The organism is Alteromonas sp. 14N.309.X.WAT.G.H12, from assembly GCF_036697315.1.
GTDB lineage: Bacteria > Pseudomonadota > Gammaproteobacteria > Enterobacterales > Alteromonadaceae > Alteromonas.
Window position 1 is genome coordinate 1 of sequence record NZ_JBAHZB010000007.1, and the last position, 57,671, is coordinate 57,671.

Annotated in this window: 57 protein-coding genes (1 of these 57 running past the window's edge); 18 read left to right on the top strand and 39 right to left on the bottom strand. The window is 44.6% G+C overall.

The features are described from left to right. The coding region (locus V5298_RS04515; protein ID WP_332930284.1) for a translocation/assembly module TamB domain-containing protein at positions 1-2,614 on the top strand (2,614 nt) is incomplete at its 5' end. A gap of 43 nt (positions 2,615-2,657) precedes the next feature. Here the strand turns inward: V5298_RS04515 and V5298_RS04520 are convergent. The 4 genes from V5298_RS04520 to proB form a co-directional block, all read right to left on the bottom strand. Then, positions 2,658-4,544, bottom strand: a complete 1,887-nt coding sequence (locus V5298_RS04520) for a hypothetical protein (RefSeq protein WP_332930285.1) — start codon at positions 4,542-4,544, stop codon at positions 2,658-2,660. Positions 4,545-4,652: 108 nt separating this feature from the next. Next, positions 4,653-5,585 carry a D-2-hydroxyacid dehydrogenase gene (locus tag V5298_RS04525; protein ID WP_332930286.1) on the bottom strand — a complete coding sequence of 311 codons (933 nt, stop codon included), beginning with the start codon at positions 5,583-5,585 and terminating at the stop codon, positions 4,653-4,655. Then, positions 5,585-6,022, bottom strand: coding sequence for a thioesterase family protein (locus tag V5298_RS04530; RefSeq protein WP_332930287.1), 438 nt, complete (start codon positions 6,020-6,022; stop codon positions 5,585-5,587). Before V5298_RS04530 ends, V5298_RS04525 begins: the two co-directional genes overlap by 1 nt. A 114-nt stretch (positions 6,023-6,136) precedes the next feature. Beyond that, entirely contained in the window at positions 6,137-7,249 is a 1,113-nt protein-coding gene (gene proB / locus V5298_RS04535) for a glutamate 5-kinase (protein WP_332930288.1), read from the bottom strand. 202 nt (positions 7,250-7,451) lie between these two features. On the opposite strand from proB, the gene V5298_RS04540 reads away from it, so the two are divergent. The 7 genes from V5298_RS04540 to V5298_RS04570 all read left to right on the top strand — a co-directional run bounded on the left by V5298_RS04540 (position 7,452) and on the right by V5298_RS04570 (position 13,849). Next, positions 7,452-9,914 (top strand): M1 family metallopeptidase, encoded by a 2,463-nt coding sequence (locus tag V5298_RS04540; RefSeq protein ID WP_332930289.1) that lies wholly within the window; start codon positions 7,452-7,454, stop codon positions 9,912-9,914. After that, entirely contained in the window at positions 9,904-10,422 is a 519-nt protein-coding gene (locus V5298_RS04545; protein ID WP_332930290.1) for a DUF6702 family protein, read from the top strand. Before V5298_RS04540 ends, V5298_RS04545 begins: the two co-directional genes overlap by 11 nt. 78 nt (positions 10,423-10,500) lie before the next feature. Then, complete coding sequence (locus V5298_RS04550; RefSeq protein WP_332930291.1) at positions 10,501-10,779, top strand: hypothetical protein; 279 nt, start codon at positions 10,501-10,503, stop codon at positions 10,777-10,779. A 406-nt stretch (positions 10,780-11,185) separates the two neighbouring features. Next, positions 11,186-12,034 (top strand): DUF3014 domain-containing protein, encoded by an 849-nt coding sequence (locus tag V5298_RS04555; RefSeq protein WP_332930292.1) that lies wholly within the window; start codon positions 11,186-11,188, stop codon positions 12,032-12,034. Further along, a complete protein-coding gene (locus V5298_RS04560; protein ID WP_332930293.1) occupies positions 12,024-12,599 on the top strand; it encodes a DUF1285 domain-containing protein in 576 nt (191 codons plus the stop codon). Before V5298_RS04555 ends, V5298_RS04560 begins: the two co-directional genes overlap by 11 nt. Positions 12,600-12,714: 115 nt before the next feature. Next, positions 12,715-13,299 carry a YqaA family protein gene (locus V5298_RS04565; protein WP_332930294.1) on the top strand — a complete coding sequence of 195 codons (585 nt, stop codon included), beginning with the start codon at positions 12,715-12,717 and terminating at the stop codon, positions 13,297-13,299. Between the two features lie 85 nt (positions 13,300-13,384). Further along, positions 13,385-13,849, top strand: a complete 465-nt coding sequence (locus tag V5298_RS04570) for a hypothetical protein (RefSeq protein WP_332930295.1) — start codon at positions 13,385-13,387, stop codon at positions 13,847-13,849. 21 nt (positions 13,850-13,870) lie between these two features. On the opposite strand, the gene tusA is transcribed toward V5298_RS04570, so the two are convergent. The 4 genes from tusA to V5298_RS04590 form a co-directional block, all read right to left on the bottom strand. Continuing rightward, positions 13,871-14,110, bottom strand: coding sequence for a sulfurtransferase TusA (gene tusA / locus V5298_RS04575; protein ID WP_332930296.1), 240 nt, complete (start codon positions 14,108-14,110; stop codon positions 13,871-13,873). Between the two features lie 19 nt (positions 14,111-14,129). Continuing rightward, on the bottom strand, positions 14,130-14,771 hold the full coding sequence (gene pyrE / locus V5298_RS04580) for an orotate phosphoribosyltransferase (RefSeq protein ID WP_332930297.1): 642 nt from the start codon (positions 14,769-14,771) through the stop codon (positions 14,130-14,132). 9 nt (positions 14,772-14,780) lie between these two features. Then, positions 14,781-15,494 carry a ribonuclease PH gene (gene rph / locus V5298_RS04585; protein WP_332930298.1) on the bottom strand — a complete coding sequence of 238 codons (714 nt, stop codon included), beginning with the start codon at positions 15,492-15,494 and terminating at the stop codon, positions 14,781-14,783. A 132-nt stretch (positions 15,495-15,626) separates the two neighbouring features. Continuing rightward, positions 15,627-17,567 carry a S9 family peptidase gene (locus tag V5298_RS04590; RefSeq protein ID WP_332930299.1) on the bottom strand — a complete coding sequence of 647 codons (1,941 nt, stop codon included), beginning with the start codon at positions 17,565-17,567 and terminating at the stop codon, positions 15,627-15,629. Positions 17,568-17,833: 266 nt separating this feature from the next. On the opposite strand from V5298_RS04590, the gene V5298_RS04595 reads away from it, so the two are divergent. Then, positions 17,834-18,697, top strand: a complete 864-nt coding sequence (locus V5298_RS04595; RefSeq protein WP_332930355.1) for a YicC/YloC family endoribonuclease — start codon at positions 17,834-17,836, stop codon at positions 18,695-18,697. Positions 18,698-19,195: 498 nt separating this feature from the next. Here the strand turns inward: V5298_RS04595 and V5298_RS04600 are convergent, their stop codons facing one another. Both V5298_RS04600 and V5298_RS04605 read right to left on the bottom strand, forming a co-directional pair. Next, positions 19,196-20,446 (bottom strand): type II toxin-antitoxin system HipA family toxin, encoded by a 1,251-nt coding sequence (locus V5298_RS04600; RefSeq protein ID WP_332930300.1) that lies wholly within the window; start codon positions 20,444-20,446, stop codon positions 19,196-19,198. Further along, positions 20,443-20,748 (bottom strand): helix-turn-helix domain-containing protein, encoded by a 306-nt coding sequence (locus tag V5298_RS04605; RefSeq protein ID WP_075607775.1) that lies wholly within the window; start codon positions 20,746-20,748, stop codon positions 20,443-20,445. The genes V5298_RS04600 and V5298_RS04605 overlap by 4 nt, the downstream gene beginning before the upstream one ends. 877 nt (positions 20,749-21,625) lie before the next feature. Here V5298_RS04605 and V5298_RS04610 point away from each other — a divergent pair. After that, positions 21,626-22,405, top strand: a complete 780-nt coding sequence (locus V5298_RS04610; protein WP_332930301.1) for a FadR/GntR family transcriptional regulator — start codon at positions 21,626-21,628, stop codon at positions 22,403-22,405. Between the two features lie 139 nt (positions 22,406-22,544). Here V5298_RS04610 and V5298_RS04615 read toward each other — a convergent pair whose 3' ends face one another. The 3 genes from V5298_RS04615 to V5298_RS04620 form a co-directional block, all read right to left on the bottom strand. Further along, positions 22,545-22,811: an ATP-binding protein gene (locus V5298_RS04615; RefSeq protein ID WP_416351145.1), complete on the bottom strand. Its 267-nt coding sequence runs from the start codon at positions 22,809-22,811 to the stop codon at positions 22,545-22,547. Continuing rightward, positions 22,762-22,878 carry an ATP-binding protein gene (locus tag V5298_RS21020; RefSeq protein WP_416351146.1) on the bottom strand — a complete coding sequence of 39 codons (117 nt, stop codon included), beginning with the start codon at positions 22,876-22,878 and terminating at the stop codon, positions 22,762-22,764. Before V5298_RS21020 ends, V5298_RS04615 begins: the two co-directional genes overlap by 50 nt. Before the next feature lie 234 nt (positions 22,879-23,112). Further along, positions 23,113-24,774 (bottom strand): electron transfer flavoprotein-ubiquinone oxidoreductase, encoded by a 1,662-nt coding sequence (locus V5298_RS04620; protein ID WP_332930303.1) that lies wholly within the window; start codon positions 24,772-24,774, stop codon positions 23,113-23,115. Between the two features lie 710 nt (positions 24,775-25,484). Here V5298_RS04620 and V5298_RS04625 point away from each other — a divergent pair. The 4 genes from V5298_RS04625 to V5298_RS04640 all read left to right on the top strand — a co-directional run bounded on the left by V5298_RS04625 (position 25,485) and on the right by V5298_RS04640 (position 28,375). After that, positions 25,485-25,652 carry a class IIb bacteriocin, lactobin A/cerein 7B family gene (locus V5298_RS04625; protein WP_332930304.1) on the top strand — a complete coding sequence of 56 codons (168 nt, stop codon included), beginning with the start codon at positions 25,485-25,487 and terminating at the stop codon, positions 25,650-25,652. Positions 25,653-25,666: 14 nt separating this feature from the next. Further along, a complete protein-coding gene (locus V5298_RS04630) occupies positions 25,667-25,798 on the top strand; it encodes a class IIb bacteriocin, lactobin A/cerein 7B family (RefSeq protein WP_332930305.1) in 132 nt (43 codons plus the stop codon). A 515-nt stretch (positions 25,799-26,313) separates the two neighbouring features. Further along, positions 26,314-27,063 (top strand): glucose 1-dehydrogenase, encoded by a 750-nt coding sequence (locus tag V5298_RS04635; RefSeq protein ID WP_332930306.1) that lies wholly within the window; start codon positions 26,314-26,316, stop codon positions 27,061-27,063. Between the two features lie 220 nt (positions 27,064-27,283). Continuing rightward, positions 27,284-28,375 carry an ADP-ribosylglycohydrolase family protein gene (locus V5298_RS04640; RefSeq protein ID WP_332930307.1) on the top strand — a complete coding sequence of 364 codons (1,092 nt, stop codon included), beginning with the start codon at positions 27,284-27,286 and terminating at the stop codon, positions 28,373-28,375. Between the two features lie 70 nt (positions 28,376-28,445). Here the strand turns inward: V5298_RS04640 and V5298_RS04645 are convergent, their stop codons facing one another. Further along, the gene (locus V5298_RS04645) at positions 28,446-29,372 is read right to left on the bottom strand and encodes a LysR substrate-binding domain-containing protein (RefSeq protein ID WP_332930308.1); all 927 of its coding nucleotides are present in this window, start codon (positions 29,370-29,372) and stop codon (positions 28,446-28,448) included. A 100-nt stretch (positions 29,373-29,472) separates the two neighbouring features. Here V5298_RS04645 and V5298_RS04650 point away from each other — a divergent pair, with 100 nt between their 5' ends. Both V5298_RS04650 and V5298_RS04655 read left to right on the top strand, forming a co-directional pair. Beyond that, entirely contained in the window at positions 29,473-30,612 is a 1,140-nt protein-coding gene (locus V5298_RS04650) for an MFS transporter (RefSeq protein WP_332930309.1), read from the top strand. Positions 30,613-30,657: 45 nt separating this feature from the next. After that, complete coding sequence (locus V5298_RS04655; RefSeq protein ID WP_332930310.1) at positions 30,658-31,131, top strand: nuclear transport factor 2 family protein; 474 nt, start codon at positions 30,658-30,660, stop codon at positions 31,129-31,131. 4 nt (positions 31,132-31,135) lie between these two features. On the opposite strand, the gene V5298_RS04660 is transcribed toward V5298_RS04655, so the two are convergent. The 3 genes from V5298_RS04660 to V5298_RS04670 form a co-directional block, all read right to left on the bottom strand. Continuing rightward, entirely contained in the window at positions 31,136-31,783 is a 648-nt protein-coding gene (locus tag V5298_RS04660) for an OmpA family protein (RefSeq protein ID WP_416351147.1), read from the bottom strand. A 200-nt stretch (positions 31,784-31,983) separates the two neighbouring features. After that, a complete protein-coding gene (locus V5298_RS04665; RefSeq protein WP_332930312.1) occupies positions 31,984-33,186 on the bottom strand; it encodes an HD-GYP domain-containing protein in 1,203 nt (400 codons plus the stop codon). A gap of 113 nt (positions 33,187-33,299) precedes the next feature. Continuing rightward, entirely contained in the window at positions 33,300-33,644 is a 345-nt protein-coding gene (locus V5298_RS04670; RefSeq protein ID WP_332930313.1) for an MGMT family protein, read from the bottom strand. Between the two features lie 29 nt (positions 33,645-33,673). Here V5298_RS04670 and V5298_RS04675 point away from each other — a divergent pair, with 29 nt between their 5' ends. After that, positions 33,674-34,249, top strand: coding sequence for a tRNA-uridine aminocarboxypropyltransferase (locus V5298_RS04675; protein WP_332930356.1), 576 nt, complete (start codon positions 33,674-33,676; stop codon positions 34,247-34,249). A 17-nt stretch (positions 34,250-34,266) separates the two neighbouring features. Here the strand turns inward: V5298_RS04675 and V5298_RS04680 are convergent, their stop codons facing one another. The 21 genes from V5298_RS04680 to V5298_RS04780 form a co-directional block, all read right to left on the bottom strand. Continuing rightward, the gene (locus V5298_RS04680; RefSeq protein ID WP_332930314.1) at positions 34,267-35,232 is read right to left on the bottom strand and encodes a hypothetical protein; all 966 of its coding nucleotides are present in this window, start codon (positions 35,230-35,232) and stop codon (positions 34,267-34,269) included. 418 nt (positions 35,233-35,650) lie between these two features. Beyond that, the gene (locus V5298_RS04685; protein WP_332930315.1) at positions 35,651-36,067 is read right to left on the bottom strand and encodes a F0F1 ATP synthase subunit epsilon; all 417 of its coding nucleotides are present in this window, start codon (positions 36,065-36,067) and stop codon (positions 35,651-35,653) included. A 65-nt stretch (positions 36,068-36,132) separates the two neighbouring features. Then, positions 36,133-37,515, bottom strand: a complete 1,383-nt coding sequence (atpD, locus tag V5298_RS04690) for a F0F1 ATP synthase subunit beta (protein WP_332930316.1) — start codon at positions 37,513-37,515, stop codon at positions 36,133-36,135. Between the two features lie 32 nt (positions 37,516-37,547). Continuing rightward, positions 37,548-38,408 carry a F0F1 ATP synthase subunit gamma gene (gene atpG, locus V5298_RS04695; protein WP_332930317.1) on the bottom strand — a complete coding sequence of 287 codons (861 nt, stop codon included), beginning with the start codon at positions 38,406-38,408 and terminating at the stop codon, positions 37,548-37,550. A 66-nt stretch (positions 38,409-38,474) separates the two neighbouring features. After that, positions 38,475-40,016, bottom strand: a complete 1,542-nt coding sequence (gene atpA / locus V5298_RS04700; protein ID WP_332930318.1) for a F0F1 ATP synthase subunit alpha — start codon at positions 40,014-40,016, stop codon at positions 38,475-38,477. 13 nt (positions 40,017-40,029) lie between these two features. Continuing rightward, entirely contained in the window at positions 40,030-40,563 is a 534-nt protein-coding gene (atpH, locus tag V5298_RS04705; protein WP_332930319.1) for a F0F1 ATP synthase subunit delta, read from the bottom strand. A gap of 13 nt (positions 40,564-40,576) precedes the next feature. Further along, positions 40,577-41,047 carry a F0F1 ATP synthase subunit B gene (atpF, locus tag V5298_RS04710; RefSeq protein ID WP_332930320.1) on the bottom strand — a complete coding sequence of 157 codons (471 nt, stop codon included), beginning with the start codon at positions 41,045-41,047 and terminating at the stop codon, positions 40,577-40,579. Positions 41,048-41,094: 47 nt separating this feature from the next. Next, positions 41,095-41,316, bottom strand: a complete 222-nt coding sequence (atpE, locus tag V5298_RS04715) for a F0F1 ATP synthase subunit C (RefSeq protein WP_216029384.1) — start codon at positions 41,314-41,316, stop codon at positions 41,095-41,097. 103 nt (positions 41,317-41,419) lie between these two features. Beyond that, the gene (gene atpB, locus V5298_RS04720; protein WP_332930321.1) at positions 41,420-42,280 is read right to left on the bottom strand and encodes a F0F1 ATP synthase subunit A; all 861 of its coding nucleotides are present in this window, start codon (positions 42,278-42,280) and stop codon (positions 41,420-41,422) included. 94 nt (positions 42,281-42,374) lie between these two features. Further along, on the bottom strand, positions 42,375-42,755 hold the full coding sequence (locus V5298_RS04725; protein WP_332930322.1) for an ATP synthase subunit I: 381 nt from the start codon (positions 42,753-42,755) through the stop codon (positions 42,375-42,377). Positions 42,756-42,950: 195 nt separating this feature from the next. Then, positions 42,951-43,832, bottom strand: a complete 882-nt coding sequence (locus V5298_RS04730; protein ID WP_332930323.1) for a ParB/RepB/Spo0J family partition protein — start codon at positions 43,830-43,832, stop codon at positions 42,951-42,953. Between the two features lie 56 nt (positions 43,833-43,888). Then, entirely contained in the window at positions 43,889-44,680 is a 792-nt protein-coding gene (locus V5298_RS04735) for a ParA family protein (protein ID WP_332930324.1), read from the bottom strand. Positions 44,681-44,690: 10 nt separating this feature from the next. Beyond that, positions 44,691-45,332 (bottom strand): 16S rRNA (guanine(527)-N(7))-methyltransferase RsmG, encoded by a 642-nt coding sequence (gene rsmG, locus V5298_RS04740; protein WP_332930325.1) that lies wholly within the window; start codon positions 45,330-45,332, stop codon positions 44,691-44,693. Beyond that, the gene (gene mnmG, locus V5298_RS04745; protein ID WP_332930326.1) at positions 45,329-47,230 is read right to left on the bottom strand and encodes a tRNA uridine-5-carboxymethylaminomethyl(34) synthesis enzyme MnmG; all 1,902 of its coding nucleotides are present in this window, start codon (positions 47,228-47,230) and stop codon (positions 45,329-45,331) included. Before mnmG ends, rsmG begins: the two co-directional genes overlap by 4 nt. A 676-nt stretch (positions 47,231-47,906) precedes the next feature. Continuing rightward, the gene (locus tag V5298_RS04750; protein WP_332930327.1) at positions 47,907-48,722 is read right to left on the bottom strand and encodes a DnaA ATPase domain-containing protein; all 816 of its coding nucleotides are present in this window, start codon (positions 48,720-48,722) and stop codon (positions 47,907-47,909) included. 5 nt (positions 48,723-48,727) lie between these two features. Continuing rightward, positions 48,728-49,390 (bottom strand): DnaT-like ssDNA-binding domain-containing protein, encoded by a 663-nt coding sequence (locus tag V5298_RS04755; RefSeq protein ID WP_332930328.1) that lies wholly within the window; start codon positions 49,388-49,390, stop codon positions 48,728-48,730. 4 nt (positions 49,391-49,394) lie between these two features. Continuing rightward, complete coding sequence (gene mioC, locus V5298_RS04760) at positions 49,395-49,829, bottom strand: FMN-binding protein MioC (protein ID WP_332930329.1); 435 nt, start codon at positions 49,827-49,829, stop codon at positions 49,395-49,397. A gap of 247 nt (positions 49,830-50,076) precedes the next feature. After that, on the bottom strand, positions 50,077-50,832 hold the full coding sequence (locus V5298_RS04765; protein ID WP_332930330.1) for an SDR family NAD(P)-dependent oxidoreductase: 756 nt from the start codon (positions 50,830-50,832) through the stop codon (positions 50,077-50,079). Between the two features lie 39 nt (positions 50,833-50,871). Further along, entirely contained in the window at positions 50,872-51,921 is a 1,050-nt protein-coding gene (locus V5298_RS04770; protein ID WP_332930331.1) for an HlyD family secretion protein, read from the bottom strand. Between the two features lie 19 nt (positions 51,922-51,940). Further along, the gene (locus tag V5298_RS04775) at positions 51,941-53,515 is read right to left on the bottom strand and encodes an MFS transporter (RefSeq protein ID WP_332930332.1); all 1,575 of its coding nucleotides are present in this window, start codon (positions 53,513-53,515) and stop codon (positions 51,941-51,943) included. Further along, positions 53,505-55,097: an efflux transporter outer membrane subunit gene (locus V5298_RS04780; RefSeq protein WP_332930333.1), complete on the bottom strand. Its 1,593-nt coding sequence runs from the start codon at positions 55,095-55,097 to the stop codon at positions 53,505-53,507. Before V5298_RS04780 ends, V5298_RS04775 begins: the two co-directional genes overlap by 11 nt. 239 nt (positions 55,098-55,336) lie before the next feature. On the opposite strand from V5298_RS04780, the gene V5298_RS04785 reads away from it, so the two are divergent. Beyond that, entirely contained in the window at positions 55,337-55,990 is a 654-nt protein-coding gene (locus V5298_RS04785; protein WP_332930334.1) for a TetR/AcrR family transcriptional regulator, read from the top strand. A 375-nt stretch (positions 55,991-56,365) separates the two neighbouring features. Here the strand turns inward: V5298_RS04785 and mnmE are convergent, their stop codons facing one another. Further along, positions 56,366-57,671: the 3' portion of a tRNA uridine-5-carboxymethylaminomethyl(34) synthesis GTPase MnmE gene (mnmE, locus tag V5298_RS04790; RefSeq protein WP_332930335.1), read on the bottom strand. It continues 83 nt past the right edge of the window; 1,306 of the gene's 1,389 nt are visible here — the last part of the coding sequence; the start codon falls outside the window, past its right edge; it ends in the stop codon at positions 56,366-56,368.

Sequence of the window (57,671 nt, forward strand, 5' to 3'; positions counted from 1 at the left end):
AGATATTCCCGATATAGGGCCCATCCCTGTCACCGCCGATGTGGTGTTAAACCGAGAAAATGTGAGTGTAAATACCTTTACCATCGACATTCTTGAAGGTCGTGTAACAAACACGGGCACCTTGTTTTTAAATGAAAGCATGAGTTGGTCTGGTCGAACCGAACTTACGGATATTTCTGCTACCTCGCTCTCGCCTATGGCACCAGAGGAAATCAACGGTGGCTTTACTAGCTTAATGCAACTAACCGAGCAAGGGGCAGAAATGAGCATCACTGACTTGTCTGTGACGGGGCAAAGAGATGGCTCACCCATACAGGTAGAAGGGGCGCTGGTGTATTCCCAGCGCAGCGATCTGCTGGTTTCAAACTTAAGTGTGATGCAGCAGGAAAATCAGATAAACATTGCCGCGCAAATTATCAATCAACGTTATTTAAATGCCGATATTGATTTGGATGTTGACGCCATTGCCCAGCTCTACCCCGATGTAACCGGCGCGGTAAACGGTCGAATAAAAGCATCAGGCGTATGGACCAATCCCACCGCCAATGGCGCCATCAAGGTTACCGATTTACACGTGGCACCGGCCATCAACCCCACCTTGGCCGAGCAAGGCGCCATCAATGGTGTGGTTGATATAACCGGCTCTCTTGATAATCATCAGCTAAAAGTAGACATGGTCAACGCAGATAACTCTGCCCAACTAGCATTGGCGGGCAGTTGGAAAAATGGTCAATATAACGCCCAAATCAGTGCCACCGAACTTGGATTGATGACCACACGCTGGCAGCTTGATAATCCCTTCGATTTAACCATAACCACCGAGCCCCTTACGGTTTCTGTCAGTAAAAATTGCTGGCATTCCAGACAGGAGGGCCAGCTATGCTTAGATAAAACCCTCTACCAGAACGACATCACCCAATGGTCGGTGAATGCCCAATTGTTGCCACTGGGCATATGGGCCCACGAATTTGTGCCAAATACCATTACGGCACCGTCTGATGCCACCTTGTCCTTTACCTCATCGGGAAAAGTCGGCGTTGATGTACCCCTTGATGTTAATTTTGATATGACCGTATCCCCGTCTACCTGGACCCTTGGACCGAAACAGCAACTTGCACTGACCACGGACGATTTCACCGTACATGGGGCCTACACCGATAACCTTTTAACCGCCGATGTTTCCCTAAGCAGTGAACAACTTGGCGATCTGACTGCCAATATCAACGCAAGTCCCACGGATAAAAGTGCCCCGTTAAGCGGTATGGTGTCATTAAACGCCATCAATATAGCGCCGTTTAAATCCATGTCAGCGTCCATTAGAGCCTTGTCGGGGATCCTCAACGGCCAGTTGGCCATAGGAGGCACCATCGACTCGGTTCAGCTGAACGGTGATGTCACCCTGGCTAAGGGAAATATTGATATTGAAAACATGCCCGTGGATGTAGGTGATTGGGAACAAGTAATACATCTGAATGGTCAAAATGCCACCTTTGAGGGCAGCTTCCTTCTCGGTGGCGGTAAAGGTGCTGTGGATGGCGATTTAAGCTGGCATGACGAACTTGAAGCCAATGTGAATCTCACCGGAAAACGCTTTGAGATCCAGCAACCAGATATGCGCATGCAGGTTTCCCCTGATTTGTCTGCCAACATTCAGCCAAATAAGGTTACCGTCAACGGCAGTGTCAACATTCCTTGGGCCCGCATTTTAGTGGAGAATTTACCCGCAAACGCAGTTTCCCCTTCAAAAGATGTGCACCTGCGCGGTGAGCCTCCCTCAGATGATCCCCTGGATTTAGTGGATGCCACTGTCATGGTGAATATCGACAAAGCAAAATCTGGCGAAGTAAAACTGGACGCCTTTGGTTTAACCGCCAACCTGTATGGCGGTATTGAAGTTAAAACCGTACCGGCGCTGGTGGGTTATGGTGACTTACAAATTTTAGACGGTCGCTATCAGGCGTACGGCCAAGATCTCATGATTCAAACTGGGGAAGTGCAATTTAATGGCCCTTTAGATCAACCCATGTTGCTGATAGAAGCCATTCGTGATCCCGACCAAACCGAAGATAATGTGGTGGCTGGGGTGCGTATAGACGGCTCCGCCGACAGCCCCAATATCAACTTATTTTCCGAGCCATCCATGAATCAAAGCAACAGCCTATCTTATTTACTCACCGGCAGCGGCCCAGGTACCAGTTCCAGCGAGACAGACTATAACGCACTGTTACTCGGGTTTGGTTTATCAAGTACGGAAAAACTGCAAGGGCGAGTAGGTAATGCGCTGGGCATTGAGGATTTCAGTGTCAGTACCACATCCAGTGTTGGCAGTAGCGCCACAAAATTGTCTATCAACGGACGCATTAATGACAGGCTAACCGTGCAATATAACCTTGATGTTGGATTAAGCAGTAATGATTCCTCTACCAGTACCTTACTGCAGCGCCAGGAACCTCCTGATGTGTCGTTACGGTATCGGCTGCTACCAAAACTTTTTGTTGAGGCGATACAGACAACCATTGACGAGGAAACGGAGTTTGCCGTCGATTTTTATTATGAATTTTTCTTGGGCAAGCCGGCGCAAAGCCGAGTAGAAGAAGAGCCAGACAATGATTAAGCTCTGCTTGTACCTATCACAAGCAGAGCTATCCCGTTAGCCGCTAGGATTTATCCTCTGGGGTATCGTTATTACGTAAATACCCTGCGGCTTCTTCATCCTCTTTTAAGGTGATTTTATCCTGCGTCGCCTCTGTGGAATGGGCGCGGGTTTGCTGATTAACCTGATGGATAACACTGGCGCTTTGTAAATCAGCTTCATTGGTTATGGATGCAATAGACTCCCGTTTTTGTAGGAAGGTTTTAATTTCCTCAATAATGGAGGCCAATTCATTGTCATTTTTCGTTAGCCCCATGATATATCGCGGGGTTTCCAGATTACTTGCACCACTGGTGGCAAAAATGGAGCTTTTGATGGTGCTGGTTATGATCCAAGGCGTAATGGAGCTTCTTACCAAAACGTTTTCTGAACGTGTTGAGTCATGAATCGACATTCCGGTGGAGAATTTTGATTCGTTGAACGTCCCTTCCGTTTTCAGGTACATCATCATAGATTCAAATTTCAATTCTCCCCAGAAAAGGTGTGAGGCATTGTTCAACATCTTGCCCGCAGCACTCAACGCCATCCAAGCGAAAAACAACACAAGGGCATGGCTGACCTGATTAAACAGTGCAATGACCTCGCTGTCTGTGAGCTTTCCGCCAGAGAAATTATTGGTGGCCTCTCTTAGCAAGCTCATCCCATCGGCAACACTTAAAGCAAAAAAACTTAACAAGGCGAAGCTAATCAGTACGCAGACTTGACCTAGCAGGGTAGGAAGTAGCTTTTGCTTAGTCGCAATTTCATTGTTTTGATCTTGGGCAAGGCGAGGTTGGGTTTCAATGAGCAATTCCCCATCAAAACTGCCTTTGCCGTCAGCCTGCTCTTTTAATTTGGGATCTAACTCTCTGTAGATACGATTGGGGATCTCTTTATATCGGCGATTGGCCAGTACGATGTTTTCTAGATTGATAAAAATTTCGTTTGGATGCACCGACTCCTGCAAGTTGTCCCGATATTCACTGACTTCGGTTTGCGGAGAAACGCCACGCATTCGTGTGAGTAACCCTGGCAGGATCCCGGCGATTACAATTGCCATGGTAACGCCCAGTATGACCAGATTTAACCACGCACTAAATACGGTGTATTTTTCCATCCATGCAGCCAGCTCGCTGGTGGAGACATCCACCACAGCATCTAGTCCAAAACCCACAATCACCGGTACCAAAATAGACATACCGATTAACATAGACACAGATAAACCCGACACTTTATGTAGTTGGGTATTACGACGATTATGAATGGCTGATGCGGCGCTAAACCAAAGACGCAGTAAATACACCAATAAAAGAAACGAAAGAACGGGCATCGCCAGTAATTGTGCTTTTTCACCGGCTAAGCCGGTTGATACCACAAAAGCCACAATAAGAAACGAAACAATGGCGGCAATAAAACTAATGGCCAGACTGCCTAATTCCTGTGCCAAATTGCGCAACGGGTGGGGCAAAAAGGTCAAATTGGGAAAGATAGAATGTAAAAATCGCGCCACCCAACCTTGGGGCTCAACAAAGGTGGTGTTCTTGCGTCCCATCATCATGGCATGCAGCTGGTTGTCATCATAGAGCACGGTTTTTTGCTCTGACTGAGCAATATCTTGCTCTGAACGGGAACGATTATACGCTAAAGACGTCGGTACCGAACGCCCAACAAAGTAACGAAATAGTTGAAATAAACCAACCCCAAGATGTCTGGAACCGGCCGCCAATAAGACAAAACCAAGAATGGCGTAAGTGTATGCATACACGGGGTTTTCTTTTAGTGCTTCAGCCACCATCAAAAGGGGGATGACACCACTCGCCAACAAGATAGCCCCCGTAACCGCCCGAAATTTCCCTTCGGTTTTAAACGGGTTTTTAATACCTAGCGTTTGTGAACCAAAATCATACGCCATTCTTATTTCCTTGTAATAACATTAAGCCTGATAATTATTGTGTATATCTACCACAACGGACACAAGCAAACATCTTTTAGTTTAATAACTTATATATAAATTCTAGACCTATCGAGACTGTAGAAACGCGGATAAATGTGTCGCTGCAATGCCAAGCAAGCGTTGACGCGCCTCTTTGGCAAACCAAGCCGTGTGGGGAGTGATCAGTAAATTTTTCAGTCCCGAGTGCAGCAAGGGATGATCCTTAGGTGGCGGTTCAATTGACAAGCCATCAAGGCCGGCCCCAGCAATCTCACCGTTTTTTAACGCATCAAGCAATGCCTTTTCGTCAATTAACGCGCCGCGTGCGGTATTGATCAACAAGGCTGAGGGTTTCATTAATTTCAGCCGCGATGCATTGATAAGATGATGAGTCTCATCGGTAAGCAAACAATGTAAGGACACCACATCGGCCTGGGGTAACAAGCTGTCTAAAGATGGACGCAAATCCTCTGGATCACCCGGCCGAGCCGCCACGGTCACCGTCATCCCTAACGCCACCGCTAACTCAGCAAAACGTTTGCCCAATACGCCATAACCAACGATAACCAAGTGTTTGCCAGCCAATTCAAACACCGGATGGTCCAGTAAACAGAAATGGGGGTTTGACGACCAAACATCATTTTCCACATCTTGATTATAGGGGGTGAAAGACGTGGCCAAATTTAACATCAGCATGAGCGCATGTTGCGCAACGGCATTGGTGCCATACCCGGCAACATTGGCGACCTTAATGCCTTTTTTTTCGCAGTAGGCTTTATCAATGTTATTAGTACCTGTGGCTAAGACACCGATATATTTAAGGTTTTGTGCGTCACATAGGGCGCTTTCGTCCAACAGCACTTTATTGGTCAGCACAATGTCTGCATCCCGTATGCGCTCGTTCAACGTGTCTTTCGTGGTATTCCCGTATAAGGTTAACGACAGGGGTAAATCCGTTAAGCAGGTAAGATCCAACTCTTCGGTTTTAAAGGTATCAGCGTCTAATAAGACCGCTTTCATCAAAATTCCTCCATGTTCGAAGCAAGGGCTTCTTTTATATCGGCAGGAATAGGCACGGCGTTATCGGTCATTTTGTCCACATAGACATGAACAAACTGGCCATGGGCCACCCGTCTTTGAGATTCTCCGGCATACACCGACAACCCATAGGTAACAGAGCTTCTGCCTATTTTCGCCACCCGAACCCCCACAAAAATCGCCTCTGGATAGGAGGCTGGTGAGATATACTGACACTGGGAACTGACAACATAGGTGGTGATATTTGTTGATTCACCGATACTGGGGCAGTGGGTTTGTAGAAATCGGCTAACCGCAGTGTCGAAAAAACTATAAAATGTCACGTTATTGATATACCCATTTTCATCGTTATCTTCTAAACGTGTTGTTAACTCAACCTGATAGGGGTAATCATTGAGTGAGGGTGTAAAGTCGGTCATATGGCGCTCCTACAAAAGCAAAGACGCTATCAGCATACCCCCATGAATTTATCAGATCCATTATCACAACCAGATAAGAGATTGGTTTTACAATAGGTCTACTTTGTTATCCCACTATAGGTGGGGGTTATCTAGCAACACCAAATCATCACGATGGATCACCACTTCGCTGCCAGCAAACCCAAGCAAGGTGGCAATTTGATGACTTTTTTGCCCTTTGATTTTATGCAGATCTTTGGCATCATAAAGAACAAGACCTTTGGCGATAGTTTGGCTACCGTTTTTAATTTCTACGGCATCACCGGCGCAAAATCGGCCTTTTACATCGGTAATACCCGATGGCAAAAGCGATGCTCCCCGGTTGACGATGGCCTTGGTGGCGCCGTCATCCACATGGATGCTACCTTTGGATTTTAACGTGTGTGTCAGCCAAAGTGCCCGGGCTTTTTGACTGGACCGTTGCGCCGAAAACAAGGTTCCTGGATTATTTCCTTTTAGCAGACGGTCAAAAACGTTGCCATTACGCCCGTTAACAATCAATGTTTGAATGCCACTTTGGGTGCACTTGTCCGCGGCTTCAATTTTCGTGCGCATGCCGCCGGTACCCATGGCCGTGCCTGCGCCACCGGCCAGTGCATAAATATCCGGCGTGATGGTATCCACCTTTGGGATCAACGTGGCCGTGGGGTCTTTTCGTGGATCAGCGGTAAACAAGCCGTCGATATCGGAACAGATAATCAAGGTATCGGCTTGGGCAACCAAAGCCGTGTACGCCCCTAAATTGTCGTTATCACCCACTTTGAGTTCCGCCACAGCCACGGTGTCATTCTCATTGACAATGGGCAAGGCCTGATGGGTCAGTAATTCCCGTAAGGTATTTTTTATGTTGACATACCGGGTTCGGTTGCGAAGATCATCAGCGGTAAGCAACACTTGGGCACAAGGACAGTCAAAAAATCGCTGCCAGTTAGCCATCATTTGGGTTTGCCCAATGGCGGCCATGGCCTGTTTTTCGGCAATAGAGGCGGTATGATTTACCATAACACGGCCTCGGCCTGCGGCCACACTACCCGAAGACACCAGGATCACTTCTTTACCGGCAGCGCGGCTTTCGGTAATGAACCGGGCGATGGGTAGTAAATACTTGGCACTGACTTGCAAACCATCGGGGGCAATTAATGCACTCCCAACCTTAATAACAGCGCGCTTCCAGGTAAAATTACTCATGAGGATGACAACTTAACAAAGAGACTGAGAGAATACTGCAAACAGACACAGAAAAAAAAGCTATTGTACTGTGTTTTTTTTAATAAGCGGAAATCTAAGTTTGCGGTGAGGCAAAAACTATCTACGGCCAATCACTAGCGACATAACTCATAGCGTTATATTATAACACTGGGGTATAAGTATTTTATAAATAGGATAATAAATGAGCATACGTAAAAACCGTCTGCTGTGGTTAGCGTCGGTACTAACAGTATTAGTACAGGCTCCAACCGTAAGTGCAGCGATAAAACAAACAAAGGGCGACTTCGAAGATAAGTTCAGACAGCTTGATGAAGTTCTTCCCACACCTAACGTATACAGAAACGCAGCGGGCGAAGCCGGTCACGAGTACTGGCAGCAACAAGTTGATTACGTCATTAATGCTAAACTCGACGAAGAAAAGCGTCGCATTGATGCCGAAGAAAGTATTACTTATCACAACAATTCACCGGATACGCTGAAATATTTGTGGATCCAATTGGATCAGAACAAATTCCGTGATGATTCCATGTCAGCCCTGACCACCACCTTTGGTGGCATTGGCAACCGTGGACCGGCCACACAAGCGGCCAACGGCAGTTCACCGGCGAAATTGAGCATGGGTGCACTGCGTCGTCAGCAGTTTGTTGATGATCATGAGCTGGGCTATCAAATTAACGCCATCGAAGACAGCCGCGGGAATGATCTCCATTACGTCGTGGTTGGCACGTTAATGCGCGTGGACTTAAATACCCCTCTTAAGCCCGGCGCAAAAACGAAATTTTCCATTAATTATGGTTTTAATATCGTAGAAGAAGACGCCGTTTCTGCCCGTTCAGGTTACGAACATTTCCCTGACGATGAACGAGAAGGCGGCAATGATATTTTCCTTTTGGCCCAATGGTTCCCGCGCTTAGCAGCCTATACAGACTATGAAGCCTGGACAAACAAAGAATTTATCGGTCGTGGGGAATTTACCCTCGAATTCGGTAACTACGATGTAAACCTAACGGTTCCTGCTGACCATATCGTCTCATCTACCGGTGTGTTGCAAAACCCATCAGATGTATTAACCAGTACCCAACGTAAGCGCTTAAAAGAAGCGAAAGATGCCGATCGTACGGTATTTATCGTTACCCCAGAAGAAGCGTTGGAAAATGAAAAAGCGGGCACCAGCAAAACCAAAACCTGGCATTTTAAAGCCGATAATGTTCGGGATTTTGCCTGGGCTTCTTCACGTAAATTTATGTGGGATGCCCGCGGTTATGAACAAGATGGCGATGTAGACCATGTAATGGCCATGTCCTTCTATCCTAAAGAAGGTGGCGATTTATGGAAGAAGTACTCAACAGAAGCCATTATTCATACCCTTGACGTATATAACCGTTTTACCTTCAACTACCCCTATCCTGTGGCACAGTCCGTCAATGGTCCGGTTGGCGGCATGGAATATCCCATGATTACCTTTAATGGGCCACGCACCGAGTTGCAGGACGATGGTAGCCGTACCTATTCCTTGTCAGAAAAACGTTTCCTCATTGGCGTTGTGATCCACGAAATTGGGCATACCTATTTCCCTATGGTGGTTAACTCTGACGAACGTCAATGGACATGGATGGACGAAGGCCTAAACAGCTTCTTAGACGGTGTCGCAGGGCGTGAATGGGATCCAAACATTCCTTGGGGCGTAGAGCCCCGTGATGTGACAGGCTATATGAAATCATCCTCACAAGTACCTATTATGACTCAGTCTGACTCGGTACTGCATCTTGGTCCTAACGCCTACACCAAACCCGCGGTGGCGCTGAACATTCTCCGTGAAACCATTCTTGGCCGCGAGCTGTTCGATTTTGCCTTTAAAGAATACGCACAACGTTGGATGTTTAAGCGCCCTACACCGGCTGATTTTTTCCGTACCATGGAAGAAGCCTCAGGGGTCGATCTTGACTGGTTCTGGCGAGGTTGGTTTTACACCACAGATCACGTGGATATTTCCATCGATCGGGTGTACAAGCTACGTTTAGATACCAAAGATCCTGATATTGACCTAAACCGTCAACGTGAAGCGGAACAGGACAAACCCCTGTCTCTTACTGTAGAACGTAACGAACAGGAAGGGCGTAAACTGTGGGTGGATCGTTTCGAAGACATCGCTGATTTTTACGATGAAAACGACCAATACACCGCCACCAATAAAGATCGCAACAAATACCGTGAGTTTTTGAACAAACTGGAACCTTGGGAACGTGCGACCTTTGAACGGGCAGTGAAGGAAGATAAAAACTACTACGTGATGGACTTTTCCAACCTTGGTGGTTTAGTCATGCCGATTATTCTAGAAATGGAATTTGCCGATGGCAGTAAAGAAATGATGCGTATACCTGCTGAAATCTGGCGTCGTACACCCAAAGCGGTTTCGAAGCTGGTGGTCACAGACAAAGACAAGGAACTGGTTAGCGTTACCGTTGATCCTCGCTGGGAGACCGCCGATGTTGACGTAGAAAATAACTATTATCCACGTCGGATCATTCCTTCACGCATTGAAGCTTACAAAGCGAAGAAGAGCACAAGTCGTGTTTCCATGGATTTAATGCAAGATGTTAAAACCGAACTGAAAACAGACGACGAGGACGAAGATGACAATTAAGTCTCTTCGTGCTGCACAGTGGGGCCTGCTGGCCCTGCTGTTATTCAGCACCACAACATCGGCCCATCAAATTAAGGCTGCAATTACCACGGTATTGTTTAATCCCCATACCGAAAATATCGAAGTCATGCATCGTTTTAACTTGCATGATGCCGAACACGCGGTAAAAGCACTTTTTGATAAAAATGCCGACATTCTTGACGATGAAAAAACCCAACAAGAGTTTGCCCATTACATTGAACAACGTTTTTCGCTACTGGATATTGATAAGCAACCGTTAGCATTGAAAACCGTAGGTTACGAAGTAGAAGGTAAGTTTTTCTGGGTGTATCAGGAAACGGCTGAGCCACCGGCACTTGAAGGTTTAACGATACGTCATGATGCGCTGCGTGATTTGTGGCCTGATCAGATTAATACGCTAAACGTAGAAGGCCATGGTGATATTAAGACCCTAACTTTCAGCAATAATGTAGAATTATTGAGTGTTGAATTTCAACGTCACCACTAAAGTATTAGATAACCACATTGACCCACTCGCCTACCTTAACGCATAGTGACAGGTAATACACATAAACAGGCGAGTGTTATGTCTCAATCATCTCCTCAACATAGTTTTGCCAATAAGAAAAACATAATGTGGGTGCTACTATCTGGTGCCATGGCCATATTATTTGTGGTTTTGCTGTTTATACCCGGTGGAAGTCAGAACGGCAGTTTATTTTCCGTTTACAGCGCCATGATTTGGTGCGGATTATTTGGTTGCACCCTCTTTCGCTATCTTGATAAAAATGGCTGGATTGGTTTTGCCGTTGGCAGCGTGGTAGGAATGTGTATTCAAATATTGTCGCAAATCGCAATGATCTAACCTATTTAGTTAGCAATTCACACTGACAACGTGCAATCCCGCGGCATTATAAACATTGCGCTCACATCACCAACTAGTCGATAGTGATGGCTTTTTCGTCGATGTCTGCAAATAGAATAGACTTCATCGTTTACACTTCCATACATTCATTGTTAATTTACACCATGTCACAGGTTTTCGCAGAACCGGATCCGGGTTTGACTTTGTGTGAATGTAATTTAAATGCAAAGAGACCTACTTATTGTGGCGATGAAGCGATCAAAATGCGTTTTTTTAAAGTAGAAAAGTGTTAGAAAAGAGGAATTTGCTTTTCTCACGGAACAAATTGATCCATTGATTCTCATAATAGAAGACACATCTCTGGTAGTATGAACTGCTAGAAGGAATAACACAGGGTGGAAAGATAATGACTGATGAATCAGAGAAGAAAACACTGGCACCGCATATTCTAATAATTGCGGTGGTTGTAGTAGTGATTATTGCAGTAGTGTTGTGGCCTTCCAAAGAAGAACCCGCACCGGTTGTGCCGAAGACACCTGTTGAAGAGACGCCGGTCGTTCCAGATGAACCTGATGACTTCGTGCCGGCGCCTGCGCCAGAGCCCGTTGAAATTGAACCTGTCGACGAAGTGGAACCGATGCCTGAACCCACAGAGCCGGAACCTGAACCTTTGGATGTCTCTGATGCCGGCGTTGAAGAAGCTTTAAAATCGATCTCCGATACCCCTGAAGTGGATACTCTTCTGGTAAAAGACGGCATGATACAGCGCTTTGTGGTAACAGTGGCAAACCTGGCCAATGACGAAATGGTGCCCGTTCAGCAACTTCCTGTGACAGCGCCAGAGCAATCATTCAGGGTTTATCGTCAAGCCGGTAAAGAATGGATAGATGCGGCAAGCTACAAACGCTATACGCCTTATGTAGCGATGATCGAGTCTTTCGACAACGACGCCTTGCTTGAACTGTTTAATCGCTACAAAGATGAGATTCAGTCGAAATATGATGAGATTGGCGAACCTGGCCAACCTTTTGAATCGGTTATGGTTGAAGCCATTGATCAGCTACTGGATACGCCTGAAGTGCCTGTGCCGGTTGAAGTATATTCAGATTCCGTTGCCTACAAATATGCCGATGAAAAACTGGAAAATTTGAACTCCCCGCAAAAACAATTACTTCGTACCGGCCCTGATAACATGCGCAGAATAAAAGCGAAGTTACGGGAACTCAAATCCTTACTGGTCGACAATGGATTTTAAACACTTACAAGACAGCGTGACGGCGTGCTCAAAATCACAGGAGCACGCCATCCCACCGGTAGAAAAATGGGATCCGCCTTTTTGCGGCAATATCAACCTGCGTATCTCGTTAAAAGGCGAATGGATATATGAAGGTTCGCCGATTTTACGTCCTCCTTTGGTTCGTCTTTTTTCTTCGGTGTTAAAAAAAGAATCCCAGCAGTACTTTTTAGTGACGCCGGTAGAAAAGGTAGGCATAGAGGTTGAGGATGTCCCCTTTATCATCACCACCTGGACGCAAGAAAACCACACCTTGTTTTTTACCACCCAAACCGGTGACACCTTTCCTGTGGACGAATCTCATCCGGTGGAACTGCGCACACCACCCACAGGTCTGGGCTCTCCAGACGCTTCCATCCCATATGTCAATGTACGCCGGAATTTATGGGGCCGATTACATCAAAATGTGCTGTATCAGTTGCTGAATGAAGCAAAAATCACAGACGGCGAGAACGGAAGACAACAGGCGGTAGTACAAAGTAACGGCGATGCCCTTGTGCTGGGCGAAATAAACGACCCCTTGTAACAACTGATCCAACTTGCCCCATACCCACCGTATAAAGCCTATTGTTTATCAAATTCAACGATGCATTTGCTGGCGAGCAATGTGCGTGGTTGAACAAAGTTTTTACTAGGACGTCATGCCAATTAAAGAAAAGTTAAAACGCTCAACCAAATCAGCGGTTAACTCAAAACACATGTTAAAAGGGATCACCTTGGCGTCTTTTCTTGAGTCCACCATTGTTCCCGTTCCACTGGAAGCCATTTTAATCCCGCTGATGCAAGCCCGAAAAGAAAAGCTTTGGCATATTGCTACCATGGCCACACTGGGCTGTGTGATTGGTGCAATATTTGGTTATGCGCTGGGCTACTATCTCTTTGATCTGGTAGGCGAGTGGGTTATTGATACTTTTTTTAGCCCAGAACAATTTGAAACCGTGAAACAAAACATGCAAGACCAAGGCTTTTGGTTTGTCATGACCTTGGGTATAGCGCCCATTCCATTTCAGGTAGCCATGTTAGCCGCAGGGGCAACTCAATATGCCTTAGGGCTCTTTATACTGGCCACCGTTATTGCCCGCGCTATTCGCTATTTTGGCCTTGCTTTGGTGGTCTATCTGGCGGGGGATCAGGCAGAATCTTTAATTCGCCGTTATAAAACTAAAGCCATCGTTGGACTCACCCTACTGGTACTGTTGTTGTGGTATTTATCCACGTTACTTTAGTTTGAGAAGGCGGATTTCCGTCTAGAACAGTTTTAGTTGATAATAATTCTCATTTGCTCTACTTTAAGGCGAGGAGGTGCAAATTATGAAAACCGAATATCTTTGCGCACAATACTGGCAATGGCTTCAGTTAAACCCGGCACAAGCCCGGATCCATCGTCGTCAACAATATGAAACGGTAAAACAATTAGCGCAAGAGGGCTGTACAGAAAAAGCCCTTGTGGCGAATGGTCAAGCCTATGAAATCGCTCAAGCCATTGTACTGTCGCTGCACAACCACCACACAGATACGGATTTAATTGAAACCAAAGAAGATATGGTTGCTTTTGCGGCGCTAGCATCCGGGCTGACAAAAAGATTAGCCGAAGTCAAAACTCACTTTAAAGCGGCAAAAAGCTTAAAAGGGGCAAGGCAACAATTGCGCATACTGGCCCCTTTATTCGCCTGTCATTTTGATATCTTGATGTTAATGCGTCAGCTAGATTCATCATTAAATGAGGGAGAAGCCTTTTATGAACGGCAAACACTCATGCCACGAGAACTGCATTAGTTAGCATTTGCCGGTCAAGCTTTACGCCTCATTCACGCCTTTTTGGATCAAATACTGATAAGGCAAGGTGTCGGTTTGTGAATCCACTAATGTGTGGTGCATAAATCGGCAGAAACTGGGAATATCCCGGGCTGTAGACGGATCATCTGCAGTTATTAGCAGCGTTTCACCGTCTTTCATTTTTCTTACCTCAAGACGCACCATCATGACAGGCTCGGGACATTTTAGCCCCAACGCATCTAAGTAATTATCGGCTTTCATTGGGCGTACATCACCAAGATCAGATCCCGTAAGTCTCACGGTAGCGTTGAATGTCGGCCAAATGCTTTTCGTACTCACCATGCTCTTTTAAGTAAGTAATCACATCGGCTAAAGACACTATAGAAACTACCTGCGTATTAAAATCGCGCTCAACTTCCTGAATGGCAGATAATTCACCATTTCCTTTTTCCTGTCGATCCAATGCAATTAAAACACCAGCCAGGGTGGCGCCATTTTGGGCAATTAGCGTCATGGACTCGCGAATGGCAGTGCCGGCAGTGATCACATCATCCACCAGCATAATACGCCCTTCCAATGCGCTACCAACAAGGTTGCCACCTTCTCCATGATCCTTCGCTTCTTTACGATTAAAGCAATAGGGCACATCCACATGATGATGATCAGCCAAAGCAACCGCCGTGGTCGTTGCAATGGGGATCCCTTTATATGCCGGGCCAAACAATACATCAAAGGTAATCCCTGAGTCGGCAAGGGCCGCCGCATAATAGCGGCCCAATTTAGCTAAATCACCACCACGGTTAAACAACCCTGCATTAAAAAAATAAGGGCTGGTACGACCGGATTTTAATGTAAATTCACCAAATTTCAGTACGCCACGGGCGATAGCAAATTCAATAAATTCCCGTTTAAATGATTTCATTGGGCTCCCTTAAGCTAGCGCAGCTTTTTGAATATCAAATAATTCTCTTAAACCGTGTTTGGCAATATCGAGCATCTCATTCATTTCGTCAAAGGAGAAAGGTTCGCCTTCGGCAGTGCCCTGGATCTCGATAAGCTTGCCGGTTTCTGTCATCACCACATTCATATCGGTTTCTGCGGTGGAATCTTCGGTATATTCTAAATCGGCAATGGGCATACCGTCGTAAATGCCAACGGACAAGGCAGCAACCATAAACTTCAATGGATTGGTTTTGATGATGCCTTTGCTGCGCATATAAGTTAACGCATCGACCATGGCAACACAGGCGCCGGTAATAGAGGCAGTACGGGTGCCGCCATCAGCTTGAATAACATCACAATCTAAAGTGATGGTGTTTTCACCCAAGAGTTTTAAATCTACTGCCGCACGTAACGAGCGGGCAATTAGGCGTTGAATTTCTAAGGTACGGCCACCTTGTTTACCTCTGGCGGCTTCACGCTGACTCCGTGTATGGGTAGCCCGGGGCAACATGCTGTATTCAGCGGTGATCCATCCTTTACCTTGTCCCTTCATAAAACGAGGAACGCCTTCTTCGACAGAAGCATTACACAACACCTTTGTGTTGCCAAATTCAACCAATACAGAGCCTTCGGCATGACAGGTAAAATTACGGGTGATAGTAACGGGACGAATTTGACTGGCGGTTCTGCCGCTTGGACGCATAGGAGTCTCCTGAAAGGCTTAAGTGGGTGCAACAAATTAATTCGCGCAAGTATACCGTAAACAGGGGTAAGAAATGAACGTTCGGTTACAGAGAATTAAAAGGCGTGCGCCGCTAAGAGCGGCGCAAGGGATTTATTTGAGGGATTTAGCGAGAAAATCAATCACCCGCTGATAATACTGAGCGCGGTTATTTTCATCATAAAAACCATGGGTTTCGGTGCTTTCAACAAACCATTCGTAGGGCTTTTGGGCTTTATCCATGGCGGCTTTTAAGCGTTCCGCATGTTCAATGGGAACCCGGCGATCTTTCTCGCCGTGGGAAATCAGTACCGGCCCTGCTAGCTTACTGACATGATTCACCGGTGAAAAAGCGGCTAACTGGGCTTCATCACTGCCGATAGCTTTATTTAAATATTTTTTCCCCCACAGTAACTCAGGAATATCCCCTTCGCTATACATCAAGTTTAAGTCGTATACGCCGGCGGTTGCCACCGCGCATTTAAATAAATCCGGTGCTAATTCAGCAGACATGACCGCTGAATAACCCCCAAAACTGGTGCCCATAATACAGACCTTATCAGGATCGGTTTTGCCTTGCTCAAGGATATAGCGGGTGCCATCGATGATATCTTGCTGAATGGTATCTCCCCAATGTTTGTAGCCTGCTTGCTGGTAGCTGTTGCCATAACCGCCTGAGCCTCGGTAATTTACTTGTAATACTGCATAACCTTGGTTCGCCAATAACTGCACTTCCCGATCAAAAGACCAATAATCCCGTACGCCGTGGGGGCCGCCATGAACCAAGGTAACTAACGGCACTTTTTGGTCTGCTTTTTGCCCCACCGGATAGGTAATAAAACCGTGAATGGTCATGCCATCGGAGGCTTCAAAAGAAACAGGTTGTGATTCAGAAAAGTCATTGATGTCAATATGATCCATATTAGCAAACAGTTGGCTGATTTTGTTTTTCTTCTTGTCATACAGGTAATAGGTGCCCGCATCGATGTCGTTGCTGGCATAGATAACCCACAAACCACCGTCTTTTGAACGGCTCACCAATGACACGCTATAACCCGGCAATGTGCTTAGCAAGCTTTTAAATATGGTCGCTTCTTCACCTGCTCCATCAAAAACCAAATAAGCGGGGCGTCCGTTATCCACACGAATGGCATAGGCAGAAGAATTATCAGTGGTGACATTCACCTGAGTAAGGGACACCACGTCATCGGTATAAATTTCTTTTCTTTCACCGGTGGCTAGATTCATTTTGAACAAACCGACTTTATCTTGTTCATAGTCATCAAAGTAAATGGCCTGAGTGGCATCTTCGCTCATGGCTATGGGCCTGAAACTATCGCCAAACTTATCTGACACTTCTACCCACTCATCATCTTGATAGCGATAAATAAGGGTATCGCCGTTTTTGTTGGTGCCTGTGGACATCACCAGGTTTCCGACCTTGTCGGTAAAAAATGAGGCTTGCTGGGCCGGTGCACGGGTAATTTGCCTGCGTAAGGTACCGCTGTAAATATCCAGCTTATGTACCGAAGCAAACCGATCGCCACCTTGAGATTGGGGTTCAGAAGAAATCAGTATTTCCCGGTCGTTATCTGGCAACAAATTAATTATGTGCGCCCAGCCTTTGGTTTGTTTTTTACGCTGGATTTTTGTGCCCATTTTTTCTCGGATGCTAACCCCATAGATAATTTCTCCCATGGAACCGTCGTAATTCACCGCGTACAATTCACCATAAAAGGACGATTCAGCCTGCCAGGGTGCCCGTCGCCATATCTCAAAAACAATACGTTCGTTGTTGCCCCAATAGAAATTCCCCACTTCACCATGGGCGCCTAAATTCAAGCCGCCTAATGTGGAAAAGTCTTTCATGCTTAATATGAGTAAGCCCCGGCTACCGTCAACAAACACCCCCATAGCCAGCTTTGAGCCATCGGGTGACAGTTTTACGCCCTGGTAGGTAGACGCTTTGGCAATATCCTGAGGCGTAAACGAGGCAAAGGAAAAACATGAAAATAGCAGAAAGGCACTGAGTGCAACCCATCGTTTTAACAACATAACTTTCATCCCTGAATCTGTGTTTGTAGAAAAGGCTTACAAACTTTTAACTAAATAAAACAAGCATTCATTCTTTTTTTTCATACTAAATGGTCAATTAGCCTTTTTCAAACTTTACTCTTTTTTTACAGTTATTTTATTGTCAGGCACGGTGGCTTCTCTCCCTTGCAGCCCATTCCATCCTAGCGAAATGAATAAGCACTGACATTAGGTCAGGAACTGCGTAAACTAGAATCCATATTTGCGACAAGAATTTGGCTTTGATTATGATTTTTAGCATGACAGCCTTCGCGCGTAGCGAAGTAAAAAAAGAATGGGGCACGGCAGTATGGGAAGTGCGCTCGGTAAACCAGCGCTTTTTAGAAACCTACTTTCGTTTACCCGAGCAATTTCGATCTCTAGAACCGGTACTGCGGGAACGTTTTCGCAAAAAATTACAGCGCGGCAAAGTAGAATGCGCCTTACGCTTTAGTGCCAACGATGCCGCCGTGACCAAGCTAAATTTAAATGAAGCCTTAGCCAAAGAAGTAATGCATGCAGCCGACTGGGTGCAGTCTCATGGACAATCAACGGGCGTAAACCCGTTAGATGTACTGCGCTGGCCAGGCGTGATTGCCGCAGAAGAAGCCGACATGGATGCGATACAAGGCGATATATTAGGTGCTTTTGATGAAACCTTACGCCAATTTATTGAAGCCAGAGCCACTGAAGGTGCTGCGTTAAAATCAATGATTGAGCAGCGCCTAGACGGTATTGAAAAAGAAGTCGCTTTTGTCACTGAGAAAATGCCTGCCATTGTGGAATGGCAACGGGAGAGAATACAAACTCGCTTTGAAGAAGCAAAAATTGAAGTAGAGCCCACCCGGTTAGAGCAAGAAATGGTAATGCTGGCACAAAAAATTGATGTGGCAGAAGAACTCGACCGCTTAAATGCTCATGTAAAAGAAACCCGTAACATTCTCAAAAAAGGTGGCGCGTGCGGCCGTCGACTGGACTTTATGATGCAGGAATTTAACCGCGAGTCGAATACCTTGGGCTCAAAATCCATCAACAGTGAAATCACCCAATCGGCGGTCGAGCTGAAGGTGTTGATTGAGCAGATGAGAGAGCAGATCCAGAATATTGAGTAAATCTCACTAGCACTCACAAAACCGTTAAAACATTGAAAATCCTCGCTTTATAGCGGGGTTTTGTTTTTTATAGTTCCGTATTTTTTCATTCTGTTTCATCCAGTAGGCGAGTATTGTGGTGAGTATTTTTCACTGCTAGTCTCAAACTACTGGTGAGTACAAGAGGTGAAAAAATGCCAAATTTAACAGTTAAACAATATCCAGCCAATCAAAGGTTAATATTCCATAAGCAGCTATGACTCGGGGGGAGAAGTCAGTTTTAAACAGCAGTTAGTGAATATTGGTATGTTGCAAGAAATAGATTCAGGAAAGGAAAAATTACTTGTACACCCACGGTCGATTACGTTAATGGCAAAAGACAGTAATAGTATCAATGCTTTTTGAGGTTCAAAATATTCCCTCAGTCCTGAGCTAGGTGGAACAAATGACGAAAGGAATAAAAGTGAAACTATAACTTCTTTATCTGCTGAAAAATGAAAAGATAGTTTCACTGTCTCATTAGACGTTAAACGCCGATTGTGTCATTGCTTGCTCGGCGCGGCTGATCCCTAGCCGCTTAGCAACGGTTTGCCATTGCTTCACCGCATTTAATACTTCGTCGTAAATTTGCGTGGCTTGGGTTTGCGAAAGTCGGAAGAAGTCTTTCACATCAAAGGCTAGCTGGTAGTCTAAAGCGTTGTCTGCATCGGTAATATTCAGATGCAGGCCATGCTTGCCCACTATCGGGTTTAAATCATAAGCGGGTGATAACTTCCAACCATTCTTTGTTAATAAAAACCCATGGTTACGTAGGTGATCATCCGTGTTGGATACCGCAATATTAAACACAATACGACGCCATAGCTGTGCTAAATCAGCTTCGGTTTGTGCACCAGAATTGGAAATAAATTCAGCAATTTCTAAGTAGCTGGCACCTTGAGATTGTTCACCATCATAGTATTGTAGCTGTGTCATGGCCGATGAAAAATGCAGCCGCTGATCGCCGTCGCGGTCAAACCGTTTGGTTAAAAAGGTATGATGCCCAGAGGAAAACCGTCTAATCTCACTTGGAAACATGTCAACACCTGCCGCCAAGGCCAATTCATAACAGACCATCTCCCACGCCCCCACGTCATGGGTATCATTTAAATTGGGAAACTTGGCAATCCACAAGTGGCCTTGTTCGTCTGTCACACAAGCCTTGGGCCTTGCACCGCCTAATGATGAGCCTGGAGAAATCAGCATTTTCAACCAGCGATAATACTCGTCACTGTCGATGTTATCGTCTTTTTCAATCTGCATGGCTGCGTGCTCTAGCTCTCGCAGAGAAGCCATTGGCGGCGCAGCAAATTCAGAATTGTCGTCCAAAAAAGCATTCGAGCCTGCTCGCTTAAATCGAATACCGCCCATCCGGTAAGAGTCGTGTACGCCCAGCAGGTAATCTAGCTCGTTTAATCGACTTGTTGCTCGAATGCCTTTGCGCGCTTCAATGGCCGCACGCCGCTGCATTAAAATACGCCCCCATCTATCAGGCGATGAATCAAGAAATGCACGAAAGTTTTTATTGGCTTCATCGTTGTAGAGTTCACCGGAGTGGAGGGTCAGGATAGGATCAATTTGTAAACGATAGGCTGAAGTTAAAAATGCTTTATCGTAGGCAAAACTAAACACGCCACCTCGGCTTGAATCGCTGTAAGTCAGCTGTCCTATTAGCAAAGGCGCCTCAATTGGCTGCCAGTCGGCATAGACTTCGACGATTTCACGGCTCATCTTGAACCTTCCAGCAATTTTATGTTTTGCAGCTTGATACCCACTTCATCATGAGCGGCCATTTCTGCAAAGTTGCTTTCCATGCCAAGAACGGCCATCACCTTTAAGTAAGTGCCTATGGCAACGCCCGGATCACCTGCGAAGACTTTGTTCACGGTTTTATGGTCAAAACCAGTACGTTCACACAGCAGCTTTTTGGTAAAACCACGTCTTTTCATCGCCAACAGCAAGTCTTCACCAAACTGCGCCAGGATTTTGCGCTGCTTTGGAAACAATACATTGTGTAAGTCACGCTTAGCCATACCACCAACCAAAGGGACTATATTCCCATTATTTAATCATTACTGGGAATATAGTCCAGCTTTTAAGTCTAAGCAACGCCAATAAATTAAATGTGGGAGTATATTCCCATTTTAATCAATATAATTGGATTTATATCCTACTTTTAAGTTTGTCTTGCCCGTTGGCCAAGGCGAAGATGTGGATCCCTGAATACCAATTGACTTTGCTCTAGAGCTGAAACGCGAACTTATTGATACGCTTTTCATCTCACCTTTAAGAACGTTTATCAAAACTTGAGTATAGATGGTGGACAAAAGCGTTTCTTCTACTCAGTTAACCAAGGGCATATTTGGCAAACTAAATCAATTTAATATTTGTAATGTTGTAATACAATACTACTTTTTGTGGTGAGCCCATGGTGACCTTGTAACCGTAGAAAATATTGAGCCAGGGGTTAGTAATGACAATGTCTATGAGTTTATATTTTTCACATCCATATCAATTAAGTTAGGAAGGAAAAAGATGAGCACAACTATACCTTTAGAGATTCTCAGCGCCCTACAGACACCAGGCCTCACGTTCAATAACGGGCGCTCTCCAACAAAAGCGGAAAGCCAACCTATTTTGCAGTCCGGAGTTCGTTGACCACTACAAGTCCAGAGATCCTTGCAATATTGATGATAACGCCAGAACCTTGTTCCTGCATTGTTAACAAGTATGTCCGAACTCGGTTAAACGCCGACTTTTATTAGGGTGTTTTTTCATCAAGTCGATGTTGTAAAGCAGGTTATGCTATTTACGTTATCCCATAACAACAATTTTAAGCTACAGTAGCTAGGGTAGGCTCATAATCAGTGGCCTACAAAGGTGCTACACCCATTCAGGAGAAAGTTATAGGTGATTAAAAACGAAAAGCTTACTTCACTTAAACGAGCAACTGCATATCAAATGGCAGAAGAAGCGTTGCGGGAAAAAATCATGGATGGGTCATTAGCCCCCGGTGATTTACTTCCCGTGGAACATGACCTCGCAGAGCAATTAGGTGTTACACGCCCAACAGTGCGCGAAGCATTGCGTAAGCTGGAGAGTTCAGGTTTAGTGGTGAGAGGACCGCGAAGAAGAATGATGGTAACGGCACCCAGTCCAAGTATTTCTTCTGTTGCGATGCAACAAGCTATTGTACTTCATGGGATAACATACCGCGAACTGTGCGAAGTTAATTTGATGATTGAACCTGTAGGAGCAGGGCTTGCGGCCAAACGAATTACTAAAGAACAGTTACAAAAAATCAAAATTAACTTGGAAAGAACTGCTGCTGCACTCGATAACCCCCTAGAACTGGTAAAAGCTGATATTGAATTTCACGACTTAGTTGCTGAGGCTACTGGGAACAAGGCTGTGTTGTTGGCGCGAGAACCAGTTAGCGATTTTTTATTGCCCGCCTATGGACGCGTAATATCAAAAATAGGAGCAGGTAAACGACTGCTTGAGGCCCACACTAAAATATTCAATGCTTTAAAAGAAGGAAATTCAGAGGTTGCCGAAGAATGGATGGCAAAACACTATCGCGACTTCCTTGTTGGCTGTGAGAAGTCAGGAATTTCCCTTGATGAGCCGATTAGAGAGGTGGACCTTGAGATGGAAATATCTAAATATGAACGAAATCACGACGAGTAAATTAGTGCTATAGCTAGCTTGGTAACAGTCCGCATTTTATCATTTCAACTGGTCTAAGGAGGATTCCTTAGACCAGGGCAGCCAAACTTGTTATAAACAATTTATTATCTAGCTTATTTATGCTTCACAGCCATTATTCTTAATTACGAATGCTAGAAACTTGAAATATATTATTCCTCATTTGGACAAACAGTTGCGACTCGCTAATTGATTGGCAACCGTTTGGCGTAAGCGTCCTAGCCTGTTTTGCACTCAGTTTATCCATCCCCCAATCGTTCAGGATGAGCAGCTTTTTCTTGGCAAGTTTTGCTAGCTGTTGTCGGTAGCTACCATCGGCGTGGCCGATATTCAGCTCTTCAAGGATGTTGACCAAGCCGGTAATATCGCCTTGTGTAATGCGGTTCACAGGCTTGTCTGGCAAATGCACATGCGAAGTAGGTTTTACCGCACCCTGTTGCGCCTGTGACGACAATATTACGGGCATGATGTTATTTTGGGGGAAAGGTCAGTCGTCTGCTGCTTAAAGCAAGGTTTTAAAATTCAATCTACAAAAAATCACTGCCGATAACCTTAATAAATTTTCTGAGCTAGGTACCCTGACGACGATTAAGTAGGGCCAAACCAATCGGATGCCACCTTCTCATGGGTGAAACCATAAAATGACTCTCTGTCATTTCTTTTTTCAAATAGCCGCACCTTTTTGCTATTTACATATTAGGATAATTCGGGCCACCGGTTCCTTCTGGTGTTACCCATGTAATATTTTGACTTGGATCTTTAATATCGCAGGTTTTACAGTGGATGCAATTTTGAGAATTAATAACAAACTTATCACCTTCCTCCGTTTTTTCTACTTCATAAACACCGGCAGGACAATAGCGTTGGGCGGGTTCATTAAATTTCGCTAAATTAACGCTAATAGGAATACGACTATCACCAAGCTTTAAGTGGCAAGGTTGGTCTTCTTCATGGTTAGTATTTGATAAAAAGACTGAAGAAAGCTTATCAAAACTTAGCTTGTTATCTGGCTTAGAATAATGAATCTTTGGCGCATCACTTGCTAATTTTAATTGGCTAAAATCAGGCTTATCATCTTTAAAATTGAATGGTAATTTACCACCCAAAAAGGTTTGATCTATTGTGTTATAAACACCGCCAAAGAATGTACCAAACTTGTGCATGACTGGACCAAAATTACGTGAATTATATAACTCTTGATATAGCCATGAATTTTTAAATTTTTGGGTATATGAGGTTAAATCTTGTTTACCTTCTTCACTCACAATGTCATTTTCAATCAGTGCTTCTATAATTGCTTCAGCTGCCAACATCCCTGATTTCATTGCAGTGTGGTTTCCTTTTATTTTAGCGAAGTTCATTGTGCCAGCTTCGCAACCAACCATTAATGCACCTGGCATAGTCAATTTAGGTAATGAATTAAATCCGCCTTTGGATATAGCTCGTGCACCATAAGAAACTCGCTTTCCCCCTTCAAGGTATTGGCTAATTTTAGGATGGTGTTTATAACGTTGAAATTCTTCAAATGGGCTTAAATGTGGATTTGAGTAGCTTAAATCAATAATTAAGCCAACAAAAACCTGATTATTCTCTGCATGATATAAATATCCACCGCCGCCAGTATCATCATTTAAAGGCCAACCTGCAGAGTGAACAACTAAACCCTCTTGATGTTTCTCAGGAGCAATGTCCCAAATTTCTTTAAAGCCTATCGCATAATGTTGAGGAGACACATCAGCATCTAAATTGAATTTTGAAATTAACTCTTTACCCAGGTGTCCACGACACCCTTCAGCGAAAACCGTATACTTAGCACGTAGTTCCATGCCTGGCATGTAAGAATCTTTCTCTTTACCTTCAGCATCTAAGCCCATATCACCCGTGATAATACCACCAACGCTACCATCGTCATTATAGATGACACTTTGCGCAGGAAAGCCAGGAAATATTTCAACACCTAATTGCTCGGCCTGCTCTGCTAACCAACGACACATATTACCCATACTAGCAATAAAGTTGCCTTCATTGTGCATCGTTTTAGGTACACACAAACTCGGTAACTTAATGGCATTATTTTCACTTGAAAAATAATAAATTTCATCACCTGTAACCGGTGTATTCAAGGGAGCGCCTTTCTCTTTCCAATCAGGAAATAGCTCATTCAAAGCTCTTGGCTCAAAAACGGCACCAGAAAGAATATGCGCACCGACCTCAGATCCTTTTTCAACAACACATACCATAAGCTCTTGTTGTTTTTCCTGTGCCAATTGCATTAAACGACAAGCAGTTGAAAGGCCTGAAGGACCACCGCCAACAATGACTACGTCAAATTCCATCATTTCACGTTCCATGGTATCTCCCCCAAAATTTAAATTTTATCAATAAGAGCTCAAGCAATTGTTTTACTGTGTCTTATTTGTTATTTGCAAAATAAATAATCATTGTCATACAATAGTACATGCAATGCAATGCAATGGCTCTAACTATATTTTAGGGTAAAATCATCGGCTTTCGATAAAGTAAACCGCCACTAATTTTTTAGCCACCGATTAAATAGATAAATTAAAATTAGGCATTTGTGGTCGATAAGCGCTGCCGTGAAGAAGGCATAATTGAAACGGTTAACCGATGGCTACTCGCGGTCACTTGGTTGCTGCCGCGGCACACTTCACACGGCATTCCGATTGAGTTAAGCCTTACCTGAGTTAGAAAGTCATTAATAACATCGCCTTTGCTTAGTTTAAGCTAAACTTTGAATTATGATAATAATGCTATTGTCGTAGCAGTTTTACTTACGCTAAATTTCACTGTACAGAGTAGCGCAGCGCTACCGAAATAGGTGCAAACGCGGCATTCGACGCCGCGCTTGAAACCATGGATTCGGTGGAATGCGTTATCAACAGTACCGGCGATGAATCCTCTTATACGATAGGTGTATTCCTTAAATTAACTCTTCTTTTTCCATCCTTTTAGGCAGTTATATTAAACATAGCGTTCTCTCACAATTACCCTGCTTATGAATTTCACCAGAGTCAATGATTAAGCACTCTAGATCTGTTTTATGAAAAACATAAGAAATAACCGTGTAAAAGAGAGAGGAAAAATGTGTGAATTAACGAAAAATGAAATCGAACACGTTAACGGTGGTATTTTGCCACTTATCGTCGGAGTAATATGTTTAGATGCTGCACTTAATGGGTTATTAGTCACTATGTCAGCACAAAAATAGCGAGGGAATAGTATATGTACGAATTAAATCCAAATGAATGCGTCCAAGTCAACGGCGGCATCATTCCACTTGTATTGGCAGTCGTTGCTGCAGATATAAGCCTAATTGGCTCTATGGTTGGCGCCGGTTACTGGAAAATTAAGTAATATTACAAATAGGGTATATTTAATTTTTTGAATATACCCTTCTATTAAAAGGAACGCTGGATTGAGAATTTTTTATATTACACTCGCTATATTGGGAATAGTCGGCCTTGCGGTGTTTATTGGTACTTTGATTGTTATAGAAAAACCCTTTAGTGAAATAATGATGTTAGTAAATTACGGCGCAGTAAACTTAGTGTTAGGCTATGTTATTGCCAAACTAACAACAAATTAAGGCTTTAAAAGGTCATTTTTATCGCATTTATAAGTTTGCTGAAAAAAGCCGGTATGTCTCCACTTAGGACAGCGAACACTCCCTTGATACAGATCAACCAGAATGAAAATCCAGCCAATTATTTGATAATAATTATCATCTGGCATTTACATACACATATAAGAGAGTTCTAATATAAGTGAATCGGCATCTACATCGATTCGCGATTAACCCAAAAGGGTTACTGAGTCGAAATTCTTGCCGGTGTGTAAATTTATTAATTAACATCGGAAGGGAATTGATTATGTATGATTTTTCTGAAAAAACAGCACTCGTAACTGGCGCAGGCTCTGGTATAGGTGAAGCCGTTGCTCGATTATTAGCCAAAGGCGGCGCTTCCGTCGTCATTTCGGATATCAACCAAACAGCCGCTGAAAAGGTTGCATCATCGATCAACGACGCAGGCGGTACCGCGTTAGTAAAGGCCGCTGATACCTCAGATCATGAGCAAGTCAAGGCAGCCGTTGATTTTACTTGCGCTGAATTTGGTAAGTTGAGCCTCGCTTTCAACAATGCGGGAATTCTAGGCGCAACCGTTCCCACTGGCGAGTTAAGTATTGAAGACTGGAACAAGATCATCAGTATTAACCTAAGTGGGGTGTTTTATGGTTTGCGTTATCAGATCCCAGCAATGTTAAAAACAGGTGGTGGCGCCATCGTAAATACTGCCTCTATTCTTGGGCTCGTTGGTACGCCCAATTTAGCAGGGTATGTGGCAGCAAAACACGGTGTTTCCGGATTAACCAAAACCGCCGCTTTAGAATATTCAGCGCAGGGTATTCGGATTAATTCCGTCCACCCAGGGTATATTGATACCCCGCTCCTGAATAAACTCGACAGACCAACCTACAATGCACTGAAATCTCTTCACCCCATTGGCCGACTCGGTCAGGCTGAAGAAGTGGCTCAGGTGGTTGGCTTCTTATTGTCCGACGAAGCTTCGTTTGTCACTGGCAGCCAATATACAGCAGACGGTGCTTACACTGCGCAATAATGAAAATGAGCTAGCTCCCCATCCTCATGGGGGCTAGCTGTTTTCTACCCAGTTTTTTAAAAGCGCCTTTCACTCCTGATTTTATAAATCATAAAATCCCTTATTTTCCCGCCTTTGCCCCTGTTTGGATAAACACCAAAAAGTAAGTTACATTAGCTGTGTGTAGGGTGATAAACACCATTTCCTGTATTATTAGCGGATTTTAACGTCACAAGACAGTATGCAAAACATCAATACGCCAACCACAAAAGAAGAAAAACGGGACAATTTCATCGGCTGCCTACTTGGCGGCGCTATTGGTGATGCCTTTGGTGCACCGGTAGAGTTTATGTCGCGGGAAAGTATTCTTTCCAAGCACGGTCAAGAAGGCGTTACCCGGTTTTTACCCGCCTACGGCAAAACCGGCGCGATCACCGACGACACGCAAATGACCCTTTTTACCGCCGAAGGCTTACTGCGGGCCTATATTAGCGCACGTCATAACGACTCAACCTCTTGGTTAGGTAGTATTGGCCATGCTTATCAACGCTGGTTGCAAACCCAGTCCCATCCGTCACCGGAATATTTAACCGTATGTCACGATGGCCTACTTTGGCAAATTCACGGTCTGCACGAACAACGTGCCCCGGGTAACACCTGTTTAAATGCGCTGAGCATGTCAGGGCAGTTTGACGAATTTGCATTAAATGACAGCAAAGGCTGTGGCGGAGTAATGCGGGTTGCGCCCATTGGCCTTTTTTGCTGGCGTGCACAAAGCCAATTTAGCCTGGAAGACTGCTTTCACCTTGGCAGCGATGCCGCCCAGCTAACCCACGGTCATCCCACAGGCTATTTAGCCGCAGGGGCTCTTGCCGCAATCATTTATCAAATTTTACAGGGCAACACACTGGAAGAGGCCATTCATTGCGCTTTATCTTTGTTGCAACAAAAACCCGATGCCGATGAAACCATTAGCGCAATACAAATGGCCTTGACCCTATCGACAACAGATAGTGAGCACGTACTTGCTATTGCTGAGCTCGGTGAAGGCTGGGTGGCGGAAGAAGCGCTGGCCATTTCTCTTTACTGCACTCTGGTTGCCAAGGATTTTAACCAGTTGATGAACATCTCGGTCACCCACGATGGTGATTCTGATTCTACCGGTGCCATATCAGGAAATTTATGGGGCGCCATTCATGGCGTAAAAGGGCTTAATCAATCACTGATTGAACAAGTTGAATTCAGCGACACCATCGCCAACATGGCCAAAGATTTATTCGACTTTCCCACTTGGAATATGGAGCTTGATTCGCCAGATCCTGAGGTGAGTTGATCGATTGAGAAAAAATATCCCGGCCATTAATCCGTGGTTTAGGCTTTCAAAGTCGGCACGTTAAAGACGGCTAATTTGCTGCTGAAAAACCTGAAGCTTTCATTAAATTGGCCAGTTGTTCTGTTTGAAGATCACACCACTGCAACCAGGTTTTAGCCGTTGCACTGGGGCTTTTAAGCCAGTGCATTTCCAATGAAACATGAAGCGGTATGGCCAGCGGTATAAATTTACAATGGGTGGTTTGCAAATTACGCACACAACCTGGCACTAATGCCACACTTTGACTGCTCGCGACGTGAGTCAACAAAGCCTGCATAGATATGGGTTCGTCATGTAAATTAGGCTCTACACCTTGCTTATAAAAAGCATTGGTTAAGGTATCGAAAAGGCTAGGAGCGTGTGCTCTAGCAAATAAGGCTAAAGGGTAAGGCGCAAGATCACTAAGCGCCACACATTGCTTTTGCGCAAGAACATGCTCTTGGGCCACCACGGCAAAAATGGGATCATCACACAGATGTTTTCGTTCCACTCGCCCCTCGTTGCTTCCTTCCGCCCGACGGGAAAAACCAATATCCAGCAAGTTATCATTAAAAGCATTTAACTGTTCAGCGGCGGTTAATTCGTAAATTTGAATATCGATGTTAGGTTCGTGCTGCCTAAAACTTCTTAGCATTTGAGGCAAAAAGTGTGCGCAGGCTGAACTCACATAACCAATACGCAACACGCCTTTTTTACCTTCAGCAATAAGCTGGGTATCGGTTTTGGCCGTATCGCAATGGGATAAAATGGCTTTTGCATGATTAAAAAAAGCTTCACCTGGCACCGTAAGCTCCACATTTCGGGTATTTCTCGTCAATAAAGCTACACCGAGTTCTGCTTCTAGTGCTGTAATGTGTCGACTAACAGCACTTTGAACTGTATGTAACTGGGTTGCCGCCACAGAAAAATTACCACTACGAGCCACAGCAACGAAGGTTTTTAAGTGTTTGAAATTCACATTTATGCCACTAGAAGATTAGTTCTATCATTTTATATCATTTAAAGTATTAATTGCATACCCGTATCATAGGTGCATATTCACTTTCATTGAGAACATCATGGCACTATCTAAAACTGGAGAATTAACACTATTACTTGCCGCAACTCTTACCATTATGGTTGGTACCTCATTGGCGCCCGGTCTGTATAGTATAGCTACAGCACTGGGTGTAAAAGAGTACGCTCCCCTACTTATTACATTACCCGCACTAGGCGCCATTCTTTTCGCGCCTTTATTCGGTAAATGTATAGATCGTATGGGTTCGCGCAAAACCTTACTGCTTTGTTTAATCGGGTATTTTATTACCGGGACAGGCGGCGCCTTGTTATATGGCCCCGTACCCATTGCCTTAGATCGCATTTTACTAGGCGGCTTTGCCGCGGGCATTATGGCGGCCGGCACTGCAGAGATTTCTCTGTGGTATACAGGAAAAGCCCGTTTAGGCATGATCGCAAAACAAGGGATGGCCGTTGAATTCGGTGGCGTTATTTTTCTTTTTGTCAGCGGACTGTTAAGTGAATTTGCCTGGCACAGTCCGTTCTTGCTCTATGGTTTAGGTTTTATCTGCGCCGTTATGTGCGTGCTGTACATTCCTGCTACCCAAGTTAATCGACCTAAAACAAAACTCCGTAGCCAGAACACAAGTAAAAAGATGCGCCATATTATGAGCACGACCTTTTTCGCCATGATTTTATTTTTCAGTTTGATCATTAGCCTGCCAGGTCATATGAGTACCCTTGGCTTTAGCAGTTCGCAAATTGGCTACTTATTGTCTTCTATTTCATTAGTAGCAGTATTCGCCGCCATGGTTATGCCTCGTGTCGTTACAGAAACGTCCGAACGCACTACCATCATCTTAGCGTTTTTTAGCTATGCCATTGCCCACGTGCTTTTCGCGAGCAGTACGTTTACCTCGGTATTTATTGCTGGCGCAATTTTCGCGGGGATTGGCTTTGGTTTTTCTACACCCTTACTGACGCACTCAACAGTAGAAATTAGCTCAGATACGAACCGCGGTCACAATTTATCCCGCTTTGCCATCGCGGTGTTTACCGGACAGTTTGCCACTTCCGCTTTGGAATTGATCCACCTGCCCAAAAGTATGATCTTCTATGTTTGTGCGTTTATTTCTGTACTCTGTATACTGGCTTTAGTAATTAGGGCACGTCCAATTCCGGCAACCAAGGGATCCCTATAAATTTCACTAAAATACAACGCTTTATCGATGAAAGGAGAAGGAACAATGCGGTTAGGTATTTTAATTGGGCTATGCTGGTGTCTGTTTCATTTTACTCCGGCTAGCGCGTCACCTGAAACCGTCTTAGATCAACTTCATCAGGCAGCAGCTGACGCAAATTACGAAGGGTATTTTAATACCTTTGCTGAGAACGGGGTATTTATTGGTACCGATGCGTCAGAAGTGTGGACGGTAGACGCCTTTAAAGACTACGCCAGACCCATTTTTGCCGCCGGAAAAGGCTGGGTGTATCACCCTACAAAACGTCATGTTTATTATTCAGAAACGGGAGAGGTGGCCTGGTTTGATGAGCTTTTAAATAGCGAAAGCTATGGCCAATCCCGGGGGACTGGGGTGTTGGAAAAGCAAAATGGCGAATGGAAAATTGTTCAATACCATCTTACTTTTCCCATACCTAACCCCATTGCGAAAAAACTCACTGACGAAATTAAAGCCTTTCAACAGCAACAAAGCCAATGATGGCTTAATACCCTGTATTAGACTGGGTTAGGGGCTGAATTTTTAACTCAACACGTCGGTTAATCTGGCGATTTCCCGCCGAGGTGTTTGGCACTTTTGGTTGATACTCGCCTAATCCCACGGTGGTGATCCGGGTCGGATTCACATTAAAGGAAATCATCAGATTTCTTACCGACTGGGCACGCCGCTCTGATAATGCCTGATTATAGGCTGCCGAACCGGTATCGTCAGTATGCCCTTCAATGAGCAAAACGGTTTTCTCGTACTGATTAACAATAGTCGCCACATCCCCAAGCACAGGATTGAAATTAGGGCTAATTGCCGCGCTATCTGTGGCAAAGGTAATATCACCGGGCATGATCAACCGTAAATTATCGCCTTCTCTGACAACCTGTACACCGGTATCGGATAATTGCTCTCGCAGCTCTTCTTCCTGTCGGTCCATATAATTGCCGATGGCGCCGCCGGCAATGGCACCCACAGCCGCCCCCCATGCGTAGCGGCTTTTATCATTGTCGCCGGTGGCTTTACCTAACAACGCGCCCACAACAGCGCCAATGGCAGCTCCCTTCTGGGTATTTGATGGATCACTGGCACAGCCCGCTGTGCTCAACGCAACGGCTAATGCCCCTACGGTAAATAATTTTTTCATCATTGCCTCATAGCATAAATACAAATTAATTAGAGTAAACAGCAATTGTTGTTCCACCCTTTACACTAACGAATAAGTTATTAAAACCCTTATGAATATAAGCTGAATGGAGCTATACAAAGCTCCCTGTGAACCCCTAAAAAAGATAAGGTGCATATTAGAGATGTAAACATTGGTGGATGTGGCTTTATTGCGACAGTCTAGGTAGAGATACTTTGCTTAAAGAATTGATTGAAATCTATTTTATAGTCACTGGCTTTCACGGCTTTTTCTATTTTTATCCGATTATCCTGAGACAGGTTAATATCCTTTGGTGGCAAATAATGATTACCGGTCAACGAGTAAAAGACCTTAACGATGGGGCATAATGGAGAATCCGTGTGAGTAACAACCATGGCCAGACGCTCATTAGATAATTTAACCAGACTGCCTACAGGATAAATCCCCATACATTTAATAAATTGTTGTACTAATTCTTTATCCAGTTTGTGCGGCGACTCATTAATGAGTATAGAGAACGCCCGCTGACTCGGCATACCGGCTTTGTAGCAACGATCTGCGGTAAGGGCATCATACATATCTGCAATGGCAAGCATACGTCCCGCTTTACTGATATCTTTGCCTTTTGTTCCGGCAGGATACCCTAAGCCATCTAATCGCTCGTGATGCTCACTGACGGTTCTTATTAGCTCTGGACTAAGTTCGACTTCTCGTAGCGCTTCTACGCCATATTCAACATGCTTTTTCATCACTGCCATTTCATCGTCATCAAGTCGACCTGGCTTGTGCAGTATTTCATCAGGAATGCGGATTTTCCCCAAATCATGCAAAAAACCAGATATGGCTAGCCCTTGTACATACTCTTCATCCATACCGATGTAACGGGCAAAATTGGCAGAAATAATGGCCACGTTTAATGAATGCTCTAAAAGGTAATCGTCTTTTTCCCGAATGCGCGTAAGACAGAGCAGGGCATCGGGGTTTCTATCCACAGACTCCACTAAACTGTGGGAAAAGGTTTTTGGGATCCGATCATCAAACGGCAACCCTTGTTCAACCGCCTCAAGCAGCTCTTTTTGGATCTTTTTACCTTGATGATAAAGAGTTTCAGCCCGATCAAGTTCAATACTAAAGTTTACTCTGGGTTTCTTAGCTTTGCTTTTTACCCCTTCACTTTCAGGTAGCGAAACCGTTTCTTTTTCTTCATCAGGCGTAAATTGTTTGGACAAATCGATCACAACTTTAAGAACGCCACGCTTACGCAATGCAGTTACAATAGATTGGCTGGTAACTCTTCCTTGTGATTTTATCTTAATTTTGCCCGATTGCTTGGCAATCTGATTCACATACATACCAGGCTTTAAGTCACCAATAGATATAATTTTTAGATCGCTTTCTGCCACTTCGTTTGTCCCTGATGATACCGAGTACTTATCCTTTATTAATTATACGTGTTTTAGAAATAATTTAGGTATAACTAATATACGATAATTATAGTTTGTATACGTCAAACCACTTAATATTTTAATCGATGGAGTAAATCGTGGAGTTCGGGTTGCCACTGGTATTGTTTAAGTGTAATACGGTAACCAGATATCGCCACACCTTCACTCAGTAAACGCTGCTTTTGTTCTTGTGCTTGCTCGGAATTTGCCGCAAAGGCAATTTTGCCATCTGAACGCAATATGCGATGCCATGGAATAGACATATCATGATCCGCTTTTTTTAAAGCTTTACTCACTAACCGTGCTCTACCTGGTAGCCCGGCCAAATCGGCAATCTGACCATAAGTGGCAACCCGACCTACAGGTATAATCATCGCCACTGAGAGAATTTTTGTTATGCTATCAGGTACAGACATATTTAGTGATCACCACAGTTAAAGGCCCCATGCGACAATATTGCAAACAATGTCATTTCCCCGCTAGTACCTGCCTCTGCTTTGCAATACAGCCAATCCAATCATCAGTAAAAGTACTCGTTATACAACATCCTAAAGAAGTACATCATGCGAAAAACACCGTACGGTTACTTAAACTTTCGCTACAGAATCTTGTGGTACTTATTGAAAACCAGGATGACTTTAAAACACAATTAACTCATTACCTTAACCTAGCAAATTATCCAGCAATAATTTACCCTTCACCAACTAGCTCGCCATTAGAGCAGATGAACAACAACACGCCCCATGATCTGCTTATTCTGTTTGATGGGAGTTGGCGTCAAGCCTATGGGCTTTGGTGTCGGCATAAGCAATTACACCTATTGCCCCAATACCATTTTTCAGCGCCGCCTAATAGCACTTATACCATTCGTCACACCCAGCGCGATAACAGCTTATCGACCTTGGAAGCCGTCGCTTACACCCTGTCCCATACAGACAGGTGCGATGTTAGGCCCTTATACAATTTGCAAGATGCAATGCAATTACAGTGGCAGGGCCCAGCAAATCATCAGCGCAGGTAAATAACGGAGCCCTTGAATTAGTGAAATACTAACAGTTGGAGATGATGGATGAGTAACCAAGAGCCAGGAACAAGCAAGATCACGCCCATAACCTTACTGAACTGAAATGAGCCCCAATAGGTAGGGGTAACCGCTTCCACCGCTTCGATTTCCCGTTCTAATTCGGTAATTTCGAGTCTTTTCGCCCCATGAGCATCACTGCATGTGCCATACTTAAATCGCAACGCATCTATTAGGGAGTTTAATATCTCTTCTTTTCGTTTACGTATGGCTCTGTGCAATTTAAACACTGGATAAGCAAGGTAAATTAACATAACGCTGGCAAAAAAAGTTAGCGTACAAGCATCAATGGCGGGCACAGATATGTTGAACCAAAAAACGGGGGAAATTGCCATGGCTGCCAGCACAAACAAGATATTTTCGGTAGCCAGTATCAGCACTCGTCTAATTCCAACCAGTTCCCGGCTTGTTGTCGCCCTAGGCCGAGTAAAATGACTGATAAGATAATGAGTAGTCGATAGGGATTGAAACATAAACAGCCAAAAGAAAAACCAAAAGGAAAACGCCATCACATACAATGCCGCCATTTTAACAGACAACCCACTCACAAGAAGATCTTCACTAATGATATATACCAGCGTAACGAAAATACCGGCTATAGCAGCAACGTAGGTATGAACAATCAGCTTTTCTGCTAATCGCCTACGATGCATTGAAAAATGACTCAGTACGTTGTTATCCGTCAGATAACGCATAATGATGCGGGCAACATGTTGTTGCTGAACCCTAAGGGTGATCCAGAAAAATGTCGTAAACAGAGGTAAACCGATAGCAGTATTAAAGTCGCGCTGACTTCTTTGTCCTGTAATCGATTCATAATCAAGGACACCGGTGAAGTAATTAACCAAGAAACAGACTGATAAATACAGTAAAGGCACCCCAAAAAAAGGGGAAGAATGGGTAGTCGGATAGCGAAAAGTCATAGTGCTTTCATCCAGCTAACAGCAAGATCCATCGTACCTTATTGTTAGTCCATCTTATTAGTATTTTTACGCTAGTGTAATGAGAATAACTTACATTTCAACAGTACCAGCTATAATTTAATAATTGCGCTAAAAATCATCACATTTCAATCTAATTGATTATTTTTCACGCTAAAAGAAGCCCGTTTCGTATAACTTTAAAGCAGAGCCATAGAGTATCTTTCAATATGATTAATAGTCGTAAATAGCGTCGCTTTTTAGCGGCTAATAAAGGTACCTAGATTTGGGTGGTTTAGATTTGATAGTCGGTGGATCTGTGTCATGGGGAACGCCAAGAGCGCATGTTGCGTGATCGGTGGGTGATTGCTCAGCACACAAAAAAACCGGCATAAAGCCGGTTTTTTGCATTGCTGATTGATTACTTACGCAACTTCTGAATAAGCCGCAACTGCGCGATGGCTTCTGCCAACTCTTGTGCTGCTTCTGCATAATTAAAATCAGCGCCTGGATTGGCGATGTGCTCTTCAGCACGACGTTTCGCTTCAACTGCTGATTGTTCGTCCAAATCTTCGGCTCGAACAGCCGTGTCAGCAAGAACAGTGACGGTACCGGGTTGGACTTCTAACACCCCACCGGCAACATAAATCATCTCTTCTTCACCGTGCTGCTTAACCAAACGCACCATACCAGGTTTAATTGCAGTGATCAGTGGCGCGTGACCTGGATAGATACCCAGTTCACCTTCACTTCCTGTTACCTGTAATGCTTCAACCAGACCAGAGAATATCTCTTTTTCTGCGCTTACCACATCCAGATGAACTGTCATAGCTGCCATTTAAACCTCCTCAGTAAGGAACGTGAACAGGGTTGAGGCAGAGGCGACTCTGCCCAACCTCATTCTTATTTCTTGGCTTTTTCCAAGGCTTCGTCGATAGAACCAACCATGTAGAAAGCCTGTTCTGGCAGGTGATCATACTCACCGTCCAAAATGCCTTTAAAGCCACTGATCGTGTCTTTCAGAGAAACATATTTACCAGGCGAACCGGTAAATACCTCTGCTACGAAGAAAGGTTGAGACAAGAAGCGCTGAATCTTACGAGCACGTGAAACGACTTGCTTGTCTTCTTCAGACAGCTCATCCATACCCAGGATTGCGATAATGTCTTTCAGTTCTTTATAACGTTGCAGTACCGTTTGTACGCCACGGGCAACATCATAATGCTCTTGACCGATGACCAAAGGATCCAACTGACGAGAGGTGGAATCCAGTGGGTCAACCGCAGGATAGATACCCAAAGACGCAATGTCACGAGACAATACAACCGTTGCATCTAAGTGAGCAAAGGTGGTTGCCGGAGACGGGTCAGTCAAGTCATCGGCTGGTACGTATACCGCTTGAATAGATGTAATTGAACCTGTCTTCGTGGAGGTAATACGTTCTTGCAATACACCCATCTCTTCAGCCAATGTAGGCTGGTAACCTACCGCAGAAGGCATACGACCTAACAAGGCTGATACTTCCGTTCCTGCTAGGGTATAACGATAAATGTTATCAACGAAGAACAGTACATCTCGACCTTCATCACGGAATTTCTCAGCCATTGTCAGGCCCGTTAACGCTACGCGCAAACGGTTTCCAGGCGGCTCATTCATCTGACCGTAAACCAACGATACTTTATCCAGTACGTTAGATTCGTTCATTTCGTGATAGAAGTCATTACCTTCACGAGTACGCTCACCCACACCAGCGAATACAGAGAAACCACTGTGTTCGATAGCGATGTTACGGATAAGCTCCATCATGTTTACGGTTTTACCAACACCGGCACCACCGAACAGACCCACTTTACCACCCTTAGCGAATGGGCAAACCAGGTCGATAACCTTAATACCTGTTTCGAGCAGTTCAACAGAGCTGGACTGATCTTCATAGCTAGGCGCTTCACGGTGAATAGACATACGCTCTTCTTCACCAATCGGACCCGCTTCATCAATAGGGTTACCCAACACGTCCATAATACGACCCAGTGTGGATGTACCCACTGGCACCATAATAGGCGCGCCTGTATTTTCTGCTGCAGTATTACGACGTAAACCGTCAGTGGTACCCATCGCGATGGCACGAACAACGCCGCCACCTAATTGTTGTTGCACTTCCAGGGTTAACCCAGATAAGTCACCTTCGGTCACTTTCAGCGCGTCATATATTCTTGGTACCGCATCTTGTGGAAACTCGATGTCCACAACGGCGCCAATGATTTGGACGACCTTACCTTGACTCATAATTTGTCCTCGTTATCTCTTCTAAACCTTTGCTACACCGCTGCGGCACCGCTAACAATCTCACTAATTTCTTGTGTGATTGCAGCCTGACGCGCTTTGTTGTACACCAATTGCAGTTCATCGATAAGGTTGCCGGCGTTATCGGTTGCCGCTTTCATTGCAACCATACGTGCTGCCTGCTCCGATGCTGCATTTTCCACAACACCTTGGTATACCTGAGACTCAATATAACGCACCATTAACGACTCTAAGATTTCTCTTGGATCGGGCTCGTATATATAATCCCAACGATGCTTTAATGTCTCGTCTTCTGACTTAGGCAAAGGCAATAATTGATTCATCACAGGCGTTTGCGACATGGTATTAACGAAGTTGTTGTAAACCAGATAAATTCTGTCCAACTGTCCTTCGTCGTAGGCGCGTAACATCACGCGAACTACGCCTACCACATCACTTACTGAAGGCGCATCACCTAACCCTGTTTCAGCAGCAAGTAACTTGCCCCCAAACCGGTTAAAGAATGCACAAGCCTTCGAACCTAATGCTGCAAAATCTACTTCGACACCCTGTTCGCTTAGTTCTTTCGCTTTTTGGGTAACCAGTTTGAACTCATTGGTGTTCAAACCGCCGCATAATCCGCGGTCAGTAGATATCACAATAAAGCCAACCCGTTTTATCTCACGCTCTTCTAAATAAGGATGACGATATTCCAGGTTACCGTTAGCAATGTGACCAATCACTTTAAGCATGCTTTGCGCGTATGGACGGCCATGAGCCATACGTTCCTGCGCCTTTTTCATTTTCGACGCAGCAACCATTTCCATCGCACTGGTAATCTTTTGAGTATTTTTAATACTCCCAATTTTACCTTTAATCTCTTTACCGCTGGCCATGATTATCTCTCCGATTACTCAACGAATTGTGCTGACATCAACCACTGTATCTGTCAGCACCATTGATTACCAAGTTTGGGTCGCTTTGAATTTGGTTAAAGCGTCTTTCAACTGAGAATCAATGTCGTCGTTGTAGTTGCCGGTTTCATTGATAGACTTCATCAGCTCAGCGTGTTCGCTGTTCATGTAAGCGTGTAGTGCTGCTTCAAAATCCAAGATTTTGTTCAGCTCTACATCTTTTAAGAAGCCTTTTTCAACGGCGTACAGAGACACACCCATATCTGCGATAGACAGAGGCGTATATTGCTTCTGCTTCATCAGTTCAGTTACGCGCTCACCGTGTTCCAGTTGCTCACGGGTGGCATCGTCAAGGTCAGAAGCGAACTGAGAGAACGCTGCCAATTCACGATACTGTGCCAAGGCCAAACGAATACCACCACCTAATTTCTTGATGATCTTAGTTTGTGCGGCACCACCAACACGAGATACTGAAATACCGGCGTTAACCGCAGGACGAATACCCGCGTTAAACAAGTCAGTTTCTAAGAAGATCTGACCGTCGGTAATTGAGATAACGTTAGTAGGTACGAATGCTGATACGTCACCAGCTTGAGTTTCGATGATAGGCAATGCTGTCAAAGAACCCGTTTTACCTTTCACTTCGCCGTTAGTATAGCGCTCAACGTACTTGTCGTTTACACGGGCAGCACGTTCCAGCAAACGGGAGTGAAGGTAGAAAACATCACCAGGATAAGCTTCACGACCAGGAGGACGCTTCAGCAACAATGAAATTTGACGATAAGCAACCGCTTGCTTAGACAAATCATCGTATACGATCAGCGCATCTTCACCGCGGTCGCGGAAAAACTCACCCATAGTACAACCAGAGTAGGGCGCTAAGTATTGTAGAGCAGCAGATTCAGAAGCTGATGCAGCCACAACAATTGTGTGAGCCATTGCACCGTGCTCTTCTAGCTTACGTACCACGTTAGCAATAGTAGAGGCTTTTTGACCTACAGCTACATACACACATTTAATGCCTGTATTTTTCTGGTTGATGATGGCATCAACAGCCATAGCTGTTTTACCACACTGACGGTCACCGATGATCAACTCACGCTGACCACGACCGATTGGAATCATGGAGTCAACAGACTTGTAGCCTGTTTGCACAGGTTGATCAACCGATTGACGTTCGATTACACCCGGTGCAATTTTTTCTACTGGTTCAAAACCTTCGGCTTCAATCGCACCTTTACCATCAATTGGCTCACCCAGGGTGTTTACAACGCGCCCTAACAGTGTGCGGCCAACTGGTACTTCCAGGATACGACCGGTAGATTGGACTTTTGTACCTTCCTGCAGGTCCGCATAAGGACCCATCACTACCGCACCTACTGAGTCACGCTCAAGGTTTAGTGCGATGGCATAGCGACTGCCTGGAAGCTCTATCATTTCACCTTGCATTACATCGGCAAGGCCGTGAATGCGGATAATACCATCGGTTACAGCGACGATAGTCCCTTCGGTGCGTGCTTCACTGGTAACATTAAACTGTTCAATTCTTTTCTTGATCAGTTCTGCAATTTCAGTGGAATTAAGTTGCATGCTCTTATCCCCGTTATGCTTGCAACGCGTCTGCGAGACGGTTCAATTTTGACTTGACGGAACCATCAATAACTGTATCACCGGCTTTTACTACAAATCCGGCGACCAGAGCAGGGTCCACGTTACAATTAAGCTTCACTTTACGTGCCAAACGTTTTTCTAACGATGCGCTAATTTCTGCCTTTTGAGCTTCAGACAACGCAGAAGCCGAAGTTAAATTCACTTCTACCTCTTTGTCATAATCGGCTTTCAGTGCATTAAAAAGTACTGAAATCTCTGGCAGCGCAACCAAACGTTTATTTTCTGCCAAAACTTTAATGAAGTTCTGACCGTGTTCATCGAGCTGTTCACCACATAGGTTGATGAATATCTCAGCGAGTTGCTCCGCGGCTACGGCACCAGTCATTAGCTGGTGCACGTCGTCGTTTTTCGCAACTTCGCTGGCAAACATCAGCATGTCTTGCCAGTTGGCAATAGCGTTATGCTCGACAGCAAAATCGAAAGCAGCTTTAGCGTAAGGGCGAGCGACAGTTGTCAATTCAGACATGGCTCATTTCCCCTTATAGCTCAGCGACAAGTTTTTCAACAATGTCGGTTTGTGCATTTGCATCGATTTCACGTTGAAGAATTTGCTCTGCACCTGCAACAGCTAATGCTGCCACCTGGGCACGTAATTCTTCCTTGGCACGATTGCGTTCAGCTTCAATTTCGCTATAACCTTGAGCGATAATTTTCTCGCGCTCGGCTTGACCTTTCTGCGTTTCATCTTCAACAAGTTGATTAGCACGCTTCTTGGCTTGCTCGATAATTTCAGCTGCTTGCGCCTTCGCTTCTTTTAACTGCTCAGTGGCTTTTTCCTGAGCCAGTTCTAGGTCTTTTTCGGCCCGAACAGAAGCTTCCAAGCCATCGGCAATCTTCTTCTGACGGTCTTCAATCGCAGCCAACAAAGGTGGCCATACGTACTTCATGCAGAACCACACAAAGACGATAAACGCGATTAATTGACCTAATAGAGTGGCGTTAATGTTCACGACCGCTCCTCCTCATATGTTCGCTAAAAAATAGGTTTTTAAAAAAATTAAGCACCAACAGCGAACAGAAGGTATAGCGCGATACCAACACCGATCATTGCGATGGCGTCAATAAGACCCGCTACGATAAACATCTTAACTTGCAGTTGAGGAGCCAGTTCTGGTTGACGAGCAGCAGATTCCAAGAATTTACCACCCAGCAGACCGAAACCAATAGCGGTACCCAGGGCACCAAGACCGATCAGTATTGCAACAGCGATGTATAACATGTACGTCTCCGATTTAAGTTAAATTTAAAGTTAAAGTGTAAAAGTAAAACAGTTTGAATCACACGCCTGTCGGCTAGCCGCTAGGCGTGTGCTCCGGACTACATTAATGGTCTTCGTGTGCCAAGCTTAGATACACAATGGTTAACATCATAAAGATGAACGCTTGTAGCACGATAACCAGAATATGGAAGACAGCCCAAGGGAAATGCAGTGGTAACTGCCATACACCCAGGGTAGCAATAAGGATGAAAATCAGCTCACCTGCATAGAGGTTACCGAATAACCGCAGGGCCAAAGAAAATGGACGGGCCAGCAGCGTAACCGTTTCTAAAATGAAGTTAACTGGAATGAATGCCCAGTGATTAAATGGCTGGAAAGTCAGTTCTTTCAAGAAGCCACCCACACCTTTTACCTTTATAGAGTAGAAGATGATTAAAATGAACACGCCTAACGCTAACGCGAGGGTTAGGTTAATGTCCGTTGTAGGTACGACCTTCATATATACATTATGCGGATCCACGCCGGTTGCAGCATGGGCGATTTCTCCGGCCGCTGTGGGCAAGAAATCAACAGGTACAAGGTCCATCAGGTTCATCAAAAAGACCCACACAAAAATGGTCAACGCCAAAGGCGCTATGAGGTTATTTTTCCCGTGGAAGGAGTCACGCACGTTGTTGTTGACAAATTCCACTAGAATTTCAATAAATGCCTGAGTTTTACTAGGAACACCGGAAGTCGCCTTTTTTGCAACTTTGCGGAAAAACCACAAAAACAGAATACCCAACCCGATGGACCAGGCCATGGTATCAATGTTCCATACCCAAAAACCTGCGTCTGCACAGACTTGGCCTGCATTATGAAGTTCTTCACCATGACTAAATTTCAGACCATCGTCTGTGCTACACATGGTGGCATTGGTCAAGTGGTGGAGAATATACTCTTGTGTTGTTATCTCAGATGCCATGTTTCAACCTAAAAATTAAAGTTTAAAAACTTTTCAGCGTTTCGTCTGTAATACCCTGGTCTTGCTACAAAGGTATTAGTATTTTTAGTTCTCGTTATTTTTGACGAAACATTGCCAGCCAATAGCTGGCGGATGTTACTGCGAAGGCGCTAAATACCACTTCCGGTATTGCATTAAGACCTTTAAACGCAATAACAAATAAAATCACTGCCATTACCAAACGTAATTTAGCTCCTTGGCTAAAACTCCGTACTACCAATTCATTCTTACTGGCACCGGCATAGCGAAAGGCAAATAACGCGAAAATGAAATTAGGGACAATACTGATACATCCGCCGATGCCTGCAGAAATTGCGGCTTCAGACGATATTGTCAATGCGATGACAACCACTAACAGTATGAGTACAAGCAACTGAAACTGTATTGCTTGCCTGGCAAGTTTTCTCCCGCCACTCACCAAATCTGTTTTTATCATCGTTTCGGTTATTCAAGCCCAATCAAAAAGCGTCAGAAGTATACTGTTTTATCGATTATTTTCAACCATACATCGCGTTTTGAAAGTTATTCTGAAAATTTTCTTTATGTATAACAGGACTTGGCGCATTGTACGTGAAAAATAAGACGATAACGACCACAGTAAACAAATAATTTACACAGTAGCCGTAAACCGTTAGTGAATCTTTGAAAGGATACCGTCCAGCTGGTCTAAATCATTGAATGTAATCGTTATTTTACCTTTACCTTTGGTGTTATGATCGATGGAAACCTGGGTACCGAGGTTGTCTGAAAGCTGTGTCATCAGGTTTTGTACATCAGGATCGATTTTTTTCTCTGGTTTTGGTTTTGCAGGTTCAAGACATTTTCGAACTAACCTTTCAGTGTCCCTTACAGTTAATCCTTTACCAGAAACCACTTGTGCCACTTCCGTTTGTTGTTCTCCGTCCAAAGCAAGCAAGGCTCTAGCGTGTCCCATTTCAATATCACCATGCTCAAGCAGTAACTTTACATCGTCATTTAAATTATTAAGACGCAGCAAATTTGTCACTGTAGCTCGGGATTTTCCCACAGCTTCTGCAGTTTGTGCATGGGTCAGTTCAAATTCCTTCATCAACCGCTCTAATGCCTGGGCTTCTTCCATAGCATTTAAATCTTCACGCTGGATATTCTCAATCAGCGCTATTGCCACAGCGGCTTCGTCGGGAACATTTTTAATCAGACATGGCACCACATCCAACTTTGCCAGTTGCGCCGCGCGCCATCGCCGTTCACCTGCAATAATTTCGTATTTATCACGGCTAAGAGTACGTACCACTATGGGTTGGATCACGCCTTGAGAACGAATTGACGAGGCCAGCTCATCCAATGCTTCAGGAGACATGTCTTTACGGGGCTGATATTTCCCGGGCGTTAAAAACTCAATAGGCAGTTTGCTTAATTCGCTTTGACCTGCTGATGATTGTTCTGATTGACCTTCCTGACGGGCAGATGAAGACTGGCTGGTTGCAAGTAACGCATCCAGACCGCGTCCAAGTCCTCGTTTCTTTGCAGACATAATTTCCTCAATGACTCGCGATATAGACCAATAATTTAAAAGCGTAGTTTATCAAATTAACTGGCTTTTGCGGGAGGATTTGCCTTTTCCCGCCGACGAAGTATTTCGCCAGCCAACGCAAGATAAGCCTTTGCACCCGCAGACGATTTATCATAATACATAGCGGGCATACTAAAACTAGGTGCTTCAGCGAGCCTGACATTACGTGGAATAACGGTGCGATACACTTGTTCGCCAAAATGCCGCTTGAGTTGTTCAGACACATCGTTAGCTAATCGGTTTCGAGGATCATACATAGTACGTAATACCCCTTCGATTTTAAGTGCCGGATTAACAACAGAAGCCAACTTCTGAATGGTATCCATCAAAGCGGTTAGCCCTTCTAAGGCGTAATATTCACATTGCATCGGTACTAGCACAGAATCGGCAGCAGCCAAGGCATTAACGGTTAACTGGTTAAGTGAAGGCGGGCAATCAATAAAGATAAAATCATAATAGTCTGCCACCGATGCGAGAGCATTACGCAATCGCACTTCTCTGGCAAACATTTCCATCAACTTAATTTCTGCGGCGGTTACATCTCCATTGGCCGCAATCAGATCATATTTACCTGAGGTCTCTTTAACAATGACATCGTCGATGGGTTTTTCTTCAATGAGCAATTCAAAACACGTCGCTTCGGCTTCGTATTTATCAACACCACTGGCCATGGTGGCATTGCCTTGGGGATCCAAATCAATGAGCAATACTTTACGTTTGGTGGCCGCCATAGACGCTGCAACGTTCACTGCGGTCGTTGTTTTTCCTACGCCACCTTTTTGATTCGCAATCGCGATTACCTTCGCCACTATGTACCCGTTAGACTTTTCGAATTGTTACTAAATGTCGCTCACCAATCAAATCTGGTATCTTCAATTCTGATACCGATTCGATCTGAAAGTGATCGCTTACTTCGTCTATTTCACTTTGAGGAAATTGCCCTTTAAGTGCAAGGAAGACTCCTGATGAATCTACCAGATGTTGACACCAGTGCAACATATCTTTTAAAGACGCAAATGCACGGCTTAGTACGATGTCATAAGGACTTTCAGGAATGTGTTCCTCGACCCGGCTATGAACAGGACTGACATTGGACAGGCCCAGTTCATAGGCACATTGTTTCATAAATCGAACTCTTTTGCCCAAACTATCTAACAAAGTAAATGACACCGACGGATGCAAGATAGCTAAAGGCATGCCTGGCAAGCCTGGCCCTGTACCCACATCGATCACCTTGTTGGCGGTAATAAACGGCGTGACCGCCAAAGAATCCAATATATGTTTGACCATCATTTGCTCTGGATCCCTTACCGAGGTCAAATTATAGGCTTTATTCCATTTATGCATATTCAAAACGTAGTTTACAAGCTGTTCTGCCTGTAACCCAGACACACCCAGTTGTAACTTTTCACAACCGCTAATTAGTATGTCATTCAGTTTGTTAGGATCAACACTACTCACGCTGTTTTTAATTCCTGCTTTCGAAGCAAACCATGCTTTTTCAAATAAACCAATAACAGGGAAATAGCTGCAGGCGTGATCCCTGAGATCCGAGATGCTTTGCCAATGGTTTCTGGACGGGCATCCGTCAATTTAGCCACCACCTCGTTAGACAAGCCGGATATTTTGCTGTAATCAAAATCCACTGGCAGTAAGGTATTTTCATGACGCTGCGCTTTGGCAATTTCGTCGAGTTGACGGGCAATGTAGCCGGCGTATTTAATTTGAATTTCCACTTGCTCGGCTGCGATAGGATCTTCAACACCCGGCCCAATGCCTTCGATGGCCATCAATGAACGGTAGGTCATTTCTGGCCGTCTGATTAATTCTTCCAGCGAGTGTTCGCGGCTCACGGGATTTTTAAGATGTTCGTTTAGGGCTGGCGTTGCCGTATGCTCTGGGTGGATCCACTGACCACGTAGTCGCTGCAATTCTTTTTCCACAGTGTCCATTTTTTTATTGAACGCAGCCCAACGTTGTTCATCCACCAGCCCCAGTTCGTGACCTAACGCCGTTAAGCGGCTATCAGCATTGTCTTCCCTAAGTAACAACCGGTATTCAGCACGGCTGGTAAACATGCGATAAGGTTCTTTGGTGCCCATGGTGGCCAGATCGTCAATGAGCACGCCCATGTAAGCTTGATCCCGTCGTAATACGAGGGGATCTTTTTGCTGCACCTGTAACGCCGCATTTGCACCGGCAATTAACCCTTGAGCGCCCGCTTCTTCATAACCCGTAGTGCCGTTAATTTGCCCGGCAAAGAACAAGCCTTGGATAAATTTGGTTTCCAAGGTTTGTTTGAGATCTCTTGGATCAAAGAAATCATACTCGATGGCGTAGCCTGGACGAATAATATGGGCATTTTCAAACCCACGAATAGAGTGAACTAAGGCTTGCTGAATATCAAAAGGCAAGCTGGTTGATATGCCGTTAGGGTATACCTCAACACTGGTAAGTCCCTCTGGCTCAACAAATATCTGATGAGAATCTTTGTCAGCAAAACGGGTGATCTTATCTTCAATACTAGGGCAATAGCGAGGACCAACGCCTTCGATAACACCAGTAAACATCGGAGATCGATCTAAACCACTGCGAATGATCTCGTGGGTTTTTTCATTGGTATGGGTGATATAGCAATTGATTTGTTCCGGATGCATCTCCCGGTTACCCATGAAAGAAAATACCGGTGTGGGTGAATCACCAGGCTGTGCCTGCATCACACTAAAATCCAAAGTACGGGCATCAAGACGAGCAGGTGTACCGGTTTTAAGCCGATCAACTCTAAAAGGTAATGCTCGTAAACGTTCGGCTAACGCAATGGAAGGTGGATCGCCAGCTCGCCCACCACGGTAGTTTTCTAAGCCAATATGAATGGTTCCACCAAGGAAAGTCCCCACCGTCAATACCACTGTTTTGGCTTTAAATTTAAGACCCATTTGGGTAACAACACCAGTAATTTGATCGTTTTCTACGATCACATCATCACAGCTTTGCTGAAACACAGAAAGATTGGGCTGATTTTCTACCATATTGCGTATGGCTTGGCGGTATAAGATCCGATCCGCTTGTGCCCGTGTGGCTCTTACCGCTGGGCCTTTGCTGGAGTTTAGTGTTCTAAACTGGATCCCACCTTGATCAATGGCCAACGCCATAGCACCGCCCAGGGCATCGATCTCTTTTACAAGATGACCTTTACCGATCCCACCGATAGCTGGATTACAAGACATCTGCCCAATGGTTTCAATATTGTGAGTTAGCAATAGGGTTTTTACACCCATCCTTGCTGCAGCAAATGCAGCTTCGGTTCCAGCGTGTCCGCCGCCAACAACGATGACATCAAAGGCATCTTGGTAAAACATGTTGAACCTCACAATATTCGGGGGATTAAAAGTATTTTTTCTTTTACAAGCTTAACAAGCTATATCAGAAAAGGGCGCGTATTTTAGCTGACTTATTCACTAATGGAAATGGTTAAATTTTCTTCAATACTGTGTTGCTGTTCGCTTTTGCTTGTCCCTTATAGATTTAAAGATCTCTTTTAAGATCTTTATATTTATATTTATTAGGATCGCTAAGATCTGTTAGTAACTGCTAAATGTTAGTTGAGATCATGATCTTACGACGATAATAAGTCAGGTATACATGGGATCATAACCCACTTAGATCATGTGTATAACCCCCTATGTTATCCACAGATGAAAAATTCTTAAAACTTATGCCATCGGTGATCAAAGCTTATGCACAGTACTCTAGGGGATCCTGTCCACAGGGGTGATCAAATTGTGATCCTGTTGGGGATAACTTGTCTAAAAGATCATAAATTGATCTTGGGATCGCATTCGTTCTGGTATCTGTAGATGGGATCTGCCTGTGATTAGATCTTTTCCACAAGGATCATAAATTTCTTGTTCGGATGTCTTTTTCAGATCTGACTTTTACGAGTAAAAAGGGAAAAAATAGCGATGCCACCTAAAAATAACTGTGTAGATGGCATATTTAGTGGGTTAATTGGTCGATTTATGACGGTAAAAAGGATCAACGAAGCTGATTGGGCTGATAGCGAGGGGGCGTTTCGTTTGAATTTTCGTCAGGCGTGAGCCCTTCCCGTCGACTTGGGCCAGAAAAACGCACCTTGTAGGTGTCGTATTCTTTTATAGATTCGAAGCAATATTTACCAAGGGCGAGGGCCAGTTCGTTGAGATTATGATTGGTGATCAATATACAGTTCTTTTTGTTCACTAAACGTTGTCTGAGTAAGTTTCCTAGCCAACTTTGCTGGTTCTTTTTCAATAGGGTTTCGTTCACGCACACTTCGTCTAAGATCAGTAGATCCACATCCAGAAGTTCCTGGTGTGTTTCTCTAAAACGCTGACCGATATTGTCTTGGGAACTAAAATCGAAGGAAAAGTGACGCATTTCCATTAGCGTAGAAAGCTGTCTGTATAGAACGGTAATTTCATATTGTTCGATAAGTTCATGGGCAATGGCACCAGCAATATGGGATTTGCCACGGCCATAATCACCGTAAAACAACATCATGTGGGAACCTGCTTGTCGCCACTCTCTATCGCTATGGGCAGCGATAAAGGAATGGGCAATGCTTACCGCTTCTATCACATCATCACTGTCTTCAACAAGATTTGCAAAGGTCCAGCGGGGATTGAGATCCGAGCGGCCATGAATATCTGTAATACGTTGCTTTTTACTGTCTTGCTGCAGTTGCCGTATTTCTTCATTGGCTTTACGCTCATAGTCTTTGCGCAGGGTTTCGTAATCGGTATAGCCTTCCTCAACAGGGGGTTTACCCATCGCTTGAGCCAGTGCGTTTAGTTTATCTTTTAGTGATTGCATTGCTTTCAGCCTTTTTTATTGGAAGCATACTTTTCAACCAGTTTTTTTGCATTATCGTCTGCTTCGATGCCGGGTGCAACGGGGACGCTTTGGCTACCTACCTTTTTGGTTGACGTATAATCCGTATTGGTGCGTTTTCTTTTTAATGCATAGGTGAATTTTTGCGTCCACTGAAAATGGCTAAATACCGCATCGGGTCGACCCAGCCAATAGGCGACAAATTCGCCGATATCTTCTTCATTAAAGTCACGGTTGATTAAACCGATGAGGTTTGCCATTTCCTCAAAAAGTGTGGGATCAGGTTTCCAAGTGCCATGGATTGGTGTGAATTGGCGATGTAAATGGGTGTAGTTATCTTGTTTGCTGCGACAAAGGGGCAGCAATAACCGTTTACTACTTAACGACAAAGATAAAGACATATCGTCCTGTAACGCAATGAGTCCTGCTTGCTCTAGTTCACCGAGTAACTTATTGATCTGCTGGCCCCGTGTAAAAGGATTTGTGTTGCTATTGTCGCCATTTAATAACTGAATCAGTAACTTATAATTAAGTGGTTGAGATAATCCCGTATTGAGATCCACCGTCGGCCGTAAACCAAGGCAATACAATACTCTGCTTTCGTTAGTTAGCGAGGATGTCAGCGCATTTAATTCTGCTTCAGTATACATATAATCAGCTATTTAACTGTTCTTCAAACCATGAAACGGCCACGTCTTCAGGTATAGGATGGTTTAGTACATCGATATGTAAAGGCTCGGCAATAATTGTCGCGCCAGCGTCTTTAAGCCGCTTTTCCATGTTTTTAGCACCAAAACAGAACGTATCGTAACTGCTGTCTCCCAACCCCACTATATAGGCGTTGATACCAGATAGGTCATTTTTAGCAATTTCATTGGCGAAGGGTTGAATGTTTTCCGGTAACTCGCCGGCGCCGTGTGTCGAAGTGCAAATGAGCCACCGGCCGCTTTTATCTATGTGGTTAAATTCGGGTGAAAAATGTACTTGAGTTTGATATCCGGCTTGTATTGCTACTTGTTCAAGGGCTTCGGCTACATATTCTGAAGCGCCGAGAACCGAGCCTACGATAATTGATAGGGTTTTTGACATGCTATTTCCCGAAACACAAAATGGAAATCATACTTACTATCCTGTGCTATGCCTATTTTTACGTAAACTTTGAACGTAATTTAGTCTGGGCTCAGCTTTTGACAGAAGAAGTCTGTGATGTTCTAGTGTAGCGCTATTGTAAGCATAAAGCATGGCTTTGATATCAACGTAGTGGTTAACAAAGAGCAATAATAAATGTACCTATTATTGCTCTTTGTCAGTGTTATTTACCAAACACTATTACGAATCAATAGTTAATGGCACCTCCATCAACATTCACGCATTGTCCGGTAATGAAGTCACTGTCTTTCGAGGCTAGGTAATAAAGGGTACCCAATAAATCTTCCGGTACCATTTCCCGTTTTATAACTCGTGCTGCAATTGTTGGTGCTTTGGCTGCCCCCAATTGCTGATGATCTTTTACACCTTCACTTTCTGTTAAACCCACTAAAATGCAATTTACTAAAATATTGTCTACGCCGAGTTCAGCAGCCAGTGCCCTTGTTTGGCCAACAATAGCGCCTTTAGAAGACACATAGTGACAAAACATTGGGGCGCCACGCAAAAAGGTGCCAGAAGCGATATTAATAATTTTTCCGCGGCCATTTTTACGCATACTAGGGACAATGGCTTTGGCGCACTGAAACGGCCCTCGTACATTGACTCGCATCACCAAATCCCATTCATCTTCGCTTATTTCAGTAAAGGGTTTTAATTCAAGGCCAGCAAAAATAGCGGCGTTGTTGATTAATATTTCGATAGGGCCGAATTTTTCTTCCGTTAGGGCAGCCATGTTGCTTAACGATTCATTATTGGTTACGTCAACAGTACAACCTATAGCACTTTGCCCATTTGAACGAATTTCTTCCACTACTGATGAGGTATCTGCAATATCGGCGACAACCACTTTAGCTCCTTCTGAAGCTAAACCCTTGGCATATGCCGCACCGATACCTTGCGCTGCACCTGTGACGACAGCCACTTTTCCTTCCAGTCTTTTCATATTTTGTTTCTCGCTTTGTGTATTGGGATAAAACTAGATTTAAAAACTCATATCACTATTTTCAGTATTTATTGTGGGGGAGACAGACATACCCACCCGCAATTGGCTAGCATTGGCTTGGGTGGTATCAATGCTTATTCGAACCGGTAATCGCTGTACAATTTTTGTGAAATTACCGGTGGCGTTATGGGGGGCAATTGACGAATAGCTCACGCCACTCGCCGGGCCTATGCTTTCTACGGTTCCGGAAAAAGAAACGTCGGGCAGTGCATCTACCTCAATGTCAACGGCTTGCCCAATTTTTACATTGGCCAGCTGGGTTTCGCGGTAGTTTGCCGTGATATACAAGGCACTTGTTGGCACAATGACAGCTAATGGTTTTCCCGGGGTGACAAATTCACCCACACGGGCTGTTTTGCGTCCCACAATGCCCTCTATAGGGGAATACACCTTGGTATATGACAAAGCCAGTTGTTTGGCTTCTAAGTCTGCTTGGGCAAGAGCCAGAGCGGCTTTGGCGTTGTCCAAGCTTGCTTGAAGTACATTAACCTGTTGTTTAGTATTTGAAAGTTTAGCTAAATTTTGGGTTAAATTTGCTTGTTCGATGGTGAGTTTAGCCGTGGCTTGTTGCAGTGCTTGTAGGCTACCGGAACCGTCTGCAGCGAGGTTACTAAAACGGGTTTTATCTGTTTTTGCTAATTCCAACGTGGCTTTATTGGCATCAATTTCTGCTTTTGCGCGTAAAATTTCAGATTCTTGTTGCTTTAACTGGGCTTCTAAACTGGCAACGTTAGCTTGTGCGCTTTTAACCTTCGCCTTACTGGCTTCAACGGCCACAATGAAATCTTTTTCATCTAAGGAAACCAATAAATCGCCTTTTTTAACCGGCTGATTTTCTTCTATGAGCACGGTGTTTATCGTACCGGCAACTTTTGGTCCCACAGCACTAAAATCAGCTTGTATATAAGCATCTTCAGTGGTTTGAGACGTACTGTAAGATTCCGGTTGGTTTAGGTAAACAACACTGCCAGCAATCATGCCGAGGCAGACTATGGCAATGGTGATTTTTACAGGGGTGGGTAAAGCCATTTTGAAATCCTTAAAATTATCAATTTGAAGACGGTTTTGCGCTGGGAGCGGGGATATGGGTCATACTTAATACCAACGGAATCATTAAGCAGGCCGCAATACCAAATAGGCGATAAATATCCGCTACCGATAAAGTCAAAGATTGCTGAGTAAGCACTTTGCTTAAGTTTGAATTCGTTAATGTGAGCAAGGTATTGTTTGCCGTTGATGCGTGTTCCAACAGCCTTTCTGAATGAAAATGACTGCGTTCGACAAGAAGATGTCCCATTACCGTGCCGCCTAACAGCGTACCTAGAACCCGCAGTGTATTTATGATGCCTGAGAAATAGGGGCCTTCCTGGGGATGGACGACACTGGTCATTAGAAATAGCATGGACACCACTGCCATGGGTTGTCCTATGGCTTGTAATATCTGCACAAGTAAAAATTGGTCTCTGTGCCAGTCGGCATTCAGTTGTGCGCCGGTAAAGCAGGCGATGGCAATGCATAATAGACCAATGGAAAAGACGATTCGGGCATCAACCCATTTTTTGTAGAGCAACAGGGCGACCATTGAGCCTAAGATCAGCTGTGGTAATCCCACAATCAAACCTAATTGGGCAGATTGCATGATTCGATAATCCTGGAGCGCGCCTAAGTAGGCCATAGGCAATGCGGTAGCTGACATAAAGGTAATCAGCAGAAAGCAAAATACCAGTGATCCTAATCCTAGATTTCTGCGCCCTAATAAACGTAGGTTGATAAAGGGCGTTGGGTGAAACCATTCGGTGACCAAATACAGGGTGAAAAGGAGAAGTCCATTGACGGTACACAATGTAATAAGGGGCGAATTAAACCAATTTAATCGGACGCCTTGAGTCAGTGATATTGTGAGTAGCACCATACCAGTAATGCCCAGCAACATGCCTAACCAGTTTCCTTGAGAGAAGCGGGGATATTTTATTTCTTCTTTTGGTGCGCCCCAGTTCACCAAACCAATGGCGAGAAGACACAGCGGAATAATTTGCCAATAGATAAGACGCCATTCGTGGAGTCCATCGCTCCATTGCCCAGTAAGCCAAATCGCGATATTTGGTGAAAAGGTGGCGGTCATGGCATATAACGCTAAGCCGTGAAGTCGAATATGAAGAGGCAGGGCTTTTAGCGCCATCATCATTAATAAAGGAACCAATGCGCCACTGGCAATGCCTTGTACAAAACGAAGGGCTATAAGCAAGGTTAAATTTGATGTGTATGGCAGTATAAAAGCAATAACTGCACACAGCAGCACCATGTAGGTATGGAATCGTTTTATCGATAAGGTAATGGCGAACCAGGTTGCAAAAGGGGTAATTAACAGTTCGCCTGCTACATAGCTGGTTGTTAACCACGACGCACTATCCACACTGAACCCTAATGCACCACGCACATCAACCAAGCCTAAAGAGCCAACCCGACTATTCAGTCCAGCCATCATGGCACTGATAAATATACCCGTTAGTACGGCCAAAACCCGTATTGGAAGTACGGTGGCTTGGGTCACTTGAGGCGTAGTTGACTGCCCGTTGTTGGGGAGCGCTTGTGATGGCGTAAGTTGGCTGGGGCTAGTTTTCATCAGTTACCCCATAACTGGTCGTTGGTTGAGTGATGTTTAACGGCACGTATTCAGACGCTGATTTTGAATGTGCCTCATCCATTGACGTTGTGGTATTAGCCTCGGTGACTATTTGCGATGGATTGGAAAGATCCCATCCACCGCCTAATGCTTTATATAAGGTAACAAGGCTGATAGTGGCCTTGGTGGCACTATCGTTTAGTGCAATTTGACTGCTGAGAACCTGTTGTTGGGCGGTTAATACTTCCAAATAACTGCCCGCACCTTCCTGATAATGTCGTTGTGCAAAATGAAGCGCCCGCTTGTAGTCGTGATAAGCTTGCTCGGTATAGTTGTGATGGGTACGTTGTGAGGCTAAATCATCGAGGGCGTTATCTACTTCATGCCATGCATTAAGCAGGGTTTTGCGGTAAACCAAAGCCGCACTTTTTTGCTTTTCTTCGGTCAGTTTTAACCGTTGTTTTAATTTACCGCCTTGAAATATGGGGAGATATATTGCCGGCCCCACAGAGAAAAAACCGGATCCCCAGCTATCAATATCGCTACTTTCAAAGGCTTCAAACCCAGCACTACCCACGAGGGTTATACGCGGATAGAAGTTTGACTCGGCAACACCAATTTCAGCCGTAGCCTGATGAAGTTGGGCCTCTGCGCTAAGGACATCGGGTCGCTTTTGCGCTAATTGCGCAGGCACGCCAATGGGTATTTCCTTCGGCATTGCTGGTAAAGGAGTATCTTGTATCAGTTGTTTTTCCATCGCGTTGGGTAATTCGCCAAGTAATAACGCCAATTTATTCATTTGGGCATCACGTTGGGCATTCAGCGAGGGGATCATTGCACTGATTGAGGCTAGCTGGGCTTTGGCCATTGCTATCTCATAGTTCGTGGCGAAGCCATTTATCACGCGACTTTTTACTAACGCCAGCTTTTTCTCAGCAATTTGTTTGTTTTCTTTTGCTATGCGTATTTGCGCTTGTATACCACGAAAACGTAAGTAGTCGCTGGCAACCTCGGCCATAAGCGTTACTTTAAAGGCTTCTCTGTTTAAAATAGTGGCTTCTAATTGTGCGCTTGCGCCTTCTTGGGCGCGCTGAATGTGGCCCCATAAGTCCACTTCCCAGCTGGCATCAAACCCCGTTTGCCAGTAGTTATTGCCACTTGGTTTTGCACCTAATGCGGCAAATTTACCGTTGTCACTGATATCTTCACGCACATAGCTGCCACTTGCCGAGACGGTAGGCTGGAAATCTGCGGTAGTGATGCCTAAATTCGCCCGACTTTCGGCTATGCGACTTGCCATTAGCTGTAGATCGAAATTTGCATTAAGGGCGCGTTCTTCAAGATCGGATAAAATAGGATCATTAAATAGCGACCACCATTGTTTGGATATTGCTTCATCTGACACACGATAGGTTTGGCTATAATGACTAGAGGAACCCAGTTTTAGCGTGTTTAACGAAATATCCGGCGAAACATAATCCGGGCCTACGGTGCAACCGGTTAAAAATACCATGGCCGCAGCTAGGCTAGATGTTTGAAAGAGACCGCAAGGCGAGCCGTTTAAGGAATGATGTATACGCATGTATTGTAGATCTCATGTTAGCCGTTTACTAAAACCGAACCGAACTTACCGGTACAGTTTGAGTGCGAGAAAAAATAAACCAATGCTATTATTGGCTTTAATAGCCTGATTTTACTGTGTATAGTAACGAATATTATAAATAATTAATGTAGATAACCATTGAAACTGTACCGCTCAGTTCGGTACTATAGGGTGAGTACTCAACCTTGTCAATAATTTTCATATACAGGTAAAGCATAATGACGGATTCAATCGCTGTACCCAGCAGCGCTTTTGGTGCAGAAAGGCCATTGGGCGCAAAAGCAATGACCGTACTTAAAGCAGCCAGAAAAGTGTTTCTGGCCCATGGTTTCGCTGGCGCTACAACAGACATGATTCAACGGGAGGCGGGGGTCTCGAAGTCAACGGTTTATGCACACTTTGCAAATAAAGAGATCCTCTTTAGTGCGGTTGTCCAATCAGAGTGTTTTGCAACTTCGATAAACATACGCAATATCCAATTTGTTCCGGGTAAGATCCGTGAAATTCTCCACGAGATTGCAGATAATTATCTACAGATCGTGTTGTCAAAATCCGGTTTGGCGTTAGCACGAATGGTGATAGCAGAGGTTGAGCGCTTCCCAAATTTAGGCAAAACCTTTTACGAAGCAGGACCAAAGCCCTGTGTGTCTCAGGTAAAAGAGCTACTTTTTTTAGCCCAGCAGGCCGGTGATATTGAATTGGGCGAACTTACCGCAGAAGAAGCGGCGAGGGTGTTTGTTGGATCTATTCGAAGTGAGCCGCAGTTATACTATCTAACCCATCCGGAAGAAACCCCCACTAAGGCACAAAAACAACAATGGTCAAAGCTAATTGTTGACACATTTTTGCGATCCTACGGGAAAACAGACTAGGTGAAACGCCCTTTTAATAAAAAAATTACAAGAGTAAAACGGCTGTGTTAAGAGAATTAAAAAACCTTAATAGTTTTACTCTTCCTACGACAAAAAAAAGCAAGTCACTATTTAAATTCTTCTTTAAAAACATAATTTTATAAATTATATCTTCCTCTTACTATTTAGGTTTTTTTACTTACGTTGCCACCAAAAATGCCGTGCTGGCTTTGGTTGAAGCCGGACACAAAAATATCGCTTTCATTAACGGTATTGGAAATAAAAACATATTGGCAATAAAACTTTTGTAACCGGTGGCGCGAAAGGCATTGGCAAAAGTGTTGCCACTGCCTTTGCAGAGGCTATCGTCAACAAAATAAGGTGTTATTGGCCGCTTTATTTGCCGATACAAAATGACGAAAAAATACGTCCTAACAGATCATCGGAAGTAAATTCACCGGTAATTTCTGTTAGTGATTGATGAGCAAGTCGTAGCTCTTCTGCCAGTAGCTCGCCGGCCAAGTGATTGAGAAGCTGTTGCTGGCCGTTATCCACATGTTCCGAGGCTTTGTCTAAGGCATCGAGATGACGGCGACGGGCAATAAACTGGCCTTCTGTTGTGGTATCTAATCCCATGGTTTCGGCTAAATGGCTGCGCAGGGTATCAATACCCAGGCCGGTGCTAGCTGACAAGGCAATAACATCAATGTTCCCATGTTGGGTGTTGATGCGTTGTACTCCCGGTGTTTCACCAGAAATATCCGCTTTATTTCGAATTACTGTGGTGGGAATATTGGCCGGCAATCTCGCCATAAATTCAGGCCAGATTTCATAAGGATCAATGGTATTGGTTTCAGTACTGTCGACCACAAAAAGCACTCTGTCTGCTTCTGCAATGGCTTGCCAGGCCCGTTCTATCCCTATTTTCTCAACGGTATCCGGGCTTTCTCTTAAGCCGGCAGTATCAATAATATGAACCGGCATACCGTTTATATCAATGTGCTCGCGAAGAACGTCCCGGGTAGTGCCTGCTATGTCGGTGACGATGGCGCTGTCTTTTCCTGCCAATGCATTTAACAAGCTGGATTTACCGGCATTCGGACGACCTGCGATCACCACCTGCATGCCTTCCCGTAGCAAAGCGCCTTGTTTTGCTTTTTGTTTTACTTCAGCCAAAGCGCTTACAATTGCAGCTAAATCACCGGCGACTTTACCGTCAGATAAAAAATCGATTTCTTCATCGGGAAAATCAATGGCCGCTTCTACGTACATCCGTAGATGTATGATTTGTTCAGAAAGGGCAGTAATGGTATTTGAAAACTCACCTTGTAGAGAGCGTACAGCGCTACGAGCTGCTTGCTTTGAGCTGGCATCGATGAGATCTGCAATGGCTTCGGCTTGGGCAAGATCCAGTTTGTCATTTAAGAATGCTTGTTCGCTAAACTCCCCAGGGCGTGCCAAACGTACACCGGGACAGGCGAGAATGGCGTCAATCAGCATGTCCATGACGATTTGGCCACCGTGTCCTTGCAACTCAAGTACGTCTTCACCGGTAAAGGAATTTGGCCCTTTAAAGAAAAGGGCGATACCTTGATCAATAATCTGCTTATCTGAGGCCAAAAAAGCGGTGTATGCCGCCGAGCGAGGCTTTAAAGGGACGGGCACTAATCTTTCCGCCACTTCAGAAGCCTTTGGACCTGAT

What these genes read in the sequence shown, in the direction of transcription:
- V5298_RS04520 (WP_332930285.1), bottom strand. Translation starts at nt 4,544, where the DNA reads ATGGCGTATGATTTTGGTTCACAAACGCTAGGTATTAAAAACCCGTTT.
- V5298_RS04525 (WP_332930286.1), bottom strand. Translation starts at nt 5,585, where the DNA reads ATGAAAGCGGTCTTATTAGACGCTGATACCTTTAAAACCGAAGAGTTG.
- V5298_RS04530 (WP_332930287.1), bottom strand. Translation starts at nt 6,022, where the DNA reads ATGACCGACTTTACACCCTCACTCAATGATTACCCCTATCAGGTTGAG.
- proB (WP_332930288.1), bottom strand. Translation starts at nt 7,249, where the DNA reads ATGAGTAATTTTACCTGGAAGCGCGCTGTTATTAAGGTTGGGAGTGCA.
- V5298_RS04540 (WP_332930289.1), top strand. Translation starts at nt 7,452, where the DNA reads ATGAGCATACGTAAAAACCGTCTGCTGTGGTTAGCGTCGGTACTAACA.
- V5298_RS04545 (WP_332930290.1), top strand. Translation starts at nt 9,904, where the DNA reads ATGACAATTAAGTCTCTTCGTGCTGCACAGTGGGGCCTGCTGGCCCTG.
- V5298_RS04550 (WP_332930291.1), top strand. Translation starts at nt 10,501, where the DNA reads ATGTCTCAATCATCTCCTCAACATAGTTTTGCCAATAAGAAAAACATA.
- V5298_RS04555 (WP_332930292.1), top strand. Translation starts at nt 11,186, where the DNA reads ATGACTGATGAATCAGAGAAGAAAACACTGGCACCGCATATTCTAATA.
- V5298_RS04560 (WP_332930293.1), top strand. Translation starts at nt 12,024, where the DNA reads ATGGATTTTAAACACTTACAAGACAGCGTGACGGCGTGCTCAAAATCA.
- V5298_RS04565 (WP_332930294.1), top strand. Translation starts at nt 12,715, where the DNA reads ATGCCAATTAAAGAAAAGTTAAAACGCTCAACCAAATCAGCGGTTAAC.
- V5298_RS04570 (WP_332930295.1), top strand. Translation starts at nt 13,385, where the DNA reads ATGAAAACCGAATATCTTTGCGCACAATACTGGCAATGGCTTCAGTTA.
- tusA (WP_332930296.1), bottom strand. Translation starts at nt 14,110, where the DNA reads ATGAAAGCCGATAATTACTTAGATGCGTTGGGGCTAAAATGTCCCGAG.
- pyrE (WP_332930297.1), bottom strand. Translation starts at nt 14,771, where the DNA reads ATGAAATCATTTAAACGGGAATTTATTGAATTTGCTATCGCCCGTGGC.
- rph (WP_332930298.1), bottom strand. Translation starts at nt 15,494, where the DNA reads ATGCGTCCAAGCGGCAGAACCGCCAGTCAAATTCGTCCCGTTACTATC.
- V5298_RS04590 (WP_332930299.1), bottom strand. Translation starts at nt 17,567, where the DNA reads ATGTTGTTAAAACGATGGGTTGCACTCAGTGCCTTTCTGCTATTTTCA.
- V5298_RS04595 (WP_332930355.1), top strand. Translation starts at nt 17,834, where the DNA reads ATGATTTTTAGCATGACAGCCTTCGCGCGTAGCGAAGTAAAAAAAGAA.
- V5298_RS04600 (WP_332930300.1), bottom strand. Translation starts at nt 20,446, where the DNA reads ATGAGCCGTGAAATCGTCGAAGTCTATGCCGACTGGCAGCCAATTGAG.
- V5298_RS04605 (WP_075607775.1), bottom strand. Translation starts at nt 20,748, where the DNA reads ATGGCTAAGCGTGACTTACACAATGTATTGTTTCCAAAGCAGCGCAAA.
- V5298_RS04620 (WP_332930303.1), bottom strand. Translation starts at nt 24,774, where the DNA reads ATGGAACGTGAAATGATGGAATTTGACGTAGTCATTGTTGGCGGTGGT.
- V5298_RS04625 (WP_332930304.1), top strand. Translation starts at nt 25,485, where the DNA reads ATGAAAAACATAAGAAATAACCGTGTAAAAGAGAGAGGAAAAATGTGT.
- V5298_RS04630 (WP_332930305.1), top strand. Translation starts at nt 25,667, where the DNA reads ATGTACGAATTAAATCCAAATGAATGCGTCCAAGTCAACGGCGGCATC.
- V5298_RS04635 (WP_332930306.1), top strand. Translation starts at nt 26,314, where the DNA reads ATGTATGATTTTTCTGAAAAAACAGCACTCGTAACTGGCGCAGGCTCT.
- V5298_RS04640 (WP_332930307.1), top strand. Translation starts at nt 27,284, where the DNA reads ATGCAAAACATCAATACGCCAACCACAAAAGAAGAAAAACGGGACAAT.
- V5298_RS04650 (WP_332930309.1), top strand. Translation starts at nt 29,473, where the DNA reads ATGGCACTATCTAAAACTGGAGAATTAACACTATTACTTGCCGCAACT.
- V5298_RS04655 (WP_332930310.1), top strand. Translation starts at nt 30,658, where the DNA reads ATGCGGTTAGGTATTTTAATTGGGCTATGCTGGTGTCTGTTTCATTTT.
- V5298_RS04660 (WP_416351147.1), bottom strand. Translation starts at nt 31,783, where the DNA reads ATGAAAAAATTATTTACCGTAGGGGCATTAGCCGTTGCGTTGAGCACA.
- V5298_RS04670 (WP_332930313.1), bottom strand. Translation starts at nt 33,644, where the DNA reads ATGTCTGTACCTGATAGCATAACAAAAATTCTCTCAGTGGCGATGATT.
- V5298_RS04675 (WP_332930356.1), top strand. Translation starts at nt 33,674, where the DNA reads ATGCGACAATATTGCAAACAATGTCATTTCCCCGCTAGTACCTGCCTC.
- V5298_RS04680 (WP_332930314.1), bottom strand. Translation starts at nt 35,232, where the DNA reads ATGACTTTTCGCTATCCGACTACCCATTCTTCCCCTTTTTTTGGGGTG.
- V5298_RS04685 (WP_332930315.1), bottom strand. Translation starts at nt 36,067, where the DNA reads ATGGCAGCTATGACAGTTCATCTGGATGTGGTAAGCGCAGAAAAAGAG.
- atpD (WP_332930316.1), bottom strand. Translation starts at nt 37,515, where the DNA reads ATGAGTCAAGGTAAGGTCGTCCAAATCATTGGCGCCGTTGTGGACATC.
- atpG (WP_332930317.1), bottom strand. Translation starts at nt 38,408, where the DNA reads ATGGCCAGCGGTAAAGAGATTAAAGGTAAAATTGGGAGTATTAAAAAT.
- atpA (WP_332930318.1), bottom strand. Translation starts at nt 40,016, where the DNA reads ATGCAACTTAATTCCACTGAAATTGCAGAACTGATCAAGAAAAGAATT.
- atpH (WP_332930319.1), bottom strand. Translation starts at nt 40,563, where the DNA reads ATGTCTGAATTGACAACTGTCGCTCGCCCTTACGCTAAAGCTGCTTTC.
- atpE (WP_216029384.1), bottom strand. Translation starts at nt 41,316, where the DNA reads ATGTTATACATCGCTGTTGCAATACTGATCGGTCTTGGTGCCCTGGGT.
- atpB (WP_332930321.1), bottom strand. Translation starts at nt 42,280, where the DNA reads ATGGCATCTGAGATAACAACACAAGAGTATATTCTCCACCACTTGACC.
- V5298_RS04725 (WP_332930322.1), bottom strand. Translation starts at nt 42,755, where the DNA reads ATGATAAAAACAGATTTGGTGAGTGGCGGGAGAAAACTTGCCAGGCAA.
- V5298_RS04730 (WP_332930323.1), bottom strand. Translation starts at nt 43,832, where the DNA reads ATGTCTGCAAAGAAACGAGGACTTGGACGCGGTCTGGATGCGTTACTT.
- mnmG (WP_332930326.1), bottom strand. Translation starts at nt 47,230, where the DNA reads ATGTTTTACCAAGATGCCTTTGATGTCATCGTTGTTGGCGGCGGACAC.
- V5298_RS04750 (WP_332930327.1), bottom strand. Translation starts at nt 48,722, where the DNA reads ATGCAATCACTAAAAGATAAACTAAACGCACTGGCTCAAGCGATGGGT.
- V5298_RS04755 (WP_332930328.1), bottom strand. Translation starts at nt 49,390, where the DNA reads ATGTATACTGAAGCAGAATTAAATGCGCTGACATCCTCGCTAACTAAC.
- mioC (WP_332930329.1), bottom strand. Translation starts at nt 49,829, where the DNA reads ATGTCAAAAACCCTATCAATTATCGTAGGCTCGGTTCTCGGCGCTTCA.
- V5298_RS04765 (WP_332930330.1), bottom strand. Translation starts at nt 50,832, where the DNA reads ATGAAAAGACTGGAAGGAAAAGTGGCTGTCGTCACAGGTGCAGCGCAA.
- V5298_RS04770 (WP_332930331.1), bottom strand. Translation starts at nt 51,921, where the DNA reads ATGGCTTTACCCACCCCTGTAAAAATCACCATTGCCATAGTCTGCCTC.
- V5298_RS04775 (WP_332930332.1), bottom strand. Translation starts at nt 53,515, where the DNA reads ATGAAAACTAGCCCCAGCCAACTTACGCCATCACAAGCGCTCCCCAAC.
- V5298_RS04780 (WP_332930333.1), bottom strand. Translation starts at nt 55,097, where the DNA reads ATGCGTATACATCATTCCTTAAACGGCTCGCCTTGCGGTCTCTTTCAA.
- V5298_RS04785 (WP_332930334.1), top strand. Translation starts at nt 55,337, where the DNA reads ATGACGGATTCAATCGCTGTACCCAGCAGCGCTTTTGGTGCAGAAAGG.